We start from the raw sequence: 54,725 nt of genomic DNA on the forward strand, positions 1-54,725 counted from the left end.
ACCCAGCAGAACGCGGCGCTGGCCGAACAGAGCGCCGCTTCCGCCAATGCGCTTTCCGGCCGGATCGGCCAGCTCAACGAGCTGGTCGCGACCTTCCGCACCAGCCGCGAGGCGGTGGGGCAGTCAGGCTATCCGCAGCCTGTCCCGGCCGCGCGCCCGGCGAAAGCCGCGCCTCGCGCCGCGGCGCGCCCTGTCGCCGTCACGGCAGCCGCCCCGGCCGCATCCGCCAGGGCTCCGGCGGCCGAGCCGGAGCGGCTGCGCAAGCTCGCCGAGGCCGCCTTCGCCCAGTCCAAGGCCGCCCCCGCCCCGCGCAAGGTCGCCAATGGCCGCGCCCAGGACGCAGGCTGGGAAGAGTTCTGAGGCGGGAAGGCCCGCCCGACACGACACGACCCGGCGCCCCGAAAGGGCGCCGTTTTCGATTCAGGGACGCAGCGGCTCAGCCCGGCAGCCGGTAGTCCTTGAACATCTCGCGCAGCGCCGTCTTCTGGATCTTCCCTGTCGCGGTGTGCGGGATTGCCTCGACCAGCACGACATCGTCCGGCAACCACCATTTCGCGATCTTGCCGCTCATGAAGGCAAGCATCTCCTCCTTACCGGGCGTGCGGCCCGGCTTCGGCACGATCACCAGCAATGGCCGCTCGTCCCATTTCGGATGCGCGACACCGATCACCGCCGCCTCGGCCACATCGGGGTGGCCGACGGCGAGGTTTTCGAGGTCGATCGAGGAGATCCATTCGCCCCCCGATTTGATCACGTCCTTCGAGCGGTCGGTGACCTGCATGTAGCCGGCGGGATCGATCGTCGCGACATCGCCGGTATCGAAGAAGCCGTGATCGTCGAGAATGTCCTCGTCCTCGCGCCGGTAATAGGCGCCAGCCACCGCCGGCCCACGCACCTTGAGGCGACCGAAGGTCTTGCCATCCCAGGGCAGGTCCCGGCCGGCGTCGTCGGTGAGCCGGAACTCCACCGTGAAGGGTGGGTGGCCCTGCTTGACCTTGAGATCGTAGAGCGCCTCGCCTTCGAGCTGCTGGTAGACCGGCTTCATCGAGCAGAAGGAGCCGAGCGGGCTCATCTCGGTCATGCCCCAGGCATGGGCGACCGTGACGCCGTATTTGCGCTCGAAGGCCTCCGTCATCGCGCGCGGGCAGGCCGAGCCGCCGATGACGACGCGCTTCAGCGTCGACAGCTTGCCGCCGGTCGCCTCCAGATGCTGCAGCAATCCGAGCCAGACCGTCGGCACCGCCGCAGTCATGGTGACGCCCTCGCCTTCCAGCAATTCATGAAGGGAGGGGCCGTCCAGCTTCGCGCCGGGCATCACCAGCTTGGCGCCCGTCATCGGCGCGGAATAGGCCAGCGACCAGCTGTTCGCATGGAAGAGCGGCACGACCGGCATCACGGTGTCGCGCGAGGACAGCCCCATATAGTCCGGCGCCGCGCAGGCGAGCGCGTGCAGAACGTTGGAGCGATGCGAGTAGAGCACGCCCTTCGGCCCGCCGGTCGTGCCGGAGGTGTAGCAGAGACCAGCCGCCGTGTTCTCGTCGAAGACACCCCAGGCGAAATCCTCGTCCGCTTCGGCGAGCCAGTCCTCATAGGCGACCGCGCCCTTGAGACCGCACTTCTGCATATGCGCGGCATCGCTGAGGACGATGTAGCGCTCGATGCTCGGCAGCTTCTCCTGCAACTGCTCGATCATCGGCACGAACGTCAGGTCGAGGAAGAGCAGCCGGTCCTCGGCATGGTTGATGATCCAGGCGATCTGCTCGGGGAACAGGCGCGGGTTGACCGTGTGCGTGATCGCGCCGATGCCGCTGATGCCGTACCAGAGCTCGAGATGCCGGTCGCTGTTCCAGGCCAGCGTCGCCACCCGGTCCCCGAGCTTGACGCCTTCCCGCTGCAGCCGCTTGGCCACGCGAAGCGCTCGGCCCCTGATCTCGGCATAGTTTCGTCGCCGCAGCGTGCCGTCCTCGACCGCCCGGCTGACGACCTCGCGCGTGCCGTGCTGGATCGCCGCATGGTCGATGATCCGGTGGAGCAGAAGGGACCAATCCTGCATCAGGCCGAGCATGCGCGTTCCTCCCGAAGGCTTATCGTTTTCGAGAGGATAGCGACGTGCTTCCGCGAAAGGAAAGTCGCACTATCGAAGGCTCGCCTGACGGCTCCGGATAGTTTAGGTCTGATCGTTCCAGAGGGGGGAAACGCGATGACCGCTCCGAAAAGCGTGCCGCACGCGGTGACGGAGCCTGACCGGGTCTGGTTCCGCTTTATGCGACTGCACCAGCGCATGCTGATGCAGATGACCGGGCGCATCCGCAAGCTCGGCCTCTCGATCCCGCAATTCGACCTGCTCTCGACCCTGACGGAGCAGGAAGGCATCAGCCAGAGCGAGCTCGCCGAGCGGCTTTATGTCACCAAGGGCAATGTCTCGGGACTGGTCGACCGCCTCGTGCAGGCCGGCCTCGTCGAGCGTCGTGCGATCGCCGGGGACCGGCGCTCCTATGCCATGCACTTGACTGCCGAAGGCCGCCGGCTGGCCGAGGCTGGCATCGCCAGCCAGCGCGACTTCGTCGCCAGCACGCTTGGCAAGCTGAAGCCCGACGATCTCGCAGAACTCGATCGGCTCGTCCTGCTCTGGCGCGATCACGCCCGCGCCGTCGATGCGGAGTGATGCCGGGATGGCTGCCGACATCGACCTGACCGCCTCGGCCACCGCCCTGCGTACGGCCCTGCTTGCGCGCCGCTTCAGCGCCACCGACCTGCTCGAGGCCACCTTCGCCCGCATCGATGCGATCAACCCGCATCTCAACGCGATCGTCGCGCAGGATCGCGAGGCCGCCCGCGCCATGGCCCGCGTCAGTGACGAACGGTTCGCGAATGGCACGGCGCGGCCTCTCGAAGGCCTGCCGATCACGATCAAGGACGCCTTCGACGTCGCCGGCCTGCCCTCATCAGGCGGTCTGCCGGCCTATCGCGAGCGCTTGCCTGCCGAAGATGCGGCCGCGGTCGCGAGGCTGCGCGCTGCCGGCGCGGTCATCGTCGGCAAGACCAATGTCCCGGTCTTCTCCGGGGATTTCCAGAGCTACAATCCCGTCCATGGCGTGACCAACAACCCCTGGGACGAAACCCGCTCCCCCGGCGGTTCTTCAGGCGGCGCAGCGGTCGCTGTCGCCACGGGCATGAGCGCCTTCGAGCTCGGCTCCGACCTCGGCAGCTCAATCCGCTGGCCGGCCCATGCCTGCGGCGTCTTCGGGCTCAAGACGAGCTGGGGGCTGGTCTCGACCTGGGGCGCGATCCCACCTCCGCCCGAGCGCCGGACTGCCCGCAATGTCGACCTGATGGTGGCCGGTCCGATCACCCGCGCGGCAGAGGATCTCGACCTCATATTGCCGGTGATCGCCGGCCCGCGCGATGCCGCGCTCCCCTCTCCCGCCCTGCCTGAGCCGCGCGCCCGGACGGCCAAGGGCCTGCGCATCGCGCTCTGGGCCGAGGACCCCTTCGCTCCCGTCGACAAGGAGGTGTCCGAGGCCGTGCGCGAAGCCGCCCGTCGCCTCGCAGAAGCCGGCGCCAGCGTCGACGAGACAGCCCGCCCCTCGGTGAGCTTCGCCGATGCTTTCGAGGTCTATGCGTTGCTGAACCACGCCGTCGTGGCCTATGGTCTGCCGCCGAAGGTACGTGCCCGCATCCAGGCCCAGGCCTCGCGCTTCAGCCCGAACGATCTGTCACATCAGGCGCTGCAGGCGCGCGGCGCGCGGATGACGCCCGGTCTCTATCAGCAACTTGCCCACCGCCGGCTTGCCCAGAAGCGGCAATGGGCGCGCTTCTTCGAGCGCTACGACGTCGTGCTTTGTCCGCCGGCTCCGGTCGCCGCGATCCCGCACGACCACGGCCCGGACATCCATGCCCGCCGGCTGATGGTGAATGGCGAGCCGAGACCCTATCTCGATTTCCTGCTGTGGGCAGCGCCCGCCACCGGCGCCGACCTGCCGGCGCTCTGCGCGCCGGTGATGCGGTCGCGCGAGGGCATGCCGCTCGGCGTCCAGATCATCGCGCCCTTCGGCGAGGACCGCACGGCGATCGCCGTCGGCGCGATGCTGGAAGAACTCGGCAGCCGCTTCGTCCCGCCGCCGATCGCGCGCTGAGGCCTGTCACGGCGCACTGCATTTTCACGGATGCGGGGGTCATCACGGACGCAGCGAAGCGGAGATCCGGGATCCATGCCTGAACCTTGATCGGCAGCGCGCTGGCATTGCCCAGAGTCAAGCCCGGAATGGCAGCGTATCATAACACCGGTAGGCTCCAAAAACACCTGGCGGAACTCTTTGCCTCCGCAGCCGCCCTGCGGCAGAGTCTACCGTCCCCTGCGCCAAAATCGCTCAACATTTGCGGCCATCTCGGCTTATGGTGGCAAGAATATTAAACAGAACCGGGAGCCCATCATGCTGTCGAATGTCGCCGTCAGGGACATCGAGACCCTCGTCCATCCCTATACCAACCTCGCCACCCACCGGCAGAACGGGCCGCTGGTGATGGAAAGCGGCAAAGGCGTCTACGTCTACGATTCCGCTGGCAAGGAATATATCGAGGGCATGGCGGGCCTCTGGTGCACCTCGCTCGGCTACTCCAACCAGGAGCTGATCGAGACCGCCTACGAGCAGATGAAGAAGCTGCCCTTCACCCATATCTTCGGTGGGCGCAGCCACGACCCGGCGATCGAGCTCGCCGAGAAGCTGAAGGAGATCGCCCCGGTTCCGATCTCGAAGGTGTTCTACGGGGCCTCCGGCTCCGATGCCAACGACACCCAGGTCAAGATCGTCTGGTACATGAACAATGCGCTCGGCCGGCCGCAGAAGAAGAAGATCATCTCGCGGTTGAAGGGCTATCACGGCGTCACCGTCGCCTCGGCATCGCTGACCGGCCTGCCGAACAACCATATCGACTTCGACCTGCCGCTGCCGGGCATCCTGCACACCTCCTGCCCGCACCATTACCGCTTCGCCGAGCCGGGCGAGAGCGAGCAGGACTACTCGACCCGCCTCGCTGCCGAGCTCGAGGAGATGATCCTGCGCGAGGGGCCCGACACCGTCGCCGCCTTCATCGCCGAGCCGGTGATGGGCGCCGGCGGCGCGATCACCCCGCCGGAGGGCTATTTCGAGAAGGTCAACGCCGTCCTCGCCAAATACGACATCCTGTTCATCTCGGATGAGGTCATCACCGGCTTCGCCCGCACCGGCAAGATGTTCGGCACCGAGACCTACGGCATGAACGCCGACACAATCTCGCTCGCCAAGCAGATCACCTCGGCCTATTTCCCGCTCAGCGCCGTGATGATGAACGAGAAGGTCTATGAGGTTCTGGTCGACCAGAGCCGCAAGATCGGCACCTTCGGCCACGGCAACACCTATGCGGGCCACCCGGTCGGCTGCGCCGTCGCGGTGAAGACGCTGGAGATCTACCAGCGCGACAAGATCGTCGATCACGTCAACAAGGTCTCGCCGACCTTCATCCGCCGCCTCGAGAAGCTTGCCGAGCATCCGCTCGTCGGCGAAGCCCGCGGTGTCGGCCTGATCGGCGGCGCCGAGCTGGTCAAGGACAAGCAGACCAAGGCTGCCTTCGAGACCAAGAAGGGCGTCGGCGCCAAGGCTGTCGCCTTCGCGCTGCAGGAGGGTCTCATCACCCGCGCCATGGGCGACCGTCTCGCCTTCTGCCCGCCGCTGGTCATCAGCGAGGCCGAGACCGAGGAGATGTTCAACCGCTGCGAGCGCGCCCTCGACAAGACGCTGGACTGGGCCAAGGCGGAAGGCCTGTTCGCCTGACGGCCACGGCATGTGCGATTTTGAAGGCCGGGCGGCGATCGCCCGGCCTTTTTTGTTTTCGTTCATCAATGTGGCCGAAACCGCGCACGGCCCGAGATCGCCACGAACAAATCACAGACGCGCCCCGGCCCCGTCCTGATCGGCCGGCAGGGTGACGAGGTCGGCGGGCGAGAGCCTCCGGCGTCAGGTCATCAGAGAGTCAGGAGCCATGTTTCAAAACGACGTCCGTCCCCAGATGCAGGTGCGCAAGAGTTTCCACGATGCCGCGGCACGCGAAAACTACACGTCGCAGTTCCGCCCGATCGCGATTCAGGCGGTCGCTGCGGGAACCAGGCAGCTGTCAGGCGCGTTGAAGAAGCACGGCGAGGCACGCAGGACCGAACTCCCCGGTGTGCTCCGCCACGGTTTCGACGACTGAAACCTCCCTTCGAGACCCTAAACTGGCCGGCGCGGAGCTCTACTCCCGCCGGCCTTTTTCGTGACGGCCGCCTGTAACGAAAACGGGCGACCCGAAGGCCGCCCGCTCGAATTCCTGAAGTTGCCGTCGAAGGTCAGACGACGATGACCTTCGCGCCCACCGGCACGCGATTGAACAGGTCGATAGCGTCGATATTGCGCATCCGGATGCAGCCGGACGAGGCCGAACGGCCGATCGTCTCGGGTTCGTTGGTGCCGTGGATGCGATAGAGCGTGTCGTGGCCGTTCTGATAGAGATAGAGCGCGCGCGCGCCGAGCGGGTTTTCCGGCCCGCCGTTCATTCCGCCCGCAACCGGCTTCAGATGCGGCCAGCGCTTGACCATCTCGGCCGGCGGCGTCCAGCGCGGCCATTCGGCCTTGCGCTGCACCACGGCCTCGCCGGTCCAGCCATAAGCCTCGTCACCGGTGGCGACGCCGTAGCGGATCGCCTTCTTGTTCGGCAGGACGAGGTAAAGGAACTTCTCCTTCGTATCGACATAGACCGTGCCGGGCGGTTGCCCGGTCGGATCGGCGATCTCGTAAGGGAGATAGGGAAGGTAGGTATCGAACTTGGGGACGAGCGCGATATATTCCGCGTCGCGGGCTGACAGCTCCGGAGCGGCCACGCTCTTATACTGGCAGGCACCGAGCAGCGCCGACAGCGCCAGGGCAACGAAAACGGTCTTCTTCATAGTCTCCACCAGAGCGACCCGAAGGCACCCTTTATGATGAATCAAGAGTTAACGCTTCGTATCGCCCAAGTCATACCCGAGGCGCGACGGTCTGGCGAAGCACTAGGCTCCAAACCGGCAAGGCGCAATCAAGTTCCCCTTAGGGCGCCCTGATCGCGCGCAGGCGTGGCAAACGGGCCACGCTTTCCGTCGCTTTGACCGCAATCGTCTGGATTGACCCGCTTGACCACGCTTCTGATCACCCATCCCGCAGGCTTCGGCCACGCCATGCCGCCCGGCCACCCCGAATGCGCCGAGCGGCTGAAGGCGATCGATCAGGCTCTGGAAGCAGAGCGTTTCGCGGCGCTGATTCGGGTGGAGGCGCCGCTCGGAACGCTCGAACAGGTGACGCTCTGCCACCCCGCCACCTACGCTCAGGCGCTGATCGATTCGAGCCCGGCTTCCGGCTTCGTTCAGGTCGACGGCGACACGTTCATGTCTCCCGGCACGATCGAGGCCGTCCTGCGCGCCGTCGGCGGCGCAACCGCTGCCGTGGACGAGGTCATGAGCGGCAAGGCCCGCAATGCCTTTGTCGCCATGCGCCCGCCGGGACACCATGCCGAGCGCAACCGCGCCATGGGCTTCTGCTTCTTCAACCACGCTGCGATTGCCGCTCGTCATGCGCAGAAGGCCCACGGTGCCGCGCGCGTCGCCATCGTCGATTGGGACGTCCATCACGGCAACGGCACGCAGGACATCTTCTGGGAGGATGCGAGCGTCCTTTACGCCTCCACCCACGAGATGCCGCTCTATCCGGGCACCGGCGCGGCGTCGGAGCGCGGCGCCCACGGCACGATCGTGAATGTGCCCTTGCACCCCGGGGAGGGATCGGACGAATTCCGCGAGGCCTTCGAGATCGCGATCCTGCCTCGCCTCGATGCCTTCCGCCCCGATCTCGTGGTGATCTCGGCCGGGTTCGACGCCCATTGGCGCGATCCGCTCGCCAGTCTCAATCTCCGCGAAGCCGATTTCGCCTGGGCGACGCAGAAGCTGATCGACATCGCGGACAAGCACGCCGGCGGCCGCGTCGTCTCCGTGCTCGAGGGCGGCTACGATCTCGACGCGCTGGCGCGATCGGCGGCCGCCCATGTCGGGGCGCTGATGGGCAGCTGAGCGGGCCTCACTCCAGCGGCGCGGTCTCCGCGATCTCGATGCCGAAGCCGCTGAGGCCCACGAAGGAGCGCGGCGAGGAGGCGAGGTTCACGATCGAGCTGACTCCGAGATCGCGCAGGATCTGCGCGCCGAGGCCGACCTCGCGCCATTGCTGGATGCGCAGCTCGTCCGAGCCTTCCTCGACGCTCTTGATCGGCACGCCGGCGCTGCCGTCGCGCAGATAGACGAGGACGCCCTTCCCTTCCTGCTGGAAGCGCCGCAGAACGCATTGGATCGAGCTGGCGCCGCCGAGCACATCGGCCACCACATCGGCCCTGTGCAGCCTGGCCGGCACCTTCTCGCCGTCGCCCAGCTTGCCCATCACGAAAGCAAAGTGCTGGGTGTTGTCGAAGGGCGTGATGTAGACATGGCCGGTCATCTCGCCGAACGCGGTCTTGACCGGGAAGGAATGCACCCGCTCGACCAGCTTCTCGCGCAACTGGCGATAGGCGATCAGGTCGGCGACCGTGATCTGCTTCAGCCCGTGCTTCTCGGCGAAGGCGGTGATCTGCGCGCCCTTCATCACGGTACCGTCGTCATTGGCGAGTTCGCAGATCACGCCGACCGGCGGCAGATCGGCGAGCTTGCACAGGTCGACGGCGGCTTCCGTATGGCCGGAACGCATCAGCACGCCGCCGTCCTTGGCGATCAGCGGGAAGACATGGCCCGGCCGGACGAAATCGGCCGCGCCCATATTGCCATTGGCGAGCGCGCGCACGGTGTTGGTGCGCTGCTCGGCCGAAATGCCGGTGGTCAGCCCGTGCTTGACGTCGACGGTGATGGTGAAGGCCGTGCCGAGCGGCGCGTCGTTGGACGAGACCATCGGATCGAGGCGCAGGCGCCGGGCCTCGCTCGCGGTCAGTGGCGCGCAGACGATGCCGCAGGTGTTGCGGATGATGAAGGCCATCTTCTCCGGCGTGCAGAGAGAGGCGGCGACGATGAGATCGCCCTCGTTCTCGCGATCGTCGTCATCGGTGACGATGACGATCTCGCCGCGGGCGAAGGCTTCGATGGTCTCGGCGACGTTGTTGGACATGGCAGCCTCGCGCGGCCCTGACAGGCCGAGGAAATCATTGGGAGTGACGGCGCCGCCTGTAGCGGCGGTGATGCGCTCGGCGCTTTCGCGGGAGATCCAGGCGGCAGGGTCGTTGCAGAGCGCCGTCACGCTGGCCGGCGACAGGCCAACCTGCTTGGCGAAGGCGCTGCGCGCGATCTTGTTCTGCCGGAGCCAGACGTCGAGCTTCATGCGAGCAAGCTAATACGACGAGACTTCATCCGCAATGAATGATTGACGCATTTTCAGTATTGCTGAAATGCAAGCCGCTACGCGTCGTGCCCGGGCTTGACCCGAGCATCTCGTGACGCGGGAGACTCGCCTATGAGCGCCTCTTCCGACCAGAGATTCCCGGGTCTCCGCTACGCTTCGCCCGAGAACGACGGCAGCGTCACTCCTGAAACGGCCAGCGCGGCTCCACAACGCCGACCTGCCCGCGATGGCGCAGATAGTGATCCGCCAGCACGCAGGCGACCATCGCCTCGCCGACCGGCACGGCCCGGATGCCGACGCAGGGATCATGGCGCCCCTTGGTGAACATCTCGGCTTCGCCACCCGTTCGCGTCACGGTCGCGCGCGTCGCCAGGATCGAGGAGGTCGGCTTCACCGCGAAACGGGCCACGATGGCCTGCCCCGTCGAGATGCCGCCAAGAATGCCGCCGGCATGGTTGGAGAGGAAGAGAGGGCGCCCGTCATTGCCGGCGCGCATCTCGTCGGCGTTCTCCTCGCCTGAAAGCTCGGCCGCGCCGAAGCCCTCGCCGATCTCGACGCCCTTCACCGCATTGATGCTCATCAGCGCCGCAGCGATCTCGGCATCGAGCTTGCCGTAGATCGGAGCGCCAAGGCCCGCCGGCACGCCTTCCGCGACGATCTCCAGCACGGCGCCGATCGAGGAACCGGACTTCCGGATACCGTCGAGATAATCGGCGAAGAAGGCCGCGGCCTTCGCATCCGGGCAGAAGAAGGGGTTGCGGGCGACTTCCTCCCAATCCCAGTTGGCGCGGTCGATCTTGTGCGGCCCCATCTGGACGAGTGCGCCACGCACCACCATGCCCGACACGACCTTGCGGGCGATGGCGCCGGCGGCGACGCGCATCGCCGTCTCGCGCGCCGAGGAACGCCCGCCGCCGCGATAGTCGCGGATGCCGTATTTCACATCATAGGTGAAATCGGCATGGCCCGGCCGGTACTTGTCCTTGATGTCCGAATAGTCCTTCGAGCGCTGGTCGACATTGTCGATCAGGAGCCCGATCGAGGTGCCCGTCGTCACCTGCACGCCGTCGCTCTCGCGCGCGAAGACGCCGGAGACGATGCGGACCTGGTCCGGCTCCTGGCGCTGCGTGGTGAAGCGCGACTGGCCGGGCCGGCGCCGGTCGAGATCGCCCTGGATATCGGCTTCCGTCAGCGGGATCAGCGGCGGGCAGCCGTCGACGACGCAGCCAATGGCGGGGCCATGGCTCTCGCCGAAGGTGGTGACGCGGAAGAGATGACCGAAGCTGTTGTGCGACATGGGAGCCCGATGCGTTGCGTATCGGCTCTTAAGCCGGATCGGGCCGCGGCGAAACCCCGCCCCGCTGCACGCGCTCCATTGACAAGACCGCGCCGCGCCGGCTTCAAGCTGACCGCATGAGTTGCTTGGCGCCCTGCCCCTCGCGCTCCTGGCGCCCCGGGAGCCCCATCATCGCGGGACTTTAGCCCCGAACCGCCCGCCGGCGGTTTCGGGGTTGAGCCGGCTCGCCCCTGCCAGCGCAATCGCGGCACCGAGCCACAGACACCAGATCACTCCCTGTCACCATCGCTCGATCGTCGGGACGGGCTCCGCCGCCTGCTGGCCGAACCGGCCGCACCGCAGCAGGCGGGAGCTTTTCCGATCCGTCGGGCAGGCCGCGCCATCGGCGCCCAGGCTCATCATGAAACCTTTCCGCAGGCGCCCCGCGCCCGGAACCGCGGCAAGCGTCGGCCTGGCCCGCGCCCTGTCCAAGCTCGGCTACTGCTCGCGCACCCAGGCGGAGAAGCTGATCCAGGAAGGGCGCGTCGCAGTCGACGGCCGCCGCGCCCGCCATCCGGAGCTGCGCATCGACCCGCAGCGGGCGCGTCTGCAGGTCGATGGCCAGCCCGTTTCCGCCGCAAGCCGTGTCTATCTGATGCTCAACAAGCCGCGCGGCGTGGTCACGACAACCAGCGACCCTGAGGGGCGCCAGACCGTCTATGCCTGTCTGGACGGCCTCGACCTGCCCTTCCTGGCTCCGGTCGGGCGCCTCGACATGGCGAGCGAGGGGCTGCTGCTCATGAGCAACGACACCCGCTGGGCGCAGCACATTCTCGACCCCGCTTCCGGCGTCGAGAAGACCTATCACGTCCAGATCGACCGGGTGCCCGACGACGCCTTCATGGCCCGTTTGCGGGCAGGAGCCACGCACGATGGCGAGACCCTGACGACACGCGCGGCCACGCTGCTGCGCCACGGCGCGCGCAATGCCTGGGTCGAGATGGTGATCGACGAGGGCCGCAACCGGCAGATCAGGCGGATCGTGGAAGCGGCCGGGGCCGAAGTCCTGCGCCTCGTCCGGGTCAGGATCGGCGAACTCGAACTCGGAGACCTGCCCAAGGGCGATGTCCGCGAACTCGGCGACGCGGAAAGGGCACTGCCGCTGGCCGGCCGCGCCGTTCCCGCAGGAAAGATCTGGGGTTCGGCGCGCTGAACCGCTCCAGCTTCAGTGCGCCGAGGCCTTCGCCGGCACCGCCGGCGCACCCTCCCAGCGCGTATGCGCCGGCAGGTTTTCGCCCTTCATGATCACGGTCAGCAACCCGACCTGAGCGTAGTCGCCGACATGGGTGTCGTAGAGCACGGTCGCGCCGGCACCGACGCAGACGCCCTTGCCCAGCCTGACACGGCCGACCTTCATCACGCGATCCTCGTAGAGGTGCGTCTGCAGCGCCGAGTGGGCGTTGACCGTGCAGAAATCGCCGACCTTGATGCAGTCGAACTCGGTGATATCGGTAGAGTCGAGCCAGACGCCCTTCCCGTACTTCGCGCCGAACAGCATCAGGAACCAGGGCAGAAACGGCGTGCCGCGCAGATAGTCGAACAGCACCTTGCCGCCGAGGCCCCAATACATCACCGCGACGGCCTCGGTGCGCATCGCCCACCACGACCACATCGGCTTCATCACCGGCTTGTAGGTGCCCATCATCAGCCATTTGACGGCAGCGCAGATCAGGGCCTGGGCCACGGCGATCAGCACCGAGACCGCCATGAAGGACAGGGCAAGGCCGAGCCAGTCGCCCTCGTTGATCTTCTGCTGCAGCACCATGTCGACGGCGATGGTGCCGAAGGTGATGAACAGCATCGACGGGAAGGAAGTGTGCAACGCCTCGAAGACGCCGCGCCCGAACTGCTTGGCGAAGGAGGGCTTGTAGGTCCAGTCCGCGCCGAGATCGACCTTCTGACGGGTCGGCAGCTTGATCGGCGGGGAGCCGAACCAGGTGTCGCCGGGCTGCATCCGGTCATTGGCCGGCGGCTTCGACTTGATGCCGATCAACACCCGGTCTGGGATGACCGCGCCGGGCGGCACCACCGCGTCGTTGCCGACGAAGACCTGCTCGCCCGTGCGCGTCGCGTCGAGCCGCATATAGCCGCGGCGCATGTCCTCGTCGCCGAAGACGACCTCGTCGGCGATGAAGTTGCCCGCGCCGATGCCGGTGAGGTCGTAGCGGCCGGAGAGATTGGTCGAGATCTCCGCGCCCTTGCCGATGTGCGCGCCCATCAGCCGGTACCAGGCCCGCATATAGATCGTGGCAAAGAGCGAGGAGAGCGTCTCCAGCGTCACCTCGGTCGCCAGCGCCACCGTCCATTTGCGGGCGTAGAAGCCGGAATGGATCGAGTAGGAGCCGGAGGTGACGCGCGGCAGGATCGCCCAGCGCAACCCCGCCATCAGCAGCACGGTGAAGGCGATGAGGCCGATCGCGGTCGGCCAGGTCAGGATCGGCAGGAACCAGAGATAGCTGATCTCGGTCCAGCCGGCGATGAAGTCGTCGATCTTGTCGAACAGCCAGAAGGCCGGGAAGATCGGCAGTAGGCTGACCGGCGGCAGCACGATCAGCATCAGGAGGTAGAAGACGGTCATCAGCGCGCGCCGCGCCGGTGAGGCTTCGGCCTGCGGCGGCAGGGCGGCGAGGTCGACCGTGCCGATCTTGCGGCCGGGCGTGCCGTCCCAGATCTCGGCCTCTCCGACATGGACGCCGGGCTGAATGGCGGTGAGGTCGCCGATCTCGGCATGAGCGCCGATGACCGCGCCATGGCCGAGCACGACCGAAGCTCCCGCCGAGACATCCTTCCCGATCTTGATGCGGCCGATGATCAGCTTGTCGCCGATCGCCTCGCCATTGGCGAAGGTGGTCTTGGAGCCGAAGCTCGTGAAGTCGCCGATCTCGATCAGATCGATCGCGCCCGCCTCGTAATCGGAGATGACGACGTCGCGCCCGACCTTGGCACCGAGCAGGCGCCAGTAGAACCGCATCACCGGGGTGCCCTGGAGCCATTTGATATGGACGAGGCCGGCGACACGCGCCGCAAACCACCAGCGGAAATAGTAGACGCCCCAGAGCGGATAGACGCCGGGCTTGGTCCGGCCGAGCACGATCCACTTCAGCGCGACGGCAATGAGCCCGGTCGCGACGATGATCATGATGTAGACGCCGAGCAGGGCAGCGATCTGGCCGAGCAGCGGCAGATCCTCGCCCGAGAGGATCATGTAGGTGACGAAGACGCCGAGCCACTGCGCCGTCGACAGGCCGATGATGACCGGCAGCACAGCAGCCTGCGCCAACCCGCACAGGAAGCGCCGCAGGAACGGCGGAGGCGTGAAGGAGAGGTCCTCCGCCGTTGCCGCGCCCCGCTCGTCGAGCAGCGCGGCCATCGCACGCAGCGTACGGGCACCATAGACATCCTGCAGCGTGATGCCGGCATAGGCCGGCGTCTCCCGCACGATCGAGATGAAGCGCGCCGCGAGCAGCGAATGCCCACCCAGATCGACGAAGAAATCGGCTTCCAGCGGCAGGCTGGCTGCGCCGAGCACGCGCCTGGCGGCATCGAGCAGGGCGGCTTCCGTCTCGTTGCGCGGGGGCTCCTGTTCGCCCTCGGCGCTCGGCGCCGTCAGCGGCGCCGCCTTCAGCATCTTGCGGTCGACCTTGCCGGAAACCATGCGCGGCAGCGAGCCGACCGCCTCGAAATGCGCGGGAACCATGTAGGGCGGCAGCTTCTCGCGCAGTGCCGCTCTGAGCGCAGCACCGTCCACCGCCACGCCCGGCTCCGCCACGACGAAGGCGACGAGCCGCTCGATGCCGTCATCCGTGCGCAGCACGACGGCCGCCTGCGCCACGCCCGGCTCGTCCGCGAGCTTCGATTCGATCTCGCCGAGCTCGACGCGGAAGCCACGGATCTTGATCTGGTCGTCGATGCGGCCGTGGAAGACAATGTTGCCGTTCTCATCGAGGCTGACGGCATCGCCGGAGCGGTAGAGCACCGGGTCGCCCTCGCCGGCCAGCCCGGAAAACGGGTTGGCGATGAACTTCTCGGCCGTCAGTTCGGGGCGCCCGTGATAGCCCTTGGCGACGCCCGGCCCGCCGATCAGAAGCTCGCCCTGCTCGCCCGGATGGACCAGGCGCAAATCTTCGCCGACGACATAGGCGGTGTAGTTCGCGATCGGCTTGCCGATGGTGACGGTCTCACCGGGAACGACCTCGGCAGCGGTCGCCACGACCGTCGCCTCGGTCGGGCCGTAGGTGTTGAGGATGCGCCGGCCCGGCTTCGACCATTTCTGCACGATCGCCGGCGGCAGCGCCTCGCCGCCGAGCAGGATCAGCTTCAGGGAAGGCACGTCGGCCGGCAGGATGCCGAGCAATGTCGGCACGGTGTCGATGACGGTGACGCCGGCCTCGTCGAGGATGGCAGGCAGCTCCTCGGCATCGCCCATCATCTCGGGCGAGGCGACGAAGAGCGTCGCCCCGACGAGATAGGGCGTCCAGATCTCCTCCATCGACAGGTCGAAGGCGACCGAGGCGCCCTGGAAGACGACGTCGTCGGGGCCGATCCCGTAAAGCGCGTTCCCGGAGCGCAGGAAATGGCAGATGTTGCGGTGGCTGATGACGATCGCCTTCGGCGTGCCCGTCGAGCCGGAGGTGTAGATCAGATAGGCCGGATGTTCCTTGGTCAGCCCGGCCGGCCGCGCCGGCGGCTCATGCCCGTCCGCCGCGGCCGCGAGGATTTCGGGCGTCCAGACCTTGCGGTCCGTCTCCTCGGCCCGGGCAGCCCAGCCGGCGCAGGTGACGATGCCCTTGGCCTCGGCGTCATTGAGGCAGGTCGCGATGCGCTCGACCGGCGCATCCGCGTCGAAGGGCACCCAGGCCGCGCCCGCGCGCGTGATCGCGATCTGCGCGACGAGCAGATCGATGCCGCGCGGCATCCACAGGCCGACCATGTCGCCCGGCCCGACGCCGGCAAGCTGCAAGCCCCGCGCCTGCCGCCCGGCCTGGGCCCAGACCTCGGCATAGCTGAGGCGACGTTCGCGATCGACAAGAGCGGGATGGTCAGGGCGAGCGGCTGCGGTCGCCGCAAAGATCTCGGCCAGCACCTCGTCACGGATCAGGTCCGGGCGCTTCTCGCCGGCCAGCATGGCAAGGAGGTTTGCGCCGGCCGGATCAGACGCCGCCGACAGCTTCGTCATATCGTTCATCGCGCCCCGCTGCGCTCAAAGGCCCGTCGCTATGACCGAGGCGGCTCATGCCTTCGGTCGGGCGGCACCTTGCCACGCACCCTATGAAGAAAACCGGAATCCGTCGCCACTGCGCCGCGACATCCGCGTGAGCCCCCCGGCCGGGCAGGCCGCCGCATCACGACGCTCTGCTAGCATATTCTTCCTGCCGAATCACGCGTGAACCGGTGATGAATGCCGGGATGCCGCCGGCACTGCCCGAGCCTCTCAGAGCCAGTCGGCCTTGCTCCCGGTGACGACGAGCAGCTTGCCCTGCCAGATCTCCACCCTGGCGGCGTCGCGTGGCGCAACCGCACCAACCAGCGCGAGCACGGCGCGCGCAACCCCGCCATGGCTGACGATCACCGTCTCGCGCCGCAAGCCTTCGAGCACCGGACGCACCCGTTCGGCCAGCATGCGATAGCTCTCGCCGCCCGGCGGCACGAAGCCCCATTTGTCGCGCTCGCGCAGATGCGCCTGCTCGCGCTCGGCCTTGCGGACATCGCGCCAGGTAAAGCCTTCCCATTCGCCGAAGGTCAGCTCCCGCAGCCGGTCATCGACGGCATAGCCGCCTTCCGGCAGAGCGAGTTCGCGGCTCAGGATGTCCATCGTCTCGCGCGCCCGCCGCATCGGCGATGAGATGTAGTCGAGCTCGGCATAGGCCGGCTCCAGCGTCTTCAGACGGCCGGCGGCCTCAGCCGCCTGTTCACGGCCGAGATCGTTGAGCGGGATATCCTGTCCGCCTTGCAGCCGCCCCTCGCGATTCCAGTCGGTTTCGCCGTGGCGGACGAGGATGAGCCGATGCGAAAGCGAAAGCGGAAGCATGCGGGGCTTCTGCACGCTGACGCCGCCCGCGTCAAAAGCCAAAGGCGGCCGGAGCCCATGCATCCGCCCCATAGCGACAATCGGCCGCTTTCTGTGGCCCATCGCACACGGGGTGTGTATAGCGCCCTTGCCCAATCATCGACGGAACCGCATGCCCTTCTCCCTCACCTTGCCTGATGGCCGCAGCCTCGCGCTCGATGCGCGGCCGCTGGTCATGGGCATCGTCAACGTCACGCCCGATTCCTTTTCGGATGGCGGCCTGCACGCCGGCACCCAGGCCGCGGTGTCGCATGGCGAAAGCCTTGTCGCCGAGGGGGCGGCCATCGTCGATGTCGGTGGCGAGTCGACCCGGCCGGGCCATGCCACCGTCGATGCCGAGACCGAGAAGGCGCGCGTGCTGCCGGTGATCGCCCAGCTGAAGGCGCGCATCGAGGCGCCGATCTCCATCGACAGCTACAAGGCCGAGATCGCGGAAGCGGCGCTCGCCGCCGGCGCATCGATCGTCAACGACGTCTGGGGCGCCCAGCGCGATCCGCGCATCGCCGCGGTCGCAGCGCGGGCCGGCGCCCCGATCATCCTGATGCACAACCGCGAGAAGGCCGACGGCGCGCTCGACATCTTCGACGAGGTGCTGCGCTTCCTCGAGCGCTCGATCGCGATCGCGACGCAGGCCGGCGTCCCGCGTGACCAGATCGTCGTCGATCCCGGCATCGGCTTCGGCAAGACCATCAGCCAGAATCTCGACCTGATCCACCATCTCGACCGGCTCGGCGAGCTCGGCTGCCCGATCCTGCTCGGCGCCTCGCGCAAATCGACGCTCGGGCATATCACCGGCCGCACGATCCCGGCCGAACGGCTCGCCGCCAGCATCGCCGCCCATCTCTACGGCGCCAGCCGCGGCGCCGCCATCATCCGCGCCCATGACGTCGCGCCCCATATCGATGCGCTGAAGACCTGGGCCGCGATCGAGGACAGCACGAAGGCAGACCTGTGAGCGAAACCGGCCGCATCCTGATCGAGAAGCTCGATATCTACGCCTATCACGGCTTTTTCTCGGAGGAGGAGCGGCTCGGCCAACGCTTTGTCCTCGACCTCGTGCTCGACGTCGACCTGCGTGCCGCCGCCGCCAGCGACCGCCTGGCCGATACGGTCGATTACGGGCGTGCCGTCGCCATCGTGAACGACGCTTTCACGGCCTGCCGCTATCATCTGCTTGAAGGCGCAGCCCGTGCCGTGGCTTTGGCGATCCTCGACGCCTTTCCCACGGTCGATGCTGTGGAAGTCACGTTGCGCAAGCCGGCGCCTCCGATCCCGGCGACGCTCGGCTCGGTCGGCATCCAGTTGAGATTCCAGCGTGAAGGTTGAAGCCGCGCTCGCCTTCGGCGGCAATCTCGGCGATCCCGTCGCCGCCTTCGCCGCGGCCTTGCATGGGTTGCGCGACCACCCGGCCATCACTCTTGGCCGGCTGTCCTCGATCTATCGCACACCGCCCTGGGGCAAGACCGACCAGCCGGAATTCCTCAACATGGCAGCTCTGGTCGAGACATCGCTCGCCCCGCAGGACCTGCTCGCGTTCTGCCTTGAGCTGGAGCGTGCCGGCGGCCGCGAACGGCGCGAGCGCTGGGGACCGCGCACGCTCGACATCGACATCCTGACCTATGGCGATGCGGTCATCGACCAGGCGCGGCTGCAGATTCCGCACCCGCGCATTCCCGAGCGCGCCTTCGTGCTGACGCCGCTGGCGGAGATCCTGCCACAACGCCTGATCGGCGGACGGACGGTGGCCGATCTGCTTGCAGCCGCCGCAGACGAAACGATCCGCCGCGACGACGGCGCGACGGATCGCTTGAAAACCTTGCTGGCGGGCTAGCCGGACGGCCGGTCGTCAATCCTCGTAGAGTTCGCGCAAAACCGCCAGGGCATTGCTGAGCGTTGCCGGGTGGGCCGCGCCTAACCGCCGGATCAGCCTCTTCTTGTCGAGAGCCCTGCTCTGCTCGAGCAGGATCAGCCCATCAATGCCTTGAAATGAGATCGGCACCCTGAAGCCCGCCGGGCGGCTCTTTGAAGTCATGGGCGCGACGATGACCGTGCGTAGATGATCGTGAATCTCGGCAGGCGAGATGATCAGGCAAGGCCGCGTCTTCTGGATTTCGCTGCCCACCGTTGGGTCGAGAGCCGCGAGCCAGATGTCCCCGCGCTTCACCATGTCAGTTCGGTGTCTTCGGCATTGCCGAATTCCGGCCACGCTAGCGCATCGTCTTCCGTAGCCGCGAGGCGTTTGGCATCCTCGGCCCAGCCTTCGCGTGCCCGCCCCTGCAGCGGCTGGATGATAATGCGGCCTTGCTCGACGGTGAGCTCGACGCCATCGCCCGCCTTTGCCCCGATCTCGGCGAGAAGAGGCTTCGGGATGACGATTCCGGCCGAATTACCGATCTTCTTGACGGCGCTGCGCATGGCTCCCTCCATCGAAGAGGCAGGATAAGCGCAATCAAGCTCCGTTACAACAATGTTATAACGAAGTGGAAACCTCACTCGCCCTTGTCGAGAGAGATGTCCGGCGCGGTCGGCACCTTCATGCCGACGACATGGTAGCCGGCATCGACATGCATGATCTCGCCGGTGATGCCGCGCGACATGTCGGAGACGAGGAACACGGCGGTCTCGCCGACCTCCTCGATGGTGACCGTGCGGCGCAGCGGCGAGTTGTACTCGTTCCAGCGCAGGATGTAGCGGAAATCGCCGATGCCGGAGGCGGCCAGCGTCTTGATCGGGCCGGCCGAGATCGCGTTGACGCGGATCTTCGAGGGGCCGAGATCGGCGGCGAGATACTGCACGCTCGATTCCAACGCCGCCTTGGCAATGCCCATGACATTGTAATGCGGCATCCACTTCTCGGCGCCGTAATAGGTCAGCGTCAGCAGCGAGCCGCCATCGGGCATCAGCTTCTCGGCGCGCTGGGTGATCGCGGTGAAGGAATAACAGGAGATCAGCAGCGATTTGGAGAAGTTCGCCTCGGTGGTCTCGACATAGCGGCCGGTCAGCTCGTCCTTGTCCGAGAAGGCGATGCAGTGGACGACGAAGTCGAGCTTGCCCCAGAGCTTCTCGACCTCGGCGAAGACCGCGTCGATCGTGGCGCCGTCGGTGACGTCGCAATGGCCGACCACATGGCCGCCGAGTTCCTTGGCGAGCGGCTCCACCCGCTTCTTCAGCGCATCGCCCTGATAGGTGAACGCGAGTTCCGCGCCCGCGTCGGCCGCCGCCTTGGCGATGCCCCAGGCGATGGAGCGGTTGTTCGCGACGCCCATCACGAGTCCGCGCTTGCCCTTGAGGAGATTGGCGGTCGGCGAAACGGCGTTGGAATCAGGCATGGGGAACCCGCAGGGTGAACGAGGAGCAGGTCTCTTAGAACAGTCGCAGGGAAACGGGAACCGCTTTTGACGGCGGCCTCCACGGTTGAATCACGCATCCGGCCCCAATCGGGGGTATTTTCCCTCGGATCGGGGCCGGCAAAGGCCCATCGCATAATGCTGGAAGGTTAGCCGGCCTCGCTGCGCGCCTTCATCAGAGCGGTCAACTCGGCGTCGCTTGCCGGCATCTCGATATCGATCGCGACGAAGAGGTCGCCAACCGCGCCCTTCTCGCCCTTGAGCCCTTTGCCGCGCAGGCGGAACTGCTTGGTCGTGCCGGTCATCGGCGGGATCGTCATCTCGACGGCGCCGGTCAGCGTCGGGACGTGCAACGGCCCGCCAAGAACCGCCTTGGTGAGCGGCACCGCGACGCGGGTGCGCAGATCCTTGCCGTCGACCGTGAAGCGCGGGTCCGGCTTGATCTTGATCGTCATCATCACGTCGCCGGTCTCGCCGGAGAACGGATCGGTCTGGCCGAGACCGCGCAGGCGCATCACCTTGCCGTCGGTGACGCCTTCGGGGATGGTGATCTCGACCTCGCGCCCGGTCGGCAGCTTGACCCGGCGCGCGCCGCCGGTCACGGCCTGAGCCAGCGTGACCTCGAGCGTGAAGCTCTGCTCCGCCGGCTTCTGCGGCTCGGGCCGCCCGCGCGAGCGCCGGCTCGCCTCGCCGAAGAGCGAGGAGAAGATGTCGGAGGCGTCGAAGCCGGCGTCGCCACCGGGCTGCCCGCCGCCGGGTTGCGCGCCGGCGCGCCCGCCGAAGGGGTTGCCGCCCTGGCCGAAATTGAATTCGAAGCCGCCGCTGCGACCGCCGCGGCCGGCGCCCATGCCCTCGAAGCCCTGGAACTTCGGCTTGCCCTCGGCATCGATCTCGCCGCGGTCGAACTGCTTGCGCTTGGTCTCGTCGCCCAGGATCTCATAGGCGGTGTTCAGCTCGGAGAAGCGATCCTGCGCCTTCGGATCTTCCTGGTTGCGGTCCGGGTGCAGCTCCTTGGCACGGCGGCGGAAGGCCTTCTTGATCTCCGCATCGCTCGCGCCGCGGGCGACGCCCAGAACCTGATAGGGATCGCGCATCCAAAACCTCGTTTTCACGCAAAGTCGGACGGCCGGTATCGAAAGCCGGCATCCGTCCGCTCCGCCTTATCTGGGGATGGTGTGGCGCCGACGCAACACCCTCCGGGGGCCCTTCTGCACCCGCCGCAAACGCAAGGCAAGCCGATAGCTGGGCGCTCAGCTCACGCCCTTCCAGGGCGCGACATCCTTGACCGCCCACTCGCCGCCGGAGGGGCGGCAGGCGGTGCCTTGCAGCTTGGCCGGCCGGGCTTGCGTCTGGACGCTGGCGATGAAGGCCCGGCAGATCTCGTCCGACCGCAGGAACGGGCCACCTACCGGAATGAAGGAACCCTTGATGCCGCTCTGGGGGTTGTCCCAGGATACCGCGGCACCGTTGCCCTGCGGGTCGAGAGCGACGCTCATCGCGCCATCGGCGCGGCGCATGTCTTCGGGACCGAGCTCGGCCGCAAGGCTGGCGAGGGCCGCCGGCCGTTCGCCGCCGCGCGCAGGCAGAACCGCGGAGGTCGTCGCGACCTCGTCCTCGCTCTTGCTCGACAGGCCGAGAATCGGAAAGGAAACCGAGCAGCCGGCGGCGAACAGCGCCAGCACGGCCACAGCCATCAGCGGGCGCATGGGGGCTGCGCGATCAGGAAGGCTTTGGAACGCTCCGGCCCCTGCCCTATATAAACCAGTCGCCCGTAACCGGATCACTTTGCGCTCGCCCGACGCCCAACTTCCACTGACCGAGGATTAGAACGTGCAACCGTTAACGAGCGGTGACTTCACCGAGGAAAACGAGCCTTTCGCCTTGTTCCAGAAGTGGTTGGACGAAGCGACGAAATCCGAGCCCAACGACCCGAACGGCATGGCGCTTTCGACCGTCGATGCCGACGGCCTGCCCAACAGCCGCATGGTGCTGCTGAAGGGCCACGGGCCGGACGGATTCGTCTTCTACACCAACACCGAAAGCCAGAAAGGCGAGGAGCTGCTCGGCCAGCCCAAGGCCGCGGCGCTGTTCCACTGGAAGAGCCTGCGCCGGCAAATCCGCATCCGCGGCCCCGTCGCCCCCGTCACCGACGCCGAATCGGAGGCCTATTTCCAGTCGCGCCCGCGCGACAGCCGCATCGGCGCCTGGGCCTCGCAGCAGTCGCGCCCGCTGGAAAGCCGCTTCGCGCTGGAGAAAGCGGTCGCGGCCTATACGCTGAAGTTCGGCATCGGCGAGATCCCGCGCCCGCCCTATTGGCGTGGCTTTCGCATCACCCCGGTCTATATCGAGTTCTGGCGCGACGGCGCCTTCCGCCTGCACGACCGCATCATCTTCCGCCGCGGCTCGGCCGGTGAGCCCTGGTCCAAGACACGCTTCTACCCCTGAGGACTCCAGCCCCATGGCGATGCCGAAGTTCGATTTTCCGAAGACCGAGCCGGGCAATCGCCCGGTCATGCTGCTGACCGGAGCGAGCCGCGGTATCGGCCATGCCACGGTGATGCAGTTCGCCATGGCGGGCTGGCGTATCCTGTCCTGCTCGCGCCAGGGCTTCTCCGAGAAGTGCCCCTGGCCCTCTGGTGCCGACGACCATGTCCAGATCGACCTCGGCGACCCCGAGGACACGATGCGCGGCATCGCCGAGATCAAGAAGCGGCTGGCCGTCGAGGGCGGCAAGCTGAATGCGCTGGTCAACAATGCCGGCATCTCGCCGAAGGGGCGCAACGGCGAGCGGCTCGGCGCCGCCACCACCTCCTTCAACGACTGGCACAAGGTCTTCCAGGTCAATTTCTTCGCGCCGATCATGCTGGCGCGCGGACTGCTCGACGAACTCACCGCCGCGAAGGGCGCGATCGTCAACGTCACCTCGATCGCCGGCTCACGCGTGCACCCCTTCGCGGGTGCCGCCTATGCCACCTCCAAGGCGGCTCTCGCCAGCCTCACCCGCGAGATGGCCGCCGATTTCGGGCCGTTCGGCATCCGCGTGAACTCGATCTCGCCGGGCGAGATCGATACCGCCATCCTCTCGCCGGGCACCGAGAAGATCGTCGCGACCCTGCCGATGAAGCGCCTGGGCAAGACCGACGAGGTCGCCAAGGCGATCTATTTCCTCTGCACGGACGCCTCGAGCTATGTCACCGGCTCGGAGCTGCACATCAATGGCGGACAGCACGTTTGACGCCGGTCAGCGCGCCATGAGCGAGGATGGCGGCCAGGTCATCCGCTTCCCCACGCCCGGCCGCGCGGCGGCTCGGCCTGTGCTCGCAGCCTCGGTCGCCGTCTTCCGCGAAGGCAAGGTGCTGCTGGCGACCCGCACCAAGCCGCCGGCCGACCAGCTCTGGTCGCTGCCCGGCGGCAAGGTCGAGGCCGGCGAGACACTCGAGCAGGCGGCGCTGCGCGAACTCGACGAGGAGGTCGGCGTGACCGCCCGTATCCTCGGCTTCAACCGCCATGTCGAGATCTTCGGCCGCGATGCCAAGGGCGCCGTGACGCATCACTTCGTCGTCGCATCCTTCGTCGGCGAATGGCTTTCCGGCGAACCGCAACCGGGCCCGGAGGCAGGCGCCGTGATGTGGGCCGATCCGCTCAAGATCGGCGGGCTCGCCACCACGCGCGAACTCGGCGACGTGCTGCGCCGGGCTCACAGCCTCTTCGCGGCCAGCGGGTCGGCATGAGGCGCGGCGCTCGCGCTTCGGCCGTTCTGGCCCTTGCCGTGCTCGCGCCGCTGGTTTCGCAGGCGCAGCAGCGAACGCCGCAGCCGGCGAAACCGCCCGCAGCCAAGCCTGCGGAACCGCCCGTCCAGGAGCCGGACGGCCCGCCCTATGAGCCGCAACTGCTCCAGCTCGCCGAGATCATGGGCTCGCTCGCCTATCTGCGCACGCTCTGCGGCGGCAAGGAGGCTCAGGATTGGCGCGCCCGCATGGCCGCCCTGATCGAGGCCGAAGGGCGTACCCCACAACGGCGCGACCGCCTGACCGCCGCTTTCAACCGCGGTTTCAAGGCCTATTCGCTGACCCACCGTTCCTGTACCGATGCCAGCCAGGAAGCCTCCGCGCGCCTCGCGGCTGAAGGCGAGGCCCTATCGCGGGCGCTGGCCAGCCGCTATGGCGGATAGGCAACAGCTGTTGCCCGAATGCGATCTTCGGTGGAATTCTTCCGGTCGCGTTAACCTTTCTTAAACACCGCGGTAGCGTGCCGCTCTGGCACGGCCTATGACTTGAGTGTCGCCCAACCGTCGCGAACCGGGTCACAACCGGCGCGATTCGCATCAGATAGAAGGCCGCAGAGTCCCATTTCGATGCCAATCCAGCCCGAAGACACGATGCTCGACCCGAATCTCGCCGAAGACCATGGCGATGCGCGCCGCGTCGCCTACGGCTACGTCGAGGACGCCTTCACCGAAGCCCAGCAGGACGGGCTCGATTCGGATGCGCTCGCCCATGCCGCGCTCTTTGCTGCGCTCCGCACCCTGGTCGAGACCTATGGCGAGGAAGCCACCGCCGTCTTCACCGAGGCCCTGCCCGAGAAAGTTCGCTGCGGCGCCTTCACCACCGGCACGCGGCACTGATCCCAGGGGTCATTCTCGGGCGAAGCGAAGCGCAGGCCTGGGAATCCCTAGACAGGCGAGTGCGGAAGCCTCGGTTGGCATGAGATGCCCGGGTCAAGCCCGGGCATGACGGCTTAAGGCCTGGCGAGACGTTCTCAGCTCGATGCGGCCCGGCGGGCACCAGCACGTGCCGCTGCCGCTCGTTCTTCCATCAAAGCTCGTTCCTTGACGTTGCGCGTCAGTGCTACAGCCTGCTCGAAGGCCGCAGCCGCCTCGGCAAGCCGACCGAGCTTGGACAGCAGGTCGCCGCGCACGCTCGGCAGGAGATGGTAGCGCTTGAGCGACGGCTCGGTGGCCAGCGCTTCGACCAGTTCCAGCCCTGCCGCCGGCCCTTCAGCCATGCCGACCGCCACGGCCCGATTGAGCTCGACGATCGGCGACGGCAACACCCGGCCGAGCACCGCGTAGAGCGCCGCGATTCGATGCCAGTCGGTCTCTTCCGCCGTGCGCGCACGGGCATGGCAGGCGGCCAGTGCYGCCTGCAGCAGATAGGGACCCGGCAAAGTGCCGGCGAGCCGCTCCGCCCGTTCCAGCGCCGCAAGTCCTCGTCCGATCAGAAGCCTGTCCCAGCGCGCGCGGTTCTGGTCGAGCAGAAGAATCGGCTCGCCGTCGGGGCCGACACGCGCCCGGAGTCGTGAAGCCTGCAGCTCCATCAGCGCGACAAGACCGAGCACCTCCGGCTCCTCCGGAGCCCGCGCCGCCAGGATGCGCCCGAGCCGCAGCGCCTCCTCGCACAGTCCCGGCCGGACCCAGTCCTCGCCGGCCGTGGCCGAATAACCCTCGTTGAAGATCAGGTAGACGACCTCCAGCACCGAGGCGAGGCGTTCGCCGAGCTCGGCGCCGGCCGGCACTTCGTAAGGCACCCCGGCCTCGCTCAGCGTCTTCTTCGCCCGCACGATGCGCTGCGCCATCGTCGGTTCCGGCACCAGGAAGGCGCGCGCGATCTCCTCCGTCGTCAGTCCACCGAGCAGCCGCAGCGTCAGCGCGATCCGCGCCTCCTTGGGCAGCACCGGATGGCAGGCGGTGAAGATCAGGCGCAGGAGGTCGTCGCCGACCTCGTCATCGAGCGCCTCGTCGATATCCGGCATCGCCGGCCCTTCGCTGTCGATATCGCGGCCGATCTCGTCTCGCTTGCGCCGGGCCATGATCTCGTGGCGGGCGGCATCCGCGGCGCGACGCTTGGCGACCTGCATCAGCCAGGCCGCCGGATTGCGCGGCACGCCCTCTTCGGGCCATTGCTTCAGCGCCGCGACCAGCGCGTCCTGCGCCAGCTCCTCGGCCCGGCCGACATCGCGGGTCAGCCGCGCGAGCCCCGCGATCAGCCGGGGCGCTTCCATGCGCCAGACCGTCTCGATGGTGCGGTGTGCATCGCTGCCCGACATGGGAAGCGATACACACCATCAGCGCATCGGCTGGCAAGTGGCCCAGGCAAGGCGTCGATCGCTCAGCCCTGCTCCTCGGACTCGGCCTTGAGCCGGTCCCACTGCGCCGCCGTCTCCGGCGTGACGATCTCGCCGAAATCGGCCAGTTCGAACAGCGGCCGGATTTCGATCTCGGACGGACCCGGCATCGGATTGGGGCAGCGCTTGACCCAGGCGATCGCCTCGTCGAGCGATTGGCACTCCCAGAGCCAATAGCCTGCGACGAGCTCCTTGGTCTCGGCGAAGGGCCCGTCGACGACGGAGCGCTTGGCGCCGTCGAATTGGACGCGCGCGCCCTTCGAGCTGGGCTGCAAGCCGTCGCCGCCCTTCATGATGCCGGCTTTCACCAGCTCTTCGTTATAGGCCATCATCGCCTCGAGCAGCTCCTGGCTCGGCGGAGCGCCGGCTTCGCTGTCCTTCGTCGCCTTGACCATCACCATGAAACGCATCGGTTTTCTCCTTCGAGAGACGGGGGCGTAGCCTGCACCGTCCGTTGAGCTGGGTTTGGGGTATCGGGCCGGCTCAGCCGGGACGTTTCTCGAATTCGGCGCGCAGGTTTTCCTTCCGTTCGCGCCGCTCCGGCGTCACCATCTCGCCGAAATCCTCCATCTCGAAGACGGGCCTGAGCTCGATCTCGGTGCCGCCGTCGAAGGGCGCGCGCTTGAGCCATTCGACCGCTTCGTCGAAGGACTTCACCTGCCAGAGCCAGAAGCCGGCCAGCAATTCCTTGGTCTCGGCGAAGGGGCCGTCGGTGATCGCCCTGTCGCCGCCGGAGAAGCGCATGCGCAGCCCCTTGGAGGTCGGCTGCAGGCCTTCCGCGGCGAGCAGGATGCCGGCCTTGATCAGTTCCTCGTTATAGGCGCCCATCTTCGCGAAGACGTCCGGATCCGGCATCACGCCGGCTTCGCTGTCCTTGCTTGCCTTGACCAGAACCATCACACGCATCGGTCTTCTCCTTGGGTTTGGGAGAACCGGGCGGCTTCGGCGCGAACCGCCGAAACCCGTTCTCTGACTGCACGTCGAACGGGCGCGGCTGGAATCGACAGCGCCGGGAATCTTTTTTCGATTTTTTTTTGCGGCGCCGCCCGCGCGCTCATCGAGAGCTGAACGCGGGCGGCGCCGATCCGTTTCAGGCGCTGCGCGGCAGCGCCTCCAGGAAGCGGGCCGGCTCACCCTGCGACGGCGTCGTCAATTCGCCCTCCCACATCACCTTGAGACCACGCACGAAGGTGCCGACCGGCCAGCCGGTGACGGTGACGCCGTCATAGGGCGTCCAGCCGCATTTCGAGGCGATCCAGTCATTGGTGATCGTCTCCCGGCGCTTGAGGTCGACGATCGTGAAATCGGCATCGTAGCCGACCGCGATCCGGCCCTTGCCTTCCAGTCCGAAGATGCGCTGCGGCCCATGGCTGGTCAGGTCGACGAAGCGCTCCAGCGAGAGCCGGCCGGCATTCACATGGTCGAGCATGATCGGCACCAGCGTCTGGACGCCCGGCATGCCGGAATGGCTTGCCGGATAGGCGTGGTGCTTCTCCTCATGAGTATGCGGCGCATGATCGGAACCGAGCACGTCGACGATGCCCTGTTCCACGCCCCACCAGATGCGCTGGCGATGGCTGTCATCGCGGATCGGGGGATTCATCTGGGCGTAGGTGCCGAGCCGCTCGTAGCAATCCGGCGCAACCAGCGTCAGATGGTTCGGCAGCACCTCGACGGTGGCGACATCCTTGTGATCCCTGAGGAACAGCATCTCGTCCCCGGTCGATATGTGCAGGATATGCACCCGCGCCCCGGTCTCGCGCGCGATGCGCACCAGCCGCGTCGTGCAGGTCAGTGCGACCTCGGGCGAGCGCCAGACCGGATGGCTTGCCGGATCGCCCTCGACGCGCAGGCCCATGCGCTCGCGCAGCATCGTCTCGTCCTCGGAGTGGAAGGCGGCGCGCCGGCGGGTGCGCTTGAGGATCTCGGCGACGCCCTTGTCGTCCTCGACCAAAAGATCGCCGGTGGACGAGCCCATGAACACCTTGATGCCGGCCGCGCCCGGCAGCCGCTCGAGCTCCGGTACGTCGTTGGCGTTCTCATGCGTGCCGCCGACCCAGAAGGCGAAGTCGCAATGCATGCGGTGCCGGCCGCGCCGGATCTTGTCGGCCAGCGCCTCCGGCGTCGTCGTCTGCGGGATGGTGTTCGGCATCTCGAAGACGCAGGTCACGCCGCCGAGGGCGGCAGCGCGCGAGCCCGTCTCCAGATCCTCCTTGTGGTCGAGCCCCGGCTCGCGGAAGTGCACCTGGCTGTCGATCACGCCCGGCAGGATGTGCAGGCCGGTGCAGTCGACCGTCTCGCCGGCCGAGGCCTGGGAGAGATCGCCCAGCGCCATGATCTTGCCGCCGGTGATGCCGATGTCGCGCGCGACGCGGCCATCCTGGTTGACCACCGTGCCGCCCTTGAGGATGACGTCATAGGTCTGGGGCATGGCGGTTCTCCGGGCGGTTGAGCAAAGGGCCGATGCGGCCTACCTATCGGCAGTCTCGCCGTCCCGAAAGCGGAAACAGCTTTCGGGTGGCGCGATCATCCCTTTCGGCCGCACGAGCCCGGCATGGAATCAGAACTGGAACGGCTGCCTATGTCCGCAACCCGATTGATCGATCGCGGCGTCATCCGCGTCAGCGGCGAGGATGCCCGCGACTTCCTGCAGAACATCGTCACCAACGAGATGGACGAGGTGACACCCGAACGGGCCGGCTATGGCGCACTGCTGACACCGCAGGGCAAGATCATCTGCGATTTCTTCGTCGTCGCGCTGCCGGCGGAAGACGGGGGCGGCTTCCTGCTCGACACCCCCCTGCTCCAGACCGCCGATCTGATGAAACGCCTGAAACTCTATAAGCTGCGCGCCAAGGTCGCTCTGGAAGACCTCACCGAGAAGAGCGCCGTGCTCGTCTCGGCGGACGGAGCGCCGCTACCGGGCGAGGCCGGCTTCGTCTATGACGACCCGCGCCTGCCGGCGCTCGGCCAGCGGGCCATCGCCGATGTCGAGGGCATCGATGAGCTCGTCACGGCCGAGCCCGACGCCTACCACGCCCGCCGCATCGCGCTCGGTATTCCCGCAGGCGGTCGCGATTTCCCCTATGGCGACACCTTCCCGCACGAAGCCCTGCTCGACCAGCTCGGCGGCGTCTCCTTCAAGAAGGGCTGCTATATCGGGCAGGAGGTCGTCTCCCGCATGCAGCATCGCGGCACGGCCCGCACCCGCGTCGTTCCGATCGCCTTCGACGACGGCATCRTCGCCGAGACCGGCGTGGAAGCGACCGCCGGCGGCAAGATGCTCGGCAGCATCGGCTCGGGCGCGAACGGCAAGGCGCTCGCCATGCTCCGCCTCGACCGGCTGGCCGATGCATTGGCGGCAGGCGAGACGCCGCTCGGTGGCGGCCTCGCCTTCCATCTCGCTGACAAGCCCGATTTCATCCGCTTCCCCTTCCCCGGCGAGACGGGCTTCGGAGCCGCCGCAGGAGTCGCCTTATGAGCGAAGAACGCATCGCGATCGAGGGGCCGGACGGCAAGTTCCGCTGCCGCTGGCCGGGAACGGACCCGCTTTATCTCGCCTATCACGACACCGAATGGGGCGTGCCGGAATATGATTCCCGTGCACTCTGGGAGAAACTGATCCTCGACGGTTTCCAGGCCGGCCTCTCCTGGATCACGATCCTGCGCAAGCGCGACGCCTTCCGCGCCGGCTTCGCCAGCTTCGAGCCGGAAGCCGTCGCACGCTTCGGCGAGGCCGATGTCCAGCGCCTCCTGGCCGACCCCGGCATCATCCGCCATCGCGGCAAGATCGAAGGCACGATCAAGAGCGCGCAGGCCTATCTCAGGATCAGCGAGCGCGAGCCCTTCGCCGATTTCCTCTGGAAGCATCTCGACGGCCGCGTGCTGCAGAACGCCTTCCGCACCCATGAGGAGGTGCCGACGCAGACCAAGTTTTCAGAGGCTATGGCCAAGGAACTGAAGAAGGCGGGCTTCACCTTCTGCGGCCCGACCATCGTCTATGCCTTCATGCAGGCCTGCGGGCTGGTCAACGACCATCTCACCGGCTGCTTCCGCTACACCGAATGCGCTGAATTGGCGCGCGACTCCCGTCCCGCCGCCTGATGTCCCGCACGCCTGAACCGCCGCGTGCCTGGCAGCGCATGCTTTCGGGCCGGCGGCTCGATTTGCTCGATCCCTCTCCGCTCGACATCGAGATCGAGGACATCGCCCATGGACTCGCCCGCGTCGCCCGCTGGAATGGGCAGACGCGCGGCGCGCATTCCTTCTCGGTGGCGCAGCATTGCCTGCTGGTCGAGGCTATCGCGGGCTTCCTGAATCCGGATTGGAGCGAGGCGTGGCGGCTGACGGCGCTGCTGCACGACGCGCCGGAATACGTCATCGGCGACATGATCTCGCCGTTCAAGGTTGTGATGGGCGATGCCTACAAGAGCGTGGAGCTGCGCCTGCTCACGGCGATCCAGCTGCGCTTTGGCCTGCCTGCAACCACACCGGCGATGCTGAAGCGCAAAACGAAGGAGGCCGACACCATCGCCGCCTTCTTCGAGGCGACGCAGCTCGCCGGTTTCGACCGTCCGGAGGCGCTGAAATTCTTCGGCCGGCCGCAGGCGCTGCCGGCCGAAGTCCTGGCCTGGCTCGACCCGCTGGACACCGAGACGGCGCAAGCGCGCTTCCTGGCGCGCTTCGCCGAACTCGGCGGCGGCCTCAGTGCGTCAAACGCACTGCGCTGATCTCGTTGGCGATCGACTTGAAGATCGGGCTGAGCTGCGAGGCACTCGTCACCTCATAGTACATGGTCGAATCTGTGGCACAGTTGCGCAGCATCGCCGCGTTTCCATCCATGACGCGGATCGTATAGACGCTGACGCCGGCCGCCTTGACGTTTGCGCAGGCAAGTTTCGTTCGAGCATCGATATTTGGATTGGGGGTGCTACCGTCGCCTTCGAAACGGTTCTGGGTGTTGTCGCCGTCGGTCAGCAAGATCATGTACTTCTTCAGCCGCGGCTCCGTATTTGGCTTGGCCTCCGTGTAGGGCGCGCCGGTCGACAGCGTTGCCCAGCCCCAGACTGCGCCGATGGTGACATTGGTGGCGCCGACTGGTGTCATCGTATCGATCTTGGCCGTCAGCGCCGTMCAATCGGAACTCAACCCCATCGTTTGCGCCAGCGAGGTTTGGCCACACCAGGTCGCCGGATACTGCTGGGCGCTGGCGGAATACGCCCCGCCATCGGTGACGTCGTAGCTCTGGTCCCGGTCGGCTATGCAGCCCTCAGTCTTGACCCAGTTAGCCTTCGTCAGGGTCTCGGTGCAGGTCGTCACGCCCTTGCTGGTCTTGCAATTCGAAATTGTGGGGTCGGACGCAGCCGCACCGCTAGGCGCCTTGCAGTTGTTGCCGTTCTTGTCGCAGGTCATCGTCACCGACCGGGTCATGCCGTAGCGAATCCACGGCTCGTCCTTCAAGGCGCGGTCGATACGAACCTGCGTGTTGAACGGCACGATCGAGATCCGAATCTGATCCGTTTCGATCGCAGCGTCCTTCATAATCTGAATCAGATCCTTCGACGCCTGTTTCAGCGCCGTCATCTTTCCCGAGGACGACATCGAGCCCGTATTGTCGAGCACCAGGGCCAGCTCGATCTTGTTCGTTCCCCAGGTCGATTGGCTGTCACTGGCGACAGGAATGTACTGAGGTCCAAGCACGCGCCCGATCGTCGTCTCCACATTGGCGTTCGCCGTGATCTTGATCGTTCGCGCCGTGCGGTCGATCACCACGTTCGCACCGGTGAATTCACTCTTCGCGCTCGCCGGCAGATTGTCGCGGATCCAGGAATCGATCCGATCCCTGAGTTGCCCGTCCGTCAGCTTCTGGGCGTCGCGCGCCGCCATCAGCGAGGCGGAATCGATCGCCGAGCTCAGCGCCTGGCGGGCGTTGCTGGCGCGCGAGTAGTCGACGGTGACGCCGACGATGCCGATGAGCGGAAGCGTCAGGAAGCCGGTCATGACGAGCACGTTGCCGCGCTGGTCGCGGCGGAACCGCCGCATTAATTCCGAAATGAAAGCGAGCTTGACCATGACATCTCATCCTGGGCCGGATTGCCGCATTGAGCCGGATGAGGGTTGGGGCTCGGAGCTTACGAATTGCTAAAATCGATTCATGGAACTCGGCCCTATCTGCGCATTTTTTGGGAAAAGAAGTGCCGTTGCGTCATCCCGCCTTCCACACGCCGATAATTATTTCTCACATAGAATAAGTGAAAATCATTTTTCTCCATTCCGAAAACAATCATTTCGCAGAACAGTGCGTTCAGATCACCAAAGGAGCAGCCATGTCGGACACCCCCACTCTCTTCCTTCCGCCGGGCGTCGTCATCAAGGGCGCCGTGCAGGCGCGCTTCGACGAGATCCTCACCACGGAAGCGCTGGCCTTCGTCGCTGACCTGCATCGCCGCTTCAACGAGACGCGCAAGCGCCTGCTCGCCCTGCGGGCCGAGCGCCAGAAGCGCTTCGACGCCGGCGAAACGCCGGATTTCCTGGCTGAGACCAGGCACATCCGCGAAGGCGACTGGAACGTCGCGCCGATCCCGGCCGATCTTCAGGATCGCCGCGTCGAGATCACCGGCCCGGTCGACCGCAAAATGATCATCAACGCGCTGAATTCCGGCGCGAAGGTCTTCATGGCCGATTTCGAGGACGCTTCCTCCCCGGTCTGGACCAATATGGTCGAGGGCCAGATCAACCTCAGGGATCGCTGGGCGGGCAAGATCGACTTCACCGATCCCACGAGCGGCAAGGACTACAAGCTCGGCGCCAAGCCGGCCGTGCTGATCATCCGCCCGCGCGGCTGGCATCTGCCGGAGCGCCACATCGAGATCGACGGCGAGGAGGCCTCCGGCTCCCTGGTCGATTTCGGGCTCTATGTCTTCCACAATGCCAAGGCGGCGCTGGCGGCCGGTTCGGGCCCCTATTTCTACCTGCCGAAGCTCGAGAGCCATCTCGAGGCCCGGCTCTGGAACGACGTCTTCGTCGCCGCCCAGTCGGCGCTCGGCCTGAAGAACGGCACGATCAAGGTGACCGTCCTGATCGAGACCCTGCCGGCCGCCTTCGAGATGGACGAGATCCTCTACGAGCTGCGCGAGCACATCGCGGGCCTCAATTGCGGCCGCTGGGACTACATCTTCTCCTTCATCAAGAAGCTCGCCCGCAACAAGGCCTATGTCCTGCCGGACCGCTCGCAGGTCGTGATGTCCAAGGCCTTCCTGCGCGCCTATTCGCTGCTGCTGATCAAGACCTGCCACAGGCGAGGCGCCTTCGCGATGGGCGGCATGGCCGCGCAGATCCCGGTCAAGAACAACCCCGACGCGAACGCCGCAGCCTTCGCCAAGGTCAAGGCGGACAAGGAGCGCGAGGCTGGCGACGGCCATGACGGCACCTGGGTCGCCCACCCCGACCTCGTTCCCGTGGCGATGGAGGTCTTCGACCGGCTGATGCCCCAGGCGAACCAGCTCGGCAAGAAGCGCGACGACGTGAACATCGGCACCAGGGACCTGCTGGAAGTCCATCAGGGCACGCGCACCGAGGAAGGCTTCCGCGAGAACATCCGCGTCGGCGTGCAGTATATTGAGGCATGGCTGCGCGGCCGGGGCGCGGTGCCGATCTACAACATGATGGAAGACGCCGCGACCGCCGAGATCAGCCGCGCCCAGATCTGGCAATTCGTCCAGTATGGCGTCGAGCTCGAAGGCGGCGTGAAGGCAGATGCGGCGCTGTTCAAGCGCTGCCTGCCTGAGGAAATGGATCGGGTGAAGGGCGAGCTCGGGGCAGACGTCTATGCCAAGGGCCGTTTCCCCGAAGCGATCGCGCTGTTCGAGACACTGTCGCTCGCGCCGAACTTCGAGGACTTCCTCACCGTCCCGGCCTACGCCAAGCTGGGCTGAATCCGGGTCCGGTCAGTCGATCGAGGGCGCCGCTGCGAAGCGGCGCCCTTTCGTTTGCGCGGTCAGTGCAGGTGCCACCAGACCCGCCCGCCAATGACGACGGCGAGCAGGGCGACCGACCCGAAGAGATGCAGCAGGTCGGCCTTCCAGCTGCCGCTCGATGAACCGCGAACATGCTGGTAGATCGCCTCCCGGCGACGGCGATAGGTGCCGATCGTGGTCATTGAAGTCTCCATCCGATCATTGCAGGCGCTTCGGCGCCCACGCCGGGTTCAGGCGCGGCAGGGCGCCCCCGCCGCGCCGCTCCGCGTCGCCGCCATCGCCGTGCCGGCGAGCGGGCGCGGCAGATCCTCGATCGCATCGCGCATGAGGGCCGTGAGCTCCGGCCGCGCCGGCGCGAGCGGCGCGCGACAGGCAGCACCGATCTCCGGGTGAAGCATCGACAGGGCGAGCTTGACGAGCACCGGATCGGGCTCCCGAGCCAGCAGGTCGAGCAGCGGGACGAGACGCCGCTGCAGGATCTGCGCCTGCCCGTAGAGTTCGGAGCGCGCGGCGCTCTCCAGCCGCGCCAGCCAATGCGGTGCGAGATTGCCGACGCTGGTGACGGCTCCGCAGCCGCCCGCGAGCAGATAGGCGGGGATCGTCTCGGCCGCGCCGGTCAGCCGCATGAACCGGCGGTCGCGCAGCCTGGCGATCCGGTCGCAGCGAACGAGATCGCCGCGCCGCTCCAGGATGCCGACGATATTCGCGGCGCCTTCCAGGCGCTCCAGCGTCTCCGGCGCGACCTCGACGCCGCAGCGGTCCGGATCGTTGTCGAGAATGATCTCGAGCCCGGTCGCCGCCGCCGCAGCCAAGGCATGGGCGGCGAGACCCGCCTGCGTCGGCCGGTTGTAATAGGGCATGCGCAGCAGCAGGGCCGAGGCGCCGGCCTTCTCGGCAGCGGCGATCTCGGCGATCGTCTCGGCCGTTGCATAGCTGCCGACGGCCGCGATCACCGGGAAATGCCTGCCGGCGATGAGGCGGGCGGCAGCACAGAGTTCCCTGCGCTCCGCCTCGTTCAGGGTCGGGCTTTCGCCCGTGGCGGTGCCGATCACGATACCGTCGGCGCCCTGCGCGATCTGCCAGTGAATGAGGCGTTCCAGAGCGCCGTAGTCGATCGCGTCCTCATCGAAGGGCGTGACCAGCGCGGTGAACATGCCGTGTAGCCAGTGGTTCATGGCGCGCCTCAGAGCAGCCTCAGCGTCTTCGCCGTCATGCGGACCGCGCGCGGCCGGTGGCCGGTCTCGAAGACGGCATAGCGCAGCGCGGTGCCGCGGTCGGCGAAGATGCCGCCGCCGCGACCATGGGTCTCGACGGCCAGCCAGTGCCCTTCGATGTCTCGCCCGACCAGAAACTGGAGCGGACCGCCGAAGGATTTGCGAGGGATACTGAACATCATCCTGTTTCCCGAACGGTCTTCCAGACCGCACGGACAAGGTATTTTTGCCCCCATAGGCATTCGAGACGTAGCGAAGCGCGACAACATCAACGATGCATAAAAACTGCGACGCCGCTTTTGACTTCCGCGGGCCGCTCGCGCTCAATCCGCCCGTCTCTCCTGGATTCGCCGCATGCGCCCCCGCCTACTCTCCCTCCTCGCCGCCGCCCTCCTCGGCGCTTCCTTCGCCCATGCCGCGACGCTCGCACCCGAACAGCGGTTCAGGACGCTGGGGGACTTCTCGGGCAAAAGGCCGGGCAGGGTGGCGCACGATGTCAGCGGCCTCGCCTGCATGCCGGTCGCGAACGGAGCCCAGCGCTGCCTGCTGATCAATGACGAGGGCTCCTTCGCCCAGTTCGCCCGGATCGCCGAGAACCGCATCACGCCCGGCGCGACCCTGCCGGTCGTCGGCACGGACGCCTCGCCCGACACGCTCGGCCAGCCGCCGCAGGGCATCTGCCGGGCGCCCGGCCGCTTCGCCGAACTCGATGGCGAGGCCGTCGCCTATGCGGATGGCGCTTTCTATCTGGCCGGTTCCCATGGCTGCTCGCGCAACAAGGGCGAGTTCCGCCTCTCCGCCTTCCATCTGGCGCGGATCAAGGTCGATGCCGACGGCGCCCCGACCGGACGCGTCGAGCTGACCTATCGCTTGAGCGACATGCTGCGCCGGGCTGACGAGGCAGGAGCCTTCTTCGGCCGCAGCCTGATGGACGACAACGGGCTCAATGTCGAAGGCATCGCCGTCATCGGCGATACGCTCTGGGCCGGCCTGCGCGCGCCTTCGCTCGGCAATCGCAGCTTCCTCGTCGGCGCTTCGCTCGCAGCGCTCTTCGCACCGGGGCATGCTGCCGCGACAACGGCTCCGACGGTGGTGGCACTGCCGGCCGGGCGCGATCGCGGCATCCGCGACCTTGCCCCCCTGCCCGACGGACGGCTGCTCGCGCTGCTCGGCCCGGCGCAGGACCAATCGCTGCCCTATTCCCTGATGCTGGTCGATACGTCCCGGCCGGAGGCAGCGGCGCCCCTCGGCGAGTTGCCGGCCCGCGGCGAAGGCAAGGCGGAATCCCTGACGATCCTGGCGGAAAGCCGCGGCGCGCTCACCGTCCTAATCGGCTATGACGGCCGCAAGAACGGCCATTTCGAATCCTACCGCCTGCCTCTGCCTGGCCAGACCCGTTGATCGCCATGGATTTTCACTCCCGCCTTGCCCGCGCCGTCGCGCGCTACCGTGCCGAGGTCGCCGGCCCGCGCGAGCATCTCTCGCTGCTGCGCTGGCAGATGGCGGAGGGTCACGCCCTCGACCGCCGCGACACCTTTCCCGGTCATCTCACCACCAGCGCCTTCGTGCTCTCCCCCGACCATGCGCAGGTCCTGCTGATCGACCATGTCGTGATCGGCCGCTGGCTCCAGCCCGGCGGTCATTGGGAGGAGGCCGAGCATTTCCATCTATCGGCGGCGCGCGAAGCCGAGGAGGAGACCGGCGTCCAGGGGCTGACGCTGCATCCCTGGCACGCGGGCGGCGACGTGCCCTTCACCATCGACAGCCACGACGTGCCGGGCAAGCCCGCCCGCGGCGAGCCCGACCATATCCATCACGACCTGCAATATCTCTTCCTCGCCGCCCCCACCCGGCCGCTCGTCGCGCAGGTCGAGGAGGTTCACGCCGCCGCCTGGAAGCCCGTCGCGGCCTTGGCCGAGATCGCGCCACGCGCCCTGGAACGGCTCTCGTGCCTGCCAAAGCGCTGACTGTTGCGGCGCAACAACATCGGGCCGGATTGCGGAAACGCCTATGGCTCTTTTATCGCGCCGGGTCCGGACCCACGGCATGGTTCATTCAAGGATGAATTAGATATTGCAAACGATTTGCAATAGCGTATTGATCCGTGACCTCCCCGGAGCCCGCTATGCCTTCGAAAGCCCTCGCTCTCGCCCTGATCGCCACTGCTGCGTCAGCCTCTGCCTTTGCCGCTGATCTGCCATCCCGCAAGACCGCTCCCGCACCGGCGCCAGTCGTCTCGGCTTGTACCGAGAGCGAAGGCATTCCGACTGACGCATTCGGCTTCACCACCGGCTCGGATGTCGCGGAGAAGGGCGCCTTCGGCCCCAGCCTCACCTATAACGGCGCGTTCGGCACGCGCGTCGGCTCCTCGAACGGCCACGGCCTCACCCTGCAGGGATCCTACGGGCTCTTCCCCTGCTTCGAGATCGGCCCCTATGTGCTGGGCTCCTTCACCAATGCTTCGGCCAACGGCATCGGCGCCGACGCGCGCGCCATCGGCGCCGGCGTCGAGATGAAGTACAAGCTGCTCGGCCGCGACATGCACGGGCTCGGCTTGACCCTCGTGATCGACCCCAGCTTCAACCGCGCCGATCCGGACGGCGCCGGCCGCTTCACCACCTACAACACCGGCATCCGCCTCTTCGCCGACAAGACCCTGATCCCCGGAACGCTCTATGCGGCGCTCAACCTCTCGCAGGATCTGACCTGGACCGGCCCCTCGCCCTATCAGCGCTCCTCGACCCTCACGGTCGCTGGTTCGCTCTCCTGGCAGGTCTCGGACGGACTCTATCTCAGCGGCGAAGTCCGCCACATGCGCGCCCATAACGAGCTCGGCTTCGGTAATGAGGCGGGCTACGCCACCTTCGCCGGCCCCGGCATCTTCTGGCAGGCGACGAAGCAGCTCGCACTCTCGGCCGCCTACAACATCCAGGTCGCCGGCAAGGCCAAGGGCGAGCCCGGCAATCTCGACCTGACCAATTTCGGCCAGCATCTCGTCAAGGTGAAGCTCGGCTACAGCTTCTGAGCCTTCTGAACATCGCGCCTGCGCAAGGGCGGCAGCGGCAACGCTGCCGCCCTTTTTCATGTCGGCAAGTCGCCCGCGTTGACATACTCCCCCCGAGTACCATAGCGTAACTGGCAGATCGAAGCTCGACATGTCGCCATGCCTCATACGCCGGAAGAGAAGAAGCGCGCCGTCACGCGGCTGCGCCGGATCAGGGGGCAGGCCGACGCCCTGATCGCCGCCGTGGAACGCGGCGAGGAATGCGGCGCCCTGCTCCAGCAGCTCGCCGCGCTGCGCGGCGCCGCGACCGGGCTGATGGCGGAGGTGCTGGAGAGCCACCTGCGCGAAACCATGCACGGCACCGCCGGCCCGGCAAAGACATCCCCCGATGACGCCGACGAGGTCGCCGCGATCATGCGGGTCATCCGCCCCTATCTGAAATGACCGTTCGCAAGGAAGGAAACACCCCATGAAAACCCGCGCCGCCGTCGCCTGGGAAGCCGGCAAGCCGCTTACCATCGAAACCATCGAGATCGGTGGCCCCAAGGCCGGCGAGGTCCTCGTCGAGGTCATGGCGACCGGTATCTGCCACACCGACGCCTACACGCTCTCGGGTCTCGATTCCGAGGGCAAGTTCCCGGCGATCCTCGGCCATGAGGGCGCAGGCATCGTGCGCGAGGTCGGCGCCGGAGTGACGACGCTGAAGCCCGGCGACCATGTCATCCCGCTCTACACGCCGGAATGCCGCAGCTGTAAGTCCTGCCTGTCGCGCCGGACCAATCTCTGCACCTCGATCCGCGCGACCCAGGGCCAGGGCGTCATGCCGGACGGCACCTCGCGCTTCTCCTGCGACGGCGGCGAGGTGTTCCACTACATGGGCTGCTCGACCTTCGCGAATTTCACTGTCCTGCCCGAGATCGCGCTCGCCAAGGTCCGCGAGGACGCACCCTTCGACAAGATCTGCTACATCGGCTGCGGCGTCACCACCGGCATCGGCGCCGTGATCTACACCGCCAAGGTCTGGCCGGGCGCCAATGTCGTGGTCTTCGGCCTCGGCGGCATCGGCCTCAACGTCATCCAGGGCGCCCGCATGGTCGGCGCCGACAAGATCATCGGCGTCGACATCAATCCGGCCAAGCAGGAGATGGCGCGCAAGTTCGGCATGACCGACTTCATCAACCCGGCCGAGATCGGCAACGACAAGGTCGTGCAGGCGATCGTCGACCTGACCGGCGGCGGCGCCGATTTCTCGTTCGACGCCACCGGCAACACCAATGTGATGCGCCAGGCGCTGGAATGCTGCCATCGCGGCTGGGGCGAGTCGATCATCATCGGCGTCGCCGAGGCCGGCAAGGAGATCGCCACCCGCCCGTTCCAGCTCGTCACCGGCCGCGTCTGGAAGGGCACCGCCTTCGGCGGCGCGCGCGGGCGCACCGACGTGCCGAAGATCGTCGACTGGTATATGGAAGGAAAGATCAACATCGACGACCTGATCACCCACAAGCTCACGCTGGAGGAGATCAATCACGGCTTCGACCTGATGCATGAGGGCAAGTCTATCCGCAGCGTCGTGGTCTACTGAGGCACGCCGCTTTCTGGCCTTATCGATAGGGCACGGAGCCACCGTCATACCGGACAAGCGGTGAAGCCGCGCCGATCCGGGCTCCATCGTAGAGCAAAGTTCCTCACGATGGATCCCGGATCTCCGCTTCGCTGCGCCCGGGATGACGGCGCAGGTTAAGCTGCATTGTCGCAGGCGCTCGACCGAAAGGAACTCACCATGGAACTCCTCTCCTCCTCGAAGGCCTTCGGCGGCTCCCAGCGCGTCTACCGTCACGAGAGCGCGGCCTGCGCCTGCCCGATGACCTTCGCGGTCTATCTGCCGCATCAGATCGAGGATGGGCCGGTTCCGGTGCTCTGGTACCTTTCGGGCCTGACCTGCACCCATCAGAACGCCATGGACAAGGGTGAGTACCGCGCCGCGGCCGCCGCCAATGGCATCGCCATCATCTGCCCGGACACCAGCCCGCGCGGCGAAGCCGTGCCGGATGAGCCCGACAACTGGCAGTTCGGCTCGGGCGCCGGCTTCTATCTCGATGCCACCCAGGAGCCCTACGCCCGCAACTACCGGATGGAGAGCTACATCCGCGACGAGCTGCCCGCGCTGGTCACCAAGAACTTTCCGCTCGACATGAGCCGGCAGGGCATCTTCGGCCACTCCATGGGTGGGCATGGGGCGATCACGCTCGCGCTCAAGAATCCCGGGCGCTACGCCTCGGTCTCGGCTTTCGCGCCGATCACCCAGCCCTCGACCGCGGGCTGGTCCCGGCCTGCATTCGAGAAATATCTCGGCCCCGACGAAACGACCTGGCGCGCCTATGATTCAACCCTGCTGATCGCGGACGGGCATCGCATCCCCGATCTCCTCGTGGACCAGGGCACCGCCGACGGCTTCCTCGACGAGGGCCTGCGCCCGCAATTGCTCGAAATCGCCTGCGCCACGGCCGGCATCCCGCTTCAGCTGACGATGCGGGACGGCTACGACCACTCCTACAATTTCGTCTCGACCTTCATGGCGCAGCATATCGCCTGGCACGCCGAGCGGCTGTTCGCCTAGAGCATCGGATCGAAGAGGTCCGCCGCGAATTCGAGGATATGGCGGCAAAGGGCCGCCAGACTGCCAACCGGAAGGCGGCTGTCGGCTCCGGCCCAACCGCCGCAGATGCGGTCGCGAAAAGGGCCTGGGCCGGCCGCTCTCAGCCCCGATCGGGAAAGGCACGGGACGGAGAACGTCCTCCCGGTCGAACCGGCCATGCGCGCAATTCATCCAAATGAAGGATGCCGGTTAACGTCATTTAAGGCCAAATATCCTCGGGGGGCCACGGGTGCGGCCTATCAATGATGGATGTGCAGATCGCTCACCTGAATGAGCGCGGGAATTTCTTTGTGATCGTTCCGGTCGAAAGTTCCTTCGGCGCGCAGACCCGCGTGGCGCAGGAGGCCGCGATCGACAGGATGCGGCTTGCAGCGATGACCGCGCGCCTCAACGGCACGGTCGTCCCCGTCTGGCAGGATGGCAACCGCCTCGCTTTTCGGGCGCCCCAGCGCTTTCACAGCTTCTTCAGGAGCCTGTCGCTGCCGATCATCCGCAGCAAGCTGAATGCGACTCTGCCCTGCCAGTGACCAGGCAGTCTCACTGCCATCGCCCTCGCCTCGGATCTCGGCCAACCCGAAATCAGAAAGATTTCGTTAAGCATTCGGGCGCTGTTCAGGCAAAAGTAAGGTTAGCCGTTAGGGTTAAGGGTCATTTAAGAAATGTCTGACAGGTTCTTCCCGTTGGTAACTCGCGCGGGCTGCGTTCTTGCGCCGCGCAAACGCGAAGGACACTGCCATGGGCAGCCTGAAAACTCTCGCGCTGGCGGGCGCCCTGGCCCTCGGTGCCTCCGTCGCGGCGCACGCAGCCGATCTGGCCTACGCACCGCCGCCTCCCCCGCCTGAGCCCCTCGGCCTCAAGGGCACGATCTCCGGCGGCTTCTACCTGCGCGGCGATATCGGCGTCGGTGTCCAGAGCGTCGGGAAATATTTCCAGGAAGATGTCGCCCAGTTCGGTGGCAGATTCTTCGGCAAGACCGACAACTCGGCCTTCTTCGCCGGCCTCGGCATCGGCTATCGCTTCAACAACTGGCTCCGCTTCGACGTCACCGGCGAGTATCGCGGTTCCACCTCGATCGGGGTGAACGACATCGTCTTCAACCCCTTCATCAACGACAACCAGACCAACACCTACAAGGGCAACCTGTCCTCGCTGGTCACGCTGTTCAACGGCTACATCGACCTCGGCACCTGGAACTGCCTGACGCCGTATATCGGCGCCGGCATCGGCTTTACGCAGAACCGCATCAGCGGCCTGACCGACCAGGGCTCGGTCGCCGGCTTCCCGACACTGGGCTATGCGAACAACGGCACCAAGACCAACGTCGCCTGGGCGCTCATGGCCGGCCTCGGCTACGAGGTGAACAAGAACCTCACCCTCGAACTCGGCTATCGCTACCTCAACCTCGGCGACGGCCAGTCGGGCCGCATCCAGAACGCCTTCCTCCCCGAGAGCTATGGCCCGCTCAAGGCCAAGGACCTCGACAGCCACGACTTCCGCATCGGCATGCGCTGGAACTTCGGAGACCCGAACTGCTGCGGCACTCCGGAGCCGGTCGCCTATGCGCCGCCGCCGGTGGTGCGCAAGTACTGAGACTGACCCAACGACCAAAAAACGAAACGGCGCGGATCATCTCCGCGCCGTTTTGCTTTTGCCGGTCGCCCCGCCTCAGCGCAGCAGCGACTGCCCGGTCATCTCCGCCGGCTGCTCCAGCTCCATCAACGCGAGCAAGGTCGGCGAGATGTCGGCAAGGCGCCCATCCGCCAGCGCCTTGGCCTGCCCGCCGATCAGCATCACCGGCACCGGGTTCGTCGTGTGCGCGGTATGCGGCTTGCCGGTCTGCGGATCGACCATCAGCTCGGCATTGCCGTGATCGGCCGTGACGAGCACCGCCCCGCCCTGCCGCTGCACCGCTTCGGCGATCGCGCCCAAGCCTGCATCGACCGTCTCGACCGCCTTGATCGCCGCCGCCAGCACGCCGGTATGGCCGACCATGTCGGGATTGGCGAAGTTGAGCACGACGAGATCGTAGCGGCCGGACTCGATCGCCTCGACCGCCTTGGCGGTCAGCTCCGGAGCCGACATTTCGGGCTGCAGATCATAGGTCGCGACCTTGGGCGACGGCACCATCACCCGCTCCTCGCCGGCATAGGGCGTCTCCTCGCCGCCGTTGAAAAAATAGGTGACGTGAGGGTACTTCTCCGTCTCCGCCATGCGGACCTGCGTCCGGCCCGCCCTGGCGACCGTCTCGCCCAGCCCGTTGGCGAGTGTCTGCGCCGGGAAGAGCGCCGGCATGATCTTGTCGAGCTCGGCGCTGTAGGAGGTCATGCTGACCGCCTTGACGAGCTGTGGCCGATGCGGACGCGCGAAGCCGGTGAAACCCGGCTCGAGCACCGCGTTCAAGATCTCGCGGATGCGGTCCGAGCGGAAGTTGAAGCTGAGCAGCCCGTCGCCATCCTTCATGCCGGCATAACCGCCGATCGCCGCCGGCAGGATGAATTCATCGGTGACCTTGCCGGCATAGGCGGCCGCGATCGCCGCACCGGCCGTGGCGAAGGCCTCGCCCTCTCCCAGCACCATCGCTCGCCAGGCCTTCTCGACCCTCTCCCAGCGATTGTCGCGGTCCATCGCATAGTAGCGGCCCGAGACGCTGGCGATCACCGCCTCTGGCGGCAGTGCGGCGGCAAAGGCCTTGACGTAGTCGGCGGCCGATTGCGGCGGCGTATCACGCCCGTCGGTGAAGACATGGACCCGAACCGGGATGCCCTGCTTCGTCAGGATATGGGCGAGCGCGACGGCATGGTCCTGATGGGCATGGACGCCGCCCGGCGAGACGAGACCAAGCAGATGGCAGGCACCACCGCTCGCCTTGAGTTCAGCGACGAGACCGGAGGCAGCGAGCGCGGCCTCGATCGAACCGTCGGCGATCGCCTGGTTGATCCGCGGCAGGTCCTGCATCACCACCCGGCCGGCGCCGAGATTCAGATGGCCGACCTCGGAATTGCCCATCTGGCCTGCGGGCAGGCCGACATCGAGCCCGGAGGTGCGCAGGAAGGCATGGGGGCAACTCGCCCAGAAACGATCGAAATTCGGGGTCTTCGCCAGCCGCACGGCGTTGTCTTTGCTGTCGTCGCGCCAGCCCCAACCGTCGAGGATCATCAGCATCACGGGGCGAGGCGGCATCGGCTTACCTGTCGGCATCGGTGAAGGATGGTTGTGCGGATATCACGCACCACCTCGCCTATGCGAGTGCTAAGAAAGCGGCGGAACCGCGGCGAAGCCCCGATGGGAGGCAGCGATGACGATCAAGGCGCTGGTTTTCGATGCCTATGGCACGCTGTTCGACGTGCAGTCCGTCGCAGGCGTCACCGACCGGGCTTTTCCGGGGCACGGCGCGGCGATCACGCAGATCTGGCGGCTGAAGCAGCTCGAATACACCTGGCTGCGCGCCCTGATGGACCGCTACGAGGATTTCTGGACCGTCACCCGCGACTCGCTCGACTTCACCTTGCGGACGCTCCGCCTCTCGGCGCCGCCGAATCTCGTTTGGCAGATTGCCGAGGCCTATGACGCGCTCGCCCTCTACCCGGAGGCGCGGGCGGCGCTGGAAGGGCTCGCCTCGCACCGCCTCGCCATCTTCTCGAACGGCAGCCCGGCGATGCTGAAGCGGCTCGTCGCCCATGCCGGCATCGGCGAACTGCTGGAAACCGTGATCAGCGTCGACGAGATCGGCGTCTACAAGCCTGACCCGCGCGGCTATGCCCATGTCGAGAAGCGGCTCGGGCTGGCGCGCGAGGAGATCCTCTTCGTCTCCTCGAATGGCTTCGACATCGCCGGCGCCAAGTCGCATGGTTTCCACGTCGCCCGCATCGAGCGCGTGCCAGCGGACAGGCTGCGCTGCGAGCTGGAAACGGCAGCAACGCTCGACCCGGCCCTGATGTTCAAGGCGCTCAGGATGCAGCCTGAACAACTCGGATTTCAGGCCGACGCGACCATTGCAGCGCTGACCGATCTCGTCTCCTATGTCGCCGCACTGAGACAGGCCTGAGCGCCGCCGAGGAGCCCCATGATCAAGCTCTACTACCACCCCTCGCCCAATCCGGCGAAGATCGCGCTCTTTCTCGAGGAAGCCGGCCTGCCCTACGAGATGGTGCCGGTCGACACCCGCAAGGGCGACCAGTTCAAGCCGGAATTCCTCGCCATCAACCCCAACGCCAAGACCCCGGCTCTCACCGACGGCGACGTCACGGTTTTCGACTCGAACGCGATCCTTCTCTATCTCGCCGAGAAGACAGGGCAGTTCCTGCCGCAGGACACGCCGAGGGCGCGCGGCGAAATGCTGTCCTGGTTGATGTTCGTCGCCACCGGCATCGGCCCCTATTGCGGCCAGGCCGTGCATTTCAGCCGCTTCGCACCGGAGAAGATTCCCTACGCCATCAACCGCTATTCCCGCGAGGCCGAGCGGCACTGGGGCATCATCAACGATCTCCTCGCCCGGCGCCGCTACATGCTCGGCGACGTCTACACGCTGGTCGACATGTCGGTCTGGGGCTGGGCGACGCGCCTTTCCTTTGCGGTGGGCGAGACCTGGCCCGAGATGTTCCCGCATGTGAAGCGCCATCTCGACGAGATCTCGGCTCGCCCCGCAGCGCGGCGCGCGGTCGCTCTCAAGGACCGGTTCGACTTCAAGGCCGATTTCGACGCCGAGGCGTTCAGGTACCTGTTCCCGCAGAACGCCCATCTCAAAGCCTGAGGCCGCCCGTGCGGTGCGCTCATCGCAGCGCGCCGCACCGCCTGTGCATCATGGCTGCCTCCGCGGCAAAAGCGCTGGCGGCGACAGGCGTTTCGCGCCAGTGTCGCCGCGGCTCTGCCCCCGGGGAGGCGCGGAGCAAGTACAGTCTCCGAGAGGACGGATGCCGACCGATATCGAGATCGCGCGCGCCGCGACGCTTCAACCTGTTGCCGCCATCGCCGAGCGCGTGGGCATTCCCTCGGAGGCGCTCAACCCCTACGGCAAGCACATCGCCAAGATCGACACGCAGGCGATCCCCGACTTCGAAACGCGGCCGGACGGCAAGCTGATCCTCGTCACCGCGATCAGCCCGACACCGGCTGGCGAAGGCAAGACCACGACGACGGTCGGTCTCGGCGACGGGCTTTCTCGCATCGGCAAGCGCGCGATGATCGCGCTGCGCGAGCCTTCTCTCGGCCCCTGCTTCGGCGTCAAGGGCGGCGCGGCCGGCGGTGGCTATTCCCAGGTCGTGCCTATGGAGCAGATCAATCTGCACTTCACCGGCGACTTCCACGCCATCACCAGCGCCCACAACCTGCTCGCGGCCATGATCGACAATCATGTCTACTGGGGCAACGGGCTGGAGTTCGACACCCGTCACATTGCCTGGCGCCGCGTGCTCGACATGAACGACCGGGCGCTGCGCTCGACGGTCTCGTCGCTCGGCGGCCCCGGCAACGGCTTTCCGCGGGAGGACGGCTTCGACATCACCGTCGCCTCCGAAGTGATGGCGATCTTCTGCCTGGCGCGTGACGCGATCGATATCGAGGAGCGTCTCGGCCGGATCGTCGTCGGCCGCACGCGCGACAAGCGCCTGATCACCGCGGCCGACCTCAAGGCGACCGGCGCGATGAGCGTCCTGCTCAAGGACGCGCTGATGCCGAACCTGGTGCAGACGCTGGAGGGCACGCCGGCCTTCGTCCATGGCGGCCCCTTCGCCAACATCGCCCATGGCTGCAATTCGGTGATCGCGACGCGCGCGGCGCTGAAGCTCGCGGACTATGTCGTCACCGAGGCCGGCTTCGGCGCGGATCTCGGCGCCGAGAAGTTCTTCGACATCAAGTGCCGCAAGGCCGGGCTCAAGCCCGCCGCGGCCGTCGTCGTCGCCACCGTGCGCGCCCTCAAGATGCATGGCGGGGTCGCCAAGGACGAACTCGGCCAGGAAAACCTCAAGGCGCTGGAAGCCGGCATGGCCAACCTCGCGCGCCATGTCGAGAACATCCGCAAATTCGGCGTGCCGCCGATCGTCGCGATCAACCACTTCACCACCGACACCGCGGCCGAGCACGATCTGATCCGCCATTACTGCCGCAACCATCTCGGCGCCGAGGCGGTCATCTGCCGGCACTGGGCCAAGGGCGGCGCCGGCGCCGAGGAGCTCGCCCGCAAGGTCGCCGCGCTCACCGACGAGGACGAGGCCGATTTCGCGCCGCTCTACCCGGACGAGATGCCGCTGCGCGATAAGCTGGAGACGATCGCGCGTGAGATCTACGGCGCGGCCGGTGTCGGCGTCGACGGCAGGCTACGCGACCGCTTCGCAGAGCTGGAAGCAGCCGGCTTCGGCAACCTGCCGGTCTGCGTCGCCAAGACCCAATATTCCTTCTCGGCCGACCCTGCGCTGCGCGGCGCGCCCTCCGGCCATATCGTGCCGCTGCGCGAGCTCAGGCTTTCGGCCGGCGCGGGTTTCGTCGTCGCGATCTGCGGGGACATCATGACGATGCCCGGCCTGCCGCGCCAGCCGGCCGCCGAGCGCATCCATATCGACGCGCAGGGGCGGATCGAAGGCTTGTTCTGACGGCTCCCCAACCGGCAGCGTCACGCCTTCGTCACATGACTCATCGAAGCGCCCCGCCTCGGCATCGACAGCGGGGCAGCGAAGATGAGCACGAAAATCACGGGCGCGCGGGCGCTCCTCGATGAACTCGTCGCGACGGACGTCTCGCTCGAAGGAGGTCTGATCGCCTCATTGGGCGAGGCCTCGCACACGGCGGATCTCGTGCTTCACGCCGAAGGCTGCCTCCTGCTGCCGGGTATCGTCGACTGCCATGGCGATGCCTTCGAGCGTCACATCATGCCGCGCCCGGGCGTCGCCTTCGATATCGATCTCGCGCTGCGCGACGCCGACCGCGCTTTGCTGGCGAGCGGCATCACCACGGCCTTCCATGGCGTGACCTGGTCCTGGGAGCCGGGCCTGCGCGGTGCGGAGAATGCGCGCCGGCTGGTCGAGCGCATCGCCGCCCTCAAGCCGGAGCTCGGCGCCGATACCCGTTTCCACATGCGTCATGAGACCTTCAACCTCGACGCCGAGGAAGAGATCGCCTCATGGCTGGCCGAGGGGTGCATCGGCGTCCTCGCCTTTAACGATCACACCGAAGGCACGCTGAAATCCCGCCACCGTCCGGACAAGGTCGGCAAGATGGTCGAGCGGACCGGCCTGAGCCACGACGAATTCATGGAACTCGTCGATCGCGTCTATGCCCGCAAGGGCGAGGTCGCGGGCTCGATCGCGCGGCTGGCCGAGGCGGCGCGCAAGGCGGGCGTGCCGACCATGTCCCATGACGACATGAGCCCTGGGATGCGGCAGCAGCATCGTGCGCTCGGCATCGCCATCGCCGAGTTTCCGATCAATGAGGCGACGGCGCGCGAGGCGGCCTCGGCCGGGGAAGCGATCGTCTTCGGCGCGCCGAATGTGGTACGCGGCGGCTCGCATACGGGCTGCCCGGCTGCCGAGGAGATGGTGCGCCAGGGGCTCTGCACCATCCTGGCCTCCGACTACTACTACCCGGCGCTAGCGCTGGCACCCTTCCTGCTGGCCGAGAGCGGCGCGGCCTCCTTCGCCGCAGCCTGGAAGCTTGTTTCGGAGAACCCTGCGGCAGTGCTCGGGCTCACCGATCGCGGCCGGATCACGCCGGGCTTGAGGGCTGATCTCGTCATCGTCAGGCCGGCCCCCACACCGCGCGTGGTGGCGACCATCGCCGGCGGGCGGCTCGTCCATCTCGCCGACCCGTCGCTGCTCGCCGGCTAGGACATGCGGCGTAATGCTCGGGCCTGGCCCGAGCATCTCATGCCGAAAGAGGCTCCCGCGCTATCCCCTCCCGAGATTCTCGGGTCCGCTAACGCGGCCCGAGAATGACGCTCCGCTTCGGCTCAGGCGAAGTCGAGCTGCACCTTGATCGCCTTCGACTTGTCTGCCGCCAGGTCGAAGGCCTCGACTGCGCGATCGACCGGGATCGTCGCCGTCAGCAGCGGCGAGAGATCGATAGTACGGGAGCCGATCATCGCCACCGCCCAGTCGAACTCCTCATGGAAGCGGAAGGAGCCGCGCAGGTCGAACTCCTTGGCGACCACGACGTTCATCGGCAGCGTGAACTGGCCGCCCACGCCGATCTGCACGATGATGCCACCCGGCCGGACCACATCGAAGGCGCCGGTCAGCGCATGCTGATTGCCGGAGGCCTCGAACATCACGTCGAAGGCGCCCTTCTCGGCCCCGTATTCCGCTTTCAGCCGCTCGGGCTCGGCGGCAACGTTCACGGTCGCGGTCGCTCCCATCCTGCGCGCGACCGGCAGCGGCCCGTCGACCACGTCGGTCGCCACGATCTCCGAGGCGCCCGCCGCCTTCGCCGCCACGATGGTGAGAGCGCCGATCGGCCCGGCCCCCGTCACCAGCACGCGCTTGCCGAGCAGCGGGCCGGCGCGCTTGGCGGCGTGGAGGCAGACCGAAAGCGGCTCGGCGAAGGCAGCCTCGGCGGCGCTGACATGCGGCGCGACTTTGACCGCCTGTCGCTCCTCGACGACGAGCACATCGCGGAAGCCGCCCTGAACATGCGGGAAGCGCATCGCCGAACCGTAGAACAACATGTCCGTGCAGTGCTGCTGCAGCCCCATCTGGCAGTAGCGGCAATGGCCGCAGGCCCGGCTCGGATTGACCGCGACGCGGTCTCCCGGCTTCACCCGCGAGACTTCGCCACCAACCGCCTCGACGCGGCCAGCGATCTCATGGCCGAGGATCATCGGTTCGCGCACGCGGATCGTGCCGAAACCGCCATGAAGGTAATAATGCAGATCCGAGCCGCAGATGCCGCCGGCCTCGATCCGCACGCGCACGTCGCGCGGTCCAAGCTCGGGCGCGGTCGTCGGCTCGACCCGCAGGTCCTTCTCGGCATGAATGACGACGGCACGCATGGTGGTTCTCCCTGATCCGGACGGCTTGTTTTCCTCTGCCCTCATCCTGAGGAGCCGCGGAACGCGGCGTCTCGAAGGATGGTTTGGAGCGCGCTGGAACACCCATCGAGACGCAAGGCATTCGCCTTGTTCCTCAGGATGAGGGCTGAGAAAGCGAAGGCGCCTTTCCGTGGTTGTCTAATCGATTGAAACCTGCTTACCCAAGGATGCAGGCTTTGCGCAAACCGAATTTGCTTACACCAGAACACTGCGAGGATACGCCATGTCGCTGTCGCTGTTCAGTCTCGAAGGCAAGATCGCACTGGTCACCGGCTCCGGCCAGGGCATCGGTCTGGCGCTCGCAGAGGGCCTGTCTGAGGCCGGCGCCCATGTCGTGCTGAACGGCCGCGACAAGGCCAAGCTCGAACGTGCCCAGAAGGCGCTCGCCGCCGCCGGCCGCAAGGCCTCCATCGCTCCCTTCGACGTCACCGACCAGAAGGCGGTCGAGGCCGGCATCGCCGCGATCGAGGCCGAGATCGGGCCGATCGACATCCTCATCAACAATGCTGGCATGCAGAAGCGCGCGCCGATCACCGAATTCCCGGTCGAAGGCTGGCACGAGGTGATGAACACCAACCTGCATTCAGTGTTCTACGTCACCCAGGCGGTGACGAAGCGAATGGTGCCGCGCAAGCGTGGCAAGATCATCAATATCGGCTCGGTGATGAGCGAGCTCGGCCGCGCCACCATCATCCCCTACACGGCGTCCAAGGGCGCGGTGAAGATGATGACGCGCGGTCTCGCCGCCGAGCTCGGCAAGCACAACATCCAGGCCAACGCCATCGGCCCCGGCTATTTCGCCACCGAGATCAATGCCGCGCTGATTGCGGACGAGGCCTTCTCGAACTGGGTTGCCACCCGCACGCCGGCGGGGCGCTGGGGGGAGACGAAGGAGCTCGTCGGCGCCGCCATCTTCCTGTCCGCGGCGGCATCCGACTACGTCAACGGCCATCTGCTGATGGTCGACGGTGGCCTGACCGCGGTGGTGTGAGGCTGGCACAGCAGTCATTCTCGGGCGAAGCGTAGCGCAGACCCGAGAATCTCATGACGGGGTCGCACCGAACCTCCACCGTCATTGCGAGCACAGCGAAGCAATCCAGGAGGACCGGGTGAGACGTCCAACCCAGTCTTCCTGGATTGCTTCGTCGCTTCGCTCCTCGCAATGACGACCGGAGCCTCCTCCGACCGGAGATACTCGGGTCGAGCCCGAGCATGACGGTGCCCTTCAGGCGGCGGCCTTCGTCACCGCCTCGACGACATCGTCCACCGCGCGCTCGACCAGATCGCGGTCGTCGCCTTCAGCCATCACGCGGATCACCGGCTCGGTTCCCGAGGGGCGGATCACCAGGCGTCCGCTGTCGCCCAGCAACTGCTTCGCGGCCTCGATCGCGCTGATGACGGGCTGCTGCTCCAGCGGCTTTCCGGCCTTGTAGCGCACGTTCTTGAGGATCTGCGGCAGCGGCTCGAAGCAGTGGCAGACTTCCGAGACCGGCCGGTCCATCCGCTTCACCACCGCGAGCAGTTGCAGCGCCGCGACCAACCCGTCGCCGGTCGTGCCGAAATCCGAGAGGATGATGTGGCCGGACTGCTCACCGCCGAGGTTGAAACCGTGGTTGCGCATATGCTCCAGCACATAGCGATCGCCGACCGCCGTGCGCGCCAGCGACAGACCAAGCCCCGCCAGATAGCGCTCCAGCCCGAGATTGGACATCACGGTTGCGACGATGCCGGGTGCCGAGAGGCGGCCATCTTCCATCCAGCTGCGCGCGATCACGGCCATGAGCTGGTCCCCATCGACGATATGGCCATGTTCGTCGACGACGAGCACGCGGTCGGCGTCGCCGTCGAGCGCAATGCCGACATCGGCGCGCAGCTCCTTGACCTTCTCGATCAACGTCGAAGGATGGGTCGAACCGATCTCGCGGTTGATGTTGAAGCCGTCGGGCTCGACGCCGATGGTAATGACCTCGGCGCCCAGCTCCCAGAGCGCCTGCGGCGCGACCTTGTAGGCGGCACCATTGGCGCAATCGAGCACGATGCGCAGGCCTTCAAGGCTCAGGTTGCGCGGTAGCGTCCGCTTGGCGAACTCGACATAGCGCGCATCGGCGCTGTCGATACGCTTGGCCCGGCCGAGCATCGGCGAAGTCGCCAGGCGCGGGCCGAGATCGGCGTCGATCAGCGCCTCGATCTCCCGCTCGACATCGTCGTTGAGCTTGTAGCCATCGGGCCCGAACAGCTTGATGCCGTTGTCCTCATAGGCGTTGTGCGAGGCCGAGATCATCACACCGAGATCGGCGCGCATCGAGCGCGTCAGCATGGCGACGGCCGGCGTCGGCATCGGGCCGAGCAGCATCACGTCCATGCCGACCGCGGTGAAACCCGCGACCATGGCGTATTCGATCATGTAGCCGGAGAGGCGGGTATCCTTGCCGATCACGACCCGATGGCGATATTCCCCGCGGCGGAAGGCGAGGCCGGTGGCCTGGCCGACCTTCATGGCAAGGTCGGGCGTAATGACGCCGTTCGCCCGCCCGCGAATGCCGTCAGTTCCGAAATATTTGCGCGTCATTGCGTTTCGATTCCGAGGGGCTGCAACGCCCGATTGTACGTGTTCTATAGCCAAAAAACCTTTCCGCCTTCTCACAAATTATGACGGAACATGACATCGTGGCTGCCCAAACAGAAAGGGCGGCCACGGGGGCCGCCCTTCCCTTCGACTATACTCGCGGTATCAGACCTGCGGCTGCGGCTCCATGCCGGCGTCCGGCTCGCCGCGCTTGCGGCCCTTGCCCGCGCTCGGCACGGCCGAGCCGCGCGGGGCATGCGGCGTGTCGTCGAGATCGCGCGAGGGGCGCTTGCCGGCGATCAGGTCGCGGATTTCCTCGCCGGTCAGCGTCTCGAACTCGAGCAGCGCCTCGGCCACCGCGACGAACTCCTCATGGTGATCGGTCAGAATCTTCTTGGCGTCGGCATAGCCCTCGTCGACGAGGCGCTTCACCTCCGCGTCGATCTTCTGGGCGGTCGACTCGGAGACGGACTGGCTGCGGCCCATCGACATGCCCAGGAAGACCTCTTCCTGATTGTCGCCATAGGCGACCATGCCGAGCTCGTCCGAATAGCCCATCTGCGTGACCATGGCCTTGGCCATCTTGGTCGCCTGCTGGATGTCGCCCGTGGCGCCCGAGGTCACGTTCTCGCGGCCGAAGGTCATCTCCTCCGCCACGCGCCCGCCCATGGCGACCGCAAGCTGCGAGGTGAACTCCTTGAACTTCATCGAGTAGCGGTCGCCCTCTGGCAGGAACTTGACCATGCCGAGCGCGCGACCGCGCGGGATGATCGTCGCCTTGTGGACCGGGATGCCGGCCGGCACGTAGAGGCCGACGATAGCATGGCCTGCCTCGTGATAGGCCGTGAGCTTCTTCTCCTCCTCGGACATCGCCATGGATTTGCGCTCGGCGCCCATCATGACCTTGTCCTTGGCGTCCTCGAACTCGGCATGGGTGACCATGCGCTTGCCGCGGCGGGCCGCCAGCAGCGCGGCTTCGTTGACGAGGTTCATCAGGTCGGCGCCGGAGAAGCCGGGCGTGCCGCGGGCGAGGATCTTGAGGTCGACATCCGGCGCCATCGGCACCTTGCGGACGTGAACCTTGAGGATCTTCTCGCGGCCGGCGACATCCGGGTTCGGCACGACGATCTGCCGGTCGAAACGGCCGGGGCGCAGCAGTGCCGGGTCGAGCACGTCCGGACGGTTGGTCGCAGCGATGATGATGACGCCCTCGTTCGGCTCGAAGCCGTCCATCTCGACGAGGAGCTGGTTCAGGGTCTGCTCGCGCTCGTCATTGCCACCGCCGAGACCGGCGCCGCGATGACGGCCGACAGCGTCGATCTCGTCGATGAAGATGATGCAGGGCGCGTTCTTCTTGGCCTGCTCGAACATGTCGCGGACGCGGCTCGCGCCGACGCCTACGAACATCTCCACGAAGTCGGAGCCCGAGATGGTGAAGAACGGGACATTGGCCTCACCGGCGACGGCGCGCGCCGTCAGCGTCTTGCCGGTGCCGGGAGGGCCGACCAGCAGCACGCCGCGCGGGATGCGCCCGCCCAGCCGCTGGAACTTCTGCGGATCACGCAGGAATTCGACGATCTCCTGCAGGTCTTCCTTGGCCTCGTCGATGCCCGCGACATCCTCGAAGGTGACGCGGCCATGCGCCTCGGTCAGCAGCTTGGCCTTCGACTTGCCGAAGCCCATTGCCCGGCCGGCGCCGTTCTGCATCTGGCGGGACATGAAGATCCACAGGCCGATGAAGATGACGAAGGGCAGCGAGTTGACCAGCAGCGCCATGAACCAGGGCGTGCCCTCGGACGGCGCGCGGGCCGACACCTGCACACCCTTCTGCGCCATGGTCTTCAGCAGATTGGGGTCGCCATAGGGCGCATAGGTCACGAAATTGCGCCCGTCGGAGAAGCTGCCGGAAATCTCCTGCCCGGCGACCACGACATTGGCGACGCGGCCGGCTTCAGCCTCGTTGATGAGCTGGCTATAGGGGATTTCGTTGGTGCTCGCGCGCTGGCT

Annotated in this window: 54 protein-coding genes and 1 pseudogene (1 of these 55 running past the window's edge); 32 read left to right on the forward strand and 23 right to left on the reverse strand. The window is 66.8% G+C overall.

Annotated features, from left to right (window positions below; translation table 11 throughout):
• Positions 1-360, forward strand: a pseudogene (locus AC1DIN_RS19980) (hypothetical protein); the annotation flags it as partial.
• 76 nt (positions 361-436) lie between these two features.
• Here AC1DIN_RS19980 and AC1DIN_RS19985 read toward each other — a convergent pair.
• Entirely contained in the window at positions 437-2,065 is a 1,629-nt protein-coding gene (locus tag AC1DIN_RS19985) for a long-chain-fatty-acid--CoA ligase (protein ID WP_476811059.1), read from the reverse strand.
• A 135-nt stretch (positions 2,066-2,200) separates the two neighbouring features.
• On the opposite strand from AC1DIN_RS19985, the gene AC1DIN_RS19990 reads away from it, so the two are divergent.
• The 4 genes from AC1DIN_RS19990 (at position 2,201) to AC1DIN_RS20005 (ending at position 6,228) form a co-directional block, all read left to right on the forward strand.
• Complete coding sequence (locus AC1DIN_RS19990) at positions 2,201-2,665, forward strand: MarR family winged helix-turn-helix transcriptional regulator (RefSeq protein WP_441472840.1); 465 nt, start codon at positions 2,201-2,203, stop codon at positions 2,663-2,665.
• 7 nt (positions 2,666-2,672) lie between these two features.
• Positions 2,673-4,136, forward strand: coding sequence for an amidase (locus tag AC1DIN_RS19995; RefSeq protein ID WP_476811060.1), 1,464 nt, complete (start codon positions 2,673-2,675; stop codon positions 4,134-4,136).
• 297 nt (positions 4,137-4,433) lie between these two features.
• Complete coding sequence (locus AC1DIN_RS20000) at positions 4,434-5,810, forward strand: aspartate aminotransferase family protein (RefSeq protein WP_441472842.1); 1,377 nt, start codon at positions 4,434-4,436, stop codon at positions 5,808-5,810.
• A gap of 208 nt (positions 5,811-6,018) precedes the next feature.
• Positions 6,019-6,228 carry a hypothetical protein gene (locus AC1DIN_RS20005; RefSeq protein WP_441472843.1) on the forward strand — a complete coding sequence of 70 codons (210 nt, stop codon included), beginning with the start codon at positions 6,019-6,021 and terminating at the stop codon, positions 6,226-6,228.
• A 133-nt stretch (positions 6,229-6,361) separates the two neighbouring features.
• On the opposite strand, the gene AC1DIN_RS20010 is transcribed toward AC1DIN_RS20005, so the two are convergent.
• Positions 6,362-6,958: a L,D-transpeptidase gene (locus AC1DIN_RS20010; RefSeq protein WP_441472844.1), complete on the reverse strand. Its 597-nt coding sequence runs from the start codon at positions 6,956-6,958 to the stop codon at positions 6,362-6,364.
• 222 nt (positions 6,959-7,180) lie between these two features.
• On the opposite strand from AC1DIN_RS20010, the gene AC1DIN_RS20015 reads away from it, so the two are divergent.
• Positions 7,181-8,110: a histone deacetylase family protein gene (locus AC1DIN_RS20015; protein WP_476811061.1), complete on the forward strand. Its 930-nt coding sequence runs from the start codon at positions 7,181-7,183 to the stop codon at positions 8,108-8,110.
• Positions 8,111-8,117: 7 nt separating this feature from the next.
• Here AC1DIN_RS20015 and ribB read toward each other — a convergent pair whose 3' ends face one another.
• Together ribB and aroC are read right to left on the reverse strand one after the other, a co-directional pair.
• Positions 8,118-9,395: a 3,4-dihydroxy-2-butanone-4-phosphate synthase gene (gene ribB, locus AC1DIN_RS20020; RefSeq protein ID WP_476811062.1), complete on the reverse strand. Its 1,278-nt coding sequence runs from the start codon at positions 9,393-9,395 to the stop codon at positions 8,118-8,120.
• A gap of 199 nt (positions 9,396-9,594) precedes the next feature.
• On the reverse strand, positions 9,595-10,713 hold the full coding sequence (gene aroC, locus AC1DIN_RS20025; RefSeq protein WP_476811063.1) for a chorismate synthase: 1,119 nt from the start codon (positions 10,711-10,713) through the stop codon (positions 9,595-9,597).
• Between the two features lie 400 nt (positions 10,714-11,113).
• Here aroC and AC1DIN_RS20030 point away from each other — a divergent pair, with 400 nt between their 5' ends.
• The gene (locus tag AC1DIN_RS20030; protein ID WP_476811064.1) at positions 11,114-11,905 is read left to right on the forward strand and encodes a pseudouridine synthase; all 792 of its coding nucleotides are present in this window, start codon (positions 11,114-11,116) and stop codon (positions 11,903-11,905) included.
• A 12-nt stretch (positions 11,906-11,917) separates the two neighbouring features.
• On the opposite strand, the gene AC1DIN_RS20035 is transcribed toward AC1DIN_RS20030, so the two are convergent.
• Together AC1DIN_RS20035 and AC1DIN_RS20040 are read right to left on the reverse strand one after the other, a co-directional pair.
• Entirely contained in the window at positions 11,918-15,928 is a 4,011-nt protein-coding gene (locus tag AC1DIN_RS20035) for a Pls/PosA family non-ribosomal peptide synthetase (protein WP_476811065.1), read from the reverse strand.
• Between the two features lie 255 nt (positions 15,929-16,183).
• Positions 16,184-16,780 carry a histidine phosphatase family protein gene (locus AC1DIN_RS20040; RefSeq protein ID WP_441472850.1) on the reverse strand — a complete coding sequence of 199 codons (597 nt, stop codon included), beginning with the start codon at positions 16,778-16,780 and terminating at the stop codon, positions 16,184-16,186.
• A gap of 151 nt (positions 16,781-16,931) precedes the next feature.
• Here AC1DIN_RS20040 and folP point away from each other — a divergent pair, with 151 nt between their 5' ends.
• Genes folP through folK form a run of 3 tightly spaced genes read left to right on the forward strand, consistent with a single transcriptional unit; the run spans position 16,932 to position 18,650 of the window.
• Positions 16,932-17,774: a dihydropteroate synthase gene (folP, locus tag AC1DIN_RS20045; protein ID WP_476811066.1), complete on the forward strand. Its 843-nt coding sequence runs from the start codon at positions 16,932-16,934 to the stop codon at positions 17,772-17,774.
• Positions 17,771-18,145 (forward strand): dihydroneopterin aldolase, encoded by a 375-nt coding sequence (gene folB, locus AC1DIN_RS20050; RefSeq protein ID WP_476811067.1) that lies wholly within the window; start codon positions 17,771-17,773, stop codon positions 18,143-18,145. The genes folP and folB overlap by 4 nt, the downstream gene beginning before the upstream one ends.
• Positions 18,135-18,650 carry a 2-amino-4-hydroxy-6-hydroxymethyldihydropteridine diphosphokinase gene (folK, locus tag AC1DIN_RS20055; RefSeq protein ID WP_441472853.1) on the forward strand — a complete coding sequence of 172 codons (516 nt, stop codon included), beginning with the start codon at positions 18,135-18,137 and terminating at the stop codon, positions 18,648-18,650. Before folB ends, folK begins: the two co-directional genes overlap by 11 nt.
• Before the next feature lie 15 nt (positions 18,651-18,665).
• On the opposite strand, the gene AC1DIN_RS20060 is transcribed toward folK, so the two are convergent.
• The 5 genes from AC1DIN_RS20060 to AC1DIN_RS20080 all read right to left on the reverse strand — a co-directional run bounded on the left by AC1DIN_RS20060 (position 18,666) and on the right by AC1DIN_RS20080 (position 21,872).
• On the reverse strand, positions 18,666-18,986 hold the full coding sequence (locus tag AC1DIN_RS20060; protein ID WP_476811068.1) for a type II toxin-antitoxin system PemK/MazF family toxin: 321 nt from the start codon (positions 18,984-18,986) through the stop codon (positions 18,666-18,668).
• Complete coding sequence (locus AC1DIN_RS20065; protein WP_476811069.1) at positions 18,980-19,234, reverse strand: AbrB/MazE/SpoVT family DNA-binding domain-containing protein; 255 nt, start codon at positions 19,232-19,234, stop codon at positions 18,980-18,982. Before AC1DIN_RS20065 ends, AC1DIN_RS20060 begins: the two co-directional genes overlap by 7 nt.
• Positions 19,235-19,308: 74 nt before the next feature.
• On the reverse strand, positions 19,309-20,148 hold the full coding sequence (fabI, locus tag AC1DIN_RS20070; protein WP_038359560.1) for an enoyl-ACP reductase FabI: 840 nt from the start codon (positions 20,146-20,148) through the stop codon (positions 19,309-19,311).
• A gap of 167 nt (positions 20,149-20,315) precedes the next feature.
• Positions 20,316-21,260: a DnaJ C-terminal domain-containing protein gene (locus tag AC1DIN_RS20075; RefSeq protein ID WP_441472855.1), complete on the reverse strand. Its 945-nt coding sequence runs from the start codon at positions 21,258-21,260 to the stop codon at positions 20,316-20,318.
• Between the two features lie 156 nt (positions 21,261-21,416).
• Positions 21,417-21,872: an RT0821/Lpp0805 family surface protein gene (locus AC1DIN_RS20080; protein WP_476811070.1), complete on the reverse strand. Its 456-nt coding sequence runs from the start codon at positions 21,870-21,872 to the stop codon at positions 21,417-21,419.
• A gap of 124 nt (positions 21,873-21,996) precedes the next feature.
• On the opposite strand from AC1DIN_RS20080, the gene pdxH reads away from it, so the two are divergent.
• From pdxH to AC1DIN_RS20105, 5 genes are all read left to right on the forward strand, one after another.
• Positions 21,997-22,611: a pyridoxamine 5'-phosphate oxidase gene (gene pdxH / locus AC1DIN_RS20085; protein ID WP_441472857.1), complete on the forward strand. Its 615-nt coding sequence runs from the start codon at positions 21,997-21,999 to the stop codon at positions 22,609-22,611.
• A 13-nt stretch (positions 22,612-22,624) separates the two neighbouring features.
• Positions 22,625-23,401, forward strand: a complete 777-nt coding sequence (locus AC1DIN_RS20090) for an SDR family NAD(P)-dependent oxidoreductase (RefSeq protein ID WP_476811071.1) — start codon at positions 22,625-22,627, stop codon at positions 23,399-23,401.
• Positions 23,382-23,897 carry an NUDIX hydrolase gene (locus tag AC1DIN_RS20095; protein WP_476811072.1) on the forward strand — a complete coding sequence of 172 codons (516 nt, stop codon included), beginning with the start codon at positions 23,382-23,384 and terminating at the stop codon, positions 23,895-23,897. The genes AC1DIN_RS20090 and AC1DIN_RS20095 overlap by 20 nt, the downstream gene beginning before the upstream one ends.
• Positions 23,894-24,337, forward strand: a complete 444-nt coding sequence (locus tag AC1DIN_RS20100; RefSeq protein ID WP_441472860.1) for a TIGR02301 family protein — start codon at positions 23,894-23,896, stop codon at positions 24,335-24,337. Before AC1DIN_RS20095 ends, AC1DIN_RS20100 begins: the two co-directional genes overlap by 4 nt.
• 183 nt (positions 24,338-24,520) lie before the next feature.
• Positions 24,521-24,790 (forward strand): hypothetical protein, encoded by a 270-nt coding sequence (locus tag AC1DIN_RS20105; protein ID WP_441472861.1) that lies wholly within the window; start codon positions 24,521-24,523, stop codon positions 24,788-24,790.
• Between the two features lie 134 nt (positions 24,791-24,924).
• Here the strand turns inward: AC1DIN_RS20105 and AC1DIN_RS20110 are convergent, their stop codons facing one another.
• The 4 genes from AC1DIN_RS20110 to AC1DIN_RS20125 all read right to left on the reverse strand — a co-directional run bounded on the left by AC1DIN_RS20110 (position 24,925) and on the right by AC1DIN_RS20125 (position 28,720).
• Positions 24,925-26,211, reverse strand: coding sequence for an RNA polymerase sigma factor (locus AC1DIN_RS20110; RefSeq protein ID WP_476811073.1), 1,287 nt, complete (start codon positions 26,209-26,211; stop codon positions 24,925-24,927).
• A gap of 62 nt (positions 26,212-26,273) precedes the next feature.
• Positions 26,274-26,699, reverse strand: a complete 426-nt coding sequence (locus tag AC1DIN_RS20115; RefSeq protein ID WP_476811074.1) for a YciI family protein — start codon at positions 26,697-26,699, stop codon at positions 26,274-26,276.
• Between the two features lie 73 nt (positions 26,700-26,772).
• On the reverse strand, positions 26,773-27,195 hold the full coding sequence (locus AC1DIN_RS20120; RefSeq protein ID WP_476811075.1) for a YciI family protein: 423 nt from the start codon (positions 27,193-27,195) through the stop codon (positions 26,773-26,775).
• A 184-nt stretch (positions 27,196-27,379) separates the two neighbouring features.
• The gene (locus AC1DIN_RS20125; protein WP_476811076.1) at positions 27,380-28,720 is read right to left on the reverse strand and encodes a dihydroorotase; all 1,341 of its coding nucleotides are present in this window, start codon (positions 28,718-28,720) and stop codon (positions 27,380-27,382) included.
• Between the two features lie 150 nt (positions 28,721-28,870).
• Here AC1DIN_RS20125 and ygfZ point away from each other — a divergent pair, with 150 nt between their 5' ends.
• Genes ygfZ through AC1DIN_RS20140 form a run of 3 tightly spaced genes read left to right on the forward strand, consistent with a single transcriptional unit; the run spans position 28,871 to position 31,019 of the window.
• Positions 28,871-29,770 carry a CAF17-like 4Fe-4S cluster assembly/insertion protein YgfZ gene (ygfZ, locus tag AC1DIN_RS20130; protein ID WP_476811077.1) on the forward strand — a complete coding sequence of 300 codons (900 nt, stop codon included), beginning with the start codon at positions 28,871-28,873 and terminating at the stop codon, positions 29,768-29,770.
• Entirely contained in the window at positions 29,767-30,393 is a 627-nt protein-coding gene (locus AC1DIN_RS20135; protein ID WP_476811078.1) for a DNA-3-methyladenine glycosylase I, read from the forward strand. The genes ygfZ and AC1DIN_RS20135 overlap by 4 nt, the downstream gene beginning before the upstream one ends.
• A complete protein-coding gene (locus AC1DIN_RS20140; RefSeq protein WP_476811079.1) occupies positions 30,393-31,019 on the forward strand; it encodes a YfbR-like 5'-deoxynucleotidase in 627 nt (208 codons plus the stop codon). Before AC1DIN_RS20135 ends, AC1DIN_RS20140 begins: the two co-directional genes overlap by 1 nt.
• Here the strand turns inward: AC1DIN_RS20140 and AC1DIN_RS20145 are convergent.
• Positions 30,994-32,361 carry a pilus assembly protein TadG-related protein gene (locus AC1DIN_RS20145; protein ID WP_476811080.1) on the reverse strand — a complete coding sequence of 456 codons (1,368 nt, stop codon included), beginning with the start codon at positions 32,359-32,361 and terminating at the stop codon, positions 30,994-30,996. The two genes, AC1DIN_RS20140 and AC1DIN_RS20145, sit on opposite strands and share 26 nt — an antisense overlap.
• Positions 32,362-32,615: 254 nt before the next feature.
• Between AC1DIN_RS20145 and aceB the strand changes: the two genes are divergently transcribed.
• Positions 32,616-34,223, forward strand: a complete 1,608-nt coding sequence (aceB, locus tag AC1DIN_RS20150) for a malate synthase A (RefSeq protein ID WP_476811081.1) — start codon at positions 32,616-32,618, stop codon at positions 34,221-34,223.
• A gap of 62 nt (positions 34,224-34,285) precedes the next feature.
• Here aceB and AC1DIN_RS20155 read toward each other — a convergent pair whose 3' ends face one another.
• The 3 genes from AC1DIN_RS20155 to AC1DIN_RS20165 are packed head-to-tail and all read right to left on the reverse strand — an operon-like array spanning position 34,286 to position 35,658.
• The gene (locus tag AC1DIN_RS20155; protein ID WP_441472871.1) at positions 34,286-34,447 is read right to left on the reverse strand and encodes a hypothetical protein; all 162 of its coding nucleotides are present in this window, start codon (positions 34,445-34,447) and stop codon (positions 34,286-34,288) included.
• Between the two features lie 48 nt (positions 34,448-34,495).
• Positions 34,496-35,440: a dihydrodipicolinate synthase family protein gene (locus AC1DIN_RS20160; RefSeq protein WP_476811082.1), complete on the reverse strand. Its 945-nt coding sequence runs from the start codon at positions 35,438-35,440 to the stop codon at positions 34,496-34,498.
• An 8-nt stretch (positions 35,441-35,448) separates the two neighbouring features.
• Positions 35,449-35,658, reverse strand: a complete 210-nt coding sequence (locus tag AC1DIN_RS20165; RefSeq protein ID WP_441472873.1) for a hypothetical protein — start codon at positions 35,656-35,658, stop codon at positions 35,449-35,451.
• A 175-nt stretch (positions 35,659-35,833) separates the two neighbouring features.
• On the opposite strand from AC1DIN_RS20165, the gene AC1DIN_RS20170 reads away from it, so the two are divergent.
• From AC1DIN_RS20170 to AC1DIN_RS20205, 8 genes are all read left to right on the forward strand, one after another.
• Positions 35,834-36,880 carry a DUF3616 domain-containing protein gene (locus AC1DIN_RS20170; protein WP_476811083.1) on the forward strand — a complete coding sequence of 349 codons (1,047 nt, stop codon included), beginning with the start codon at positions 35,834-35,836 and terminating at the stop codon, positions 36,878-36,880.
• 5 nt (positions 36,881-36,885) lie between these two features.
• Positions 36,886-37,446, forward strand: a complete 561-nt coding sequence (locus tag AC1DIN_RS20175) for an NUDIX hydrolase (RefSeq protein ID WP_476811084.1) — start codon at positions 36,886-36,888, stop codon at positions 37,444-37,446.
• Between the two features lie 158 nt (positions 37,447-37,604).
• Positions 37,605-38,504 carry a hypothetical protein gene (locus tag AC1DIN_RS20180; protein ID WP_441472876.1) on the forward strand — a complete coding sequence of 300 codons (900 nt, stop codon included), beginning with the start codon at positions 37,605-37,607 and terminating at the stop codon, positions 38,502-38,504.
• A gap of 138 nt (positions 38,505-38,642) precedes the next feature.
• Complete coding sequence (locus AC1DIN_RS20185; RefSeq protein ID WP_441472877.1) at positions 38,643-38,927, forward strand: metal-sensing transcriptional repressor; 285 nt, start codon at positions 38,643-38,645, stop codon at positions 38,925-38,927.
• Between the two features lie 25 nt (positions 38,928-38,952).
• Complete coding sequence (locus AC1DIN_RS20190) at positions 38,953-40,065, forward strand: S-(hydroxymethyl)glutathione dehydrogenase/class III alcohol dehydrogenase (RefSeq protein ID WP_476811085.1); 1,113 nt, start codon at positions 38,953-38,955, stop codon at positions 40,063-40,065.
• A 198-nt stretch (positions 40,066-40,263) separates the two neighbouring features.
• On the forward strand, positions 40,264-41,100 hold the full coding sequence (fghA, locus tag AC1DIN_RS20195) for an S-formylglutathione hydrolase (protein ID WP_441472879.1): 837 nt from the start codon (positions 40,264-40,266) through the stop codon (positions 41,098-41,100).
• Between the two features lie 329 nt (positions 41,101-41,429).
• Positions 41,430-41,666, forward strand: a complete 237-nt coding sequence (locus AC1DIN_RS20200) for a hypothetical protein (RefSeq protein WP_441472880.1) — start codon at positions 41,430-41,432, stop codon at positions 41,664-41,666.
• Between the two features lie 208 nt (positions 41,667-41,874).
• A complete protein-coding gene (locus AC1DIN_RS20205) occupies positions 41,875-42,729 on the forward strand; it encodes an outer membrane protein (RefSeq protein ID WP_441472881.1) in 855 nt (284 codons plus the stop codon).
• Between the two features lie 75 nt (positions 42,730-42,804).
• Here AC1DIN_RS20205 and gpmI read toward each other — a convergent pair whose 3' ends face one another.
• The gene (gene gpmI / locus AC1DIN_RS20210; RefSeq protein ID WP_476811086.1) at positions 42,805-44,319 is read right to left on the reverse strand and encodes a 2,3-bisphosphoglycerate-independent phosphoglycerate mutase; all 1,515 of its coding nucleotides are present in this window, start codon (positions 44,317-44,319) and stop codon (positions 42,805-42,807) included.
• Between the two features lie 115 nt (positions 44,320-44,434).
• Between gpmI and AC1DIN_RS20215 the strand changes: the two genes are divergently transcribed.
• The 4 genes from AC1DIN_RS20215 (at position 44,435) to AC1DIN_RS20230 (ending at position 48,953) form a co-directional block, all read left to right on the forward strand.
• Positions 44,435-45,184: a haloacid dehalogenase type II gene (locus AC1DIN_RS20215; RefSeq protein WP_476811087.1), complete on the forward strand. Its 750-nt coding sequence runs from the start codon at positions 44,435-44,437 to the stop codon at positions 45,182-45,184.
• 18 nt (positions 45,185-45,202) lie between these two features.
• On the forward strand, positions 45,203-45,889 hold the full coding sequence (locus AC1DIN_RS20220) for a glutathione S-transferase family protein (protein WP_476811088.1): 687 nt from the start codon (positions 45,203-45,205) through the stop codon (positions 45,887-45,889).
• Between the two features lie 160 nt (positions 45,890-46,049).
• Complete coding sequence (locus AC1DIN_RS20225) at positions 46,050-47,723, forward strand: formate--tetrahydrofolate ligase (protein WP_441472885.1); 1,674 nt, start codon at positions 46,050-46,052, stop codon at positions 47,721-47,723.
• 84 nt (positions 47,724-47,807) lie between these two features.
• Positions 47,808-48,953: an alpha-D-ribose 1-methylphosphonate 5-triphosphate diphosphatase gene (locus AC1DIN_RS20230; protein ID WP_476811089.1), complete on the forward strand. Its 1,146-nt coding sequence runs from the start codon at positions 47,808-47,810 to the stop codon at positions 48,951-48,953.
• Positions 48,954-49,075: 122 nt separating this feature from the next.
• Here AC1DIN_RS20230 and AC1DIN_RS20235 read toward each other — a convergent pair whose 3' ends face one another.
• Positions 49,076-50,113: an L-idonate 5-dehydrogenase gene (locus AC1DIN_RS20235; RefSeq protein ID WP_476811090.1), complete on the reverse strand. Its 1,038-nt coding sequence runs from the start codon at positions 50,111-50,113 to the stop codon at positions 49,076-49,078.
• Positions 50,114-50,375: 262 nt separating this feature from the next.
• On the opposite strand from AC1DIN_RS20235, the gene AC1DIN_RS20240 reads away from it, so the two are divergent.
• Positions 50,376-51,143, forward strand: a complete 768-nt coding sequence (locus AC1DIN_RS20240; protein ID WP_476811091.1) for an SDR family NAD(P)-dependent oxidoreductase — start codon at positions 50,376-50,378, stop codon at positions 51,141-51,143.
• A gap of 234 nt (positions 51,144-51,377) precedes the next feature.
• Here AC1DIN_RS20240 and glmM read toward each other — a convergent pair whose 3' ends face one another.
• Positions 51,378-52,721 (reverse strand): phosphoglucosamine mutase, encoded by a 1,344-nt coding sequence (gene glmM / locus AC1DIN_RS20245; RefSeq protein WP_441472889.1) that lies wholly within the window; start codon positions 52,719-52,721, stop codon positions 51,378-51,380.
• A 162-nt stretch (positions 52,722-52,883) separates the two neighbouring features.
• Positions 52,884-54,725, reverse strand: partial view of an ATP-dependent zinc metalloprotease FtsH gene (gene ftsH / locus AC1DIN_RS20250; RefSeq protein ID WP_441472890.1) — the 3' portion only. 84 nt of this gene lie beyond the right edge of the window; the window shows 1,842 of its 1,926 coding nt (coding positions 85-1,926); its start codon lies off the right edge, out of view — the gene reads right to left on this strand; its stop codon occupies positions 52,884-52,886.

The organism is Allobosea sp. 05T438, from assembly GCF_056396025.1.

What these genes read in the sequence shown, in the direction of transcription:
- AC1DIN_RS19985 (WP_476811059.1), bottom strand. Translation starts at nt 2,065, where the DNA reads ATGCTCGGCCTGATGCAGGATTGGTCCCTTCTGCTCCACCGGATCATC.
- AC1DIN_RS19990 (WP_441472840.1), top strand. Translation starts at nt 2,201, where the DNA reads ATGACCGCTCCGAAAAGCGTGCCGCACGCGGTGACGGAGCCTGACCGG.
- AC1DIN_RS19995 (WP_476811060.1), top strand. Translation starts at nt 2,673, where the DNA reads ATGGCTGCCGACATCGACCTGACCGCCTCGGCCACCGCCCTGCGTACG.
- AC1DIN_RS20000 (WP_441472842.1), top strand. Translation starts at nt 4,434, where the DNA reads ATGCTGTCGAATGTCGCCGTCAGGGACATCGAGACCCTCGTCCATCCC.
- AC1DIN_RS20005 (WP_441472843.1), top strand. Translation starts at nt 6,019, where the DNA reads ATGTTTCAAAACGACGTCCGTCCCCAGATGCAGGTGCGCAAGAGTTTC.
- AC1DIN_RS20010 (WP_441472844.1), bottom strand. Translation starts at nt 6,958, where the DNA reads ATGAAGAAGACCGTTTTCGTTGCCCTGGCGCTGTCGGCGCTGCTCGGT.
- ribB (WP_476811062.1), bottom strand. Translation starts at nt 9,395, where the DNA reads ATGAAGCTCGACGTCTGGCTCCGGCAGAACAAGATCGCGCGCAGCGCC.
- aroC (WP_476811063.1), bottom strand. Translation starts at nt 10,713, where the DNA reads ATGTCGCACAACAGCTTCGGTCATCTCTTCCGCGTCACCACCTTCGGC.
- AC1DIN_RS20030 (WP_476811064.1), top strand. Translation starts at nt 11,114, where the DNA reads ATGAAACCTTTCCGCAGGCGCCCCGCGCCCGGAACCGCGGCAAGCGTC.
- AC1DIN_RS20035 (WP_476811065.1), bottom strand. Translation starts at nt 15,928, where the DNA reads ATGACGAAGCTGTCGGCGGCGTCTGATCCGGCCGGCGCAAACCTCCTT.
- AC1DIN_RS20040 (WP_441472850.1), bottom strand. Translation starts at nt 16,780, where the DNA reads ATGCTTCCGCTTTCGCTTTCGCATCGGCTCATCCTCGTCCGCCACGGC.
- folP (WP_476811066.1), top strand. Translation starts at nt 16,932, where the DNA reads ATGCCCTTCTCCCTCACCTTGCCTGATGGCCGCAGCCTCGCGCTCGAT.
- AC1DIN_RS20060 (WP_476811068.1), bottom strand. Translation starts at nt 18,986, where the DNA reads ATGGTGAAGCGCGGGGACATCTGGCTCGCGGCTCTCGACCCAACGGTG.
- AC1DIN_RS20065 (WP_476811069.1), bottom strand. Translation starts at nt 19,234, where the DNA reads ATGCGCAGCGCCGTCAAGAAGATCGGTAATTCGGCCGGAATCGTCATC.
- fabI (WP_038359560.1), bottom strand. Translation starts at nt 20,148, where the DNA reads ATGCCTGATTCCAACGCCGTTTCGCCGACCGCCAATCTCCTCAAGGGC.
- AC1DIN_RS20075 (WP_441472855.1), bottom strand. Translation starts at nt 21,260, where the DNA reads ATGCGCGATCCCTATCAGGTTCTGGGCGTCGCCCGCGGCGCGAGCGAT.
- AC1DIN_RS20080 (WP_476811070.1), bottom strand. Translation starts at nt 21,872, where the DNA reads ATGCGCCCGCTGATGGCTGTGGCCGTGCTGGCGCTGTTCGCCGCCGGC.
- AC1DIN_RS20090 (WP_476811071.1), top strand. Translation starts at nt 22,625, where the DNA reads ATGGCGATGCCGAAGTTCGATTTTCCGAAGACCGAGCCGGGCAATCGC.
- AC1DIN_RS20095 (WP_476811072.1), top strand. Translation starts at nt 23,382, where the DNA reads ATGGCGGACAGCACGTTTGACGCCGGTCAGCGCGCCATGAGCGAGGAT.
- AC1DIN_RS20100 (WP_441472860.1), top strand. Translation starts at nt 23,894, where the DNA reads ATGAGGCGCGGCGCTCGCGCTTCGGCCGTTCTGGCCCTTGCCGTGCTC.
- AC1DIN_RS20105 (WP_441472861.1), top strand. Translation starts at nt 24,521, where the DNA reads ATGCCAATCCAGCCCGAAGACACGATGCTCGACCCGAATCTCGCCGAA.
- AC1DIN_RS20115 (WP_476811074.1), bottom strand. Translation starts at nt 26,699, where the DNA reads ATGCGTTTCATGGTGATGGTCAAGGCGACGAAGGACAGCGAAGCCGGC.
- AC1DIN_RS20120 (WP_476811075.1), bottom strand. Translation starts at nt 27,195, where the DNA reads ATGCGTGTGATGGTTCTGGTCAAGGCAAGCAAGGACAGCGAAGCCGGC.
- AC1DIN_RS20125 (WP_476811076.1), bottom strand. Translation starts at nt 28,720, where the DNA reads ATGCCCCAGACCTATGACGTCATCCTCAAGGGCGGCACGGTGGTCAAC.
- AC1DIN_RS20135 (WP_476811078.1), top strand. Translation starts at nt 29,767, where the DNA reads ATGAGCGAAGAACGCATCGCGATCGAGGGGCCGGACGGCAAGTTCCGC.
- AC1DIN_RS20140 (WP_476811079.1), top strand. Translation starts at nt 30,393, where the DNA reads ATGTCCCGCACGCCTGAACCGCCGCGTGCCTGGCAGCGCATGCTTTCG.
- aceB (WP_476811081.1), top strand. Translation starts at nt 32,616, where the DNA reads ATGTCGGACACCCCCACTCTCTTCCTTCCGCCGGGCGTCGTCATCAAG.
- AC1DIN_RS20155 (WP_441472871.1), bottom strand. Translation starts at nt 34,447, where the DNA reads ATGACCACGATCGGCACCTATCGCCGTCGCCGGGAGGCGATCTACCAG.
- AC1DIN_RS20160 (WP_476811082.1), bottom strand. Translation starts at nt 35,440, where the DNA reads ATGAACCACTGGCTACACGGCATGTTCACCGCGCTGGTCACGCCCTTC.
- AC1DIN_RS20165 (WP_441472873.1), bottom strand. Translation starts at nt 35,658, where the DNA reads ATGTTCAGTATCCCTCGCAAATCCTTCGGCGGTCCGCTCCAGTTTCTG.
- AC1DIN_RS20170 (WP_476811083.1), top strand. Translation starts at nt 35,834, where the DNA reads ATGCGCCCCCGCCTACTCTCCCTCCTCGCCGCCGCCCTCCTCGGCGCT.
- AC1DIN_RS20175 (WP_476811084.1), top strand. Translation starts at nt 36,886, where the DNA reads ATGGATTTTCACTCCCGCCTTGCCCGCGCCGTCGCGCGCTACCGTGCC.
- AC1DIN_RS20180 (WP_441472876.1), top strand. Translation starts at nt 37,605, where the DNA reads ATGCCTTCGAAAGCCCTCGCTCTCGCCCTGATCGCCACTGCTGCGTCA.
- AC1DIN_RS20185 (WP_441472877.1), top strand. Translation starts at nt 38,643, where the DNA reads ATGCCTCATACGCCGGAAGAGAAGAAGCGCGCCGTCACGCGGCTGCGC.
- AC1DIN_RS20190 (WP_476811085.1), top strand. Translation starts at nt 38,953, where the DNA reads ATGAAAACCCGCGCCGCCGTCGCCTGGGAAGCCGGCAAGCCGCTTACC.
- fghA (WP_441472879.1), top strand. Translation starts at nt 40,264, where the DNA reads ATGGAACTCCTCTCCTCCTCGAAGGCCTTCGGCGGCTCCCAGCGCGTC.
- AC1DIN_RS20205 (WP_441472881.1), top strand. Translation starts at nt 41,875, where the DNA reads ATGGGCAGCCTGAAAACTCTCGCGCTGGCGGGCGCCCTGGCCCTCGGT.
- gpmI (WP_476811086.1), bottom strand. Translation starts at nt 44,319, where the DNA reads ATGCCGCCTCGCCCCGTGATGCTGATGATCCTCGACGGTTGGGGCTGG.
- AC1DIN_RS20215 (WP_476811087.1), top strand. Translation starts at nt 44,435, where the DNA reads ATGACGATCAAGGCGCTGGTTTTCGATGCCTATGGCACGCTGTTCGAC.
- AC1DIN_RS20220 (WP_476811088.1), top strand. Translation starts at nt 45,203, where the DNA reads ATGATCAAGCTCTACTACCACCCCTCGCCCAATCCGGCGAAGATCGCG.
- AC1DIN_RS20225 (WP_441472885.1), top strand. Translation starts at nt 46,050, where the DNA reads ATGCCGACCGATATCGAGATCGCGCGCGCCGCGACGCTTCAACCTGTT.
- AC1DIN_RS20230 (WP_476811089.1), top strand. Translation starts at nt 47,808, where the DNA reads ATGAGCACGAAAATCACGGGCGCGCGGGCGCTCCTCGATGAACTCGTC.
- AC1DIN_RS20235 (WP_476811090.1), bottom strand. Translation starts at nt 50,113, where the DNA reads ATGCGTGCCGTCGTCATTCATGCCGAGAAGGACCTGCGGGTCGAGCCG.
- AC1DIN_RS20240 (WP_476811091.1), top strand. Translation starts at nt 50,376, where the DNA reads ATGTCGCTGTCGCTGTTCAGTCTCGAAGGCAAGATCGCACTGGTCACC.
- glmM (WP_441472889.1), bottom strand. Translation starts at nt 52,721, where the DNA reads ATGACGCGCAAATATTTCGGAACTGACGGCATTCGCGGGCGGGCGAAC.